The 48,094-nt window shown below is 64.2% G+C and carries 46 protein-coding genes and 1 pseudogene; 25 read left to right on the top strand and 22 right to left on the bottom strand.

Going from position 1 to position 48,094, the window contains the following annotated elements; translation table 11 throughout:
* The 5 genes from BN1233_RS46890 to BN1233_RS14805 all read right to left on the bottom strand — a co-directional run.
* On the bottom strand, positions 1 to 159 hold a 159-nt coding region (locus tag BN1233_RS46890; RefSeq protein ID WP_244470915.1), incomplete at its 3' end, for an alpha-amylase family glycosyl hydrolase.
* Positions 160 to 708: 549 nt separating this feature from the next.
* Positions 709 to 987: a DUF5985 family protein gene (locus tag BN1233_RS14790; RefSeq protein WP_046864316.1), complete on the bottom strand. Its 279-nt coding sequence runs from the start codon at positions 985 to 987 to the stop codon at positions 709 to 711.
* A gap of 1 nt (position 988) precedes the next feature.
* Positions 989 to 1,258 carry a DUF5985 family protein gene (locus BN1233_RS14795; protein WP_046864317.1) on the bottom strand — a complete coding sequence of 90 codons (270 nt, stop codon included), beginning with the start codon at positions 1,256 to 1,258 and terminating at the stop codon, positions 989 to 991.
* Positions 1,255 to 1,629 carry a hypothetical protein gene (locus tag BN1233_RS14800; RefSeq protein WP_046864318.1) on the bottom strand — a complete coding sequence of 125 codons (375 nt, stop codon included), beginning with the start codon at positions 1,627 to 1,629 and terminating at the stop codon, positions 1,255 to 1,257. Before BN1233_RS14800 ends, BN1233_RS14795 begins: the two co-directional genes overlap by 4 nt.
* 161 nt (positions 1,630 to 1,790) lie before the next feature.
* A complete protein-coding gene (locus BN1233_RS14805; protein WP_074078302.1) occupies positions 1,791 to 2,816 on the bottom strand; it encodes a methionine synthase in 1,026 nt (341 codons plus the stop codon).
* 505 nt (positions 2,817 to 3,321) lie between these two features.
* On the opposite strand from BN1233_RS14805, the gene BN1233_RS14810 reads away from it, so the two are divergent.
* The 3 genes from BN1233_RS14810 to BN1233_RS14820 all read left to right on the top strand — a co-directional run bounded on the left by BN1233_RS14810 (position 3,322) and on the right by BN1233_RS14820 (position 5,691).
* A complete protein-coding gene (locus BN1233_RS14810; RefSeq protein WP_046864320.1) occupies positions 3,322 to 3,792 on the top strand; it encodes a Ros/MucR family transcriptional regulator in 471 nt (156 codons plus the stop codon).
* A 227-nt stretch (positions 3,793 to 4,019) separates the two neighbouring features.
* A complete protein-coding gene (locus tag BN1233_RS14815; RefSeq protein WP_046864585.1) occupies positions 4,020 to 4,409 on the top strand; it encodes a response regulator in 390 nt (129 codons plus the stop codon).
* 226 nt (positions 4,410 to 4,635) lie between these two features.
* Positions 4,636 to 5,691 (top strand): malate/lactate/ureidoglycolate dehydrogenase, encoded by a 1,056-nt coding sequence (locus tag BN1233_RS14820; protein ID WP_046864321.1) that lies wholly within the window; start codon positions 4,636 to 4,638, stop codon positions 5,689 to 5,691.
* A gap of 122 nt (positions 5,692 to 5,813) precedes the next feature.
* Here BN1233_RS14820 and BN1233_RS14825 read toward each other — a convergent pair.
* Together BN1233_RS14825 and BN1233_RS14830 are read right to left on the bottom strand one after the other, a co-directional pair.
* Positions 5,814 to 6,946, bottom strand: a pseudogene (locus tag BN1233_RS14825) (MFS transporter).
* A gap of 195 nt (positions 6,947 to 7,141) precedes the next feature.
* A complete protein-coding gene (locus tag BN1233_RS14830; protein ID WP_244470913.1) occupies positions 7,142 to 8,083 on the bottom strand; it encodes an amidohydrolase family protein in 942 nt (313 codons plus the stop codon).
* Positions 8,084 to 8,220: 137 nt separating this feature from the next.
* On the opposite strand from BN1233_RS14830, the gene BN1233_RS14835 reads away from it, so the two are divergent.
* The 3 genes from BN1233_RS14835 to BN1233_RS14845 all read left to right on the top strand — a co-directional run bounded on the left by BN1233_RS14835 (position 8,221) and on the right by BN1233_RS14845 (position 11,099).
* Positions 8,221 to 8,961, top strand: a complete 741-nt coding sequence (locus BN1233_RS14835) for an ATP-binding cassette domain-containing protein (protein WP_046864322.1) — start codon at positions 8,221 to 8,223, stop codon at positions 8,959 to 8,961.
* Positions 8,962 to 9,024: 63 nt separating this feature from the next.
* Complete coding sequence (locus BN1233_RS14840) at positions 9,025 to 10,050, top strand: ABC transporter permease (RefSeq protein WP_046864323.1); 1,026 nt, start codon at positions 9,025 to 9,027, stop codon at positions 10,048 to 10,050.
* Positions 10,051 to 10,082: 32 nt separating this feature from the next.
* On the top strand, positions 10,083 to 11,099 hold the full coding sequence (locus BN1233_RS14845; protein WP_046864324.1) for a sugar-binding protein: 1,017 nt from the start codon (positions 10,083 to 10,085) through the stop codon (positions 11,097 to 11,099).
* Positions 11,100 to 11,194: 95 nt separating this feature from the next.
* Here the strand turns inward: BN1233_RS14845 and BN1233_RS14850 are convergent, their stop codons facing one another.
* Together BN1233_RS14850 and BN1233_RS14855 are read right to left on the bottom strand one after the other, a co-directional pair.
* Positions 11,195 to 11,530, bottom strand: coding sequence for an RbsD/FucU family protein (locus BN1233_RS14850; RefSeq protein WP_342341648.1), 336 nt, complete (start codon positions 11,528 to 11,530; stop codon positions 11,195 to 11,197).
* 205 nt (positions 11,531 to 11,735) lie between these two features.
* Positions 11,736 to 12,227 carry a GreA/GreB family elongation factor gene (locus BN1233_RS14855; RefSeq protein ID WP_063776707.1) on the bottom strand — a complete coding sequence of 164 codons (492 nt, stop codon included), beginning with the start codon at positions 12,225 to 12,227 and terminating at the stop codon, positions 11,736 to 11,738.
* 931 nt (positions 12,228 to 13,158) lie between these two features.
* Between BN1233_RS14855 and BN1233_RS14860 the strand changes: the two genes are divergently transcribed.
* The 4 genes from BN1233_RS14860 to BN1233_RS14875 all read left to right on the top strand — a co-directional run bounded on the left by BN1233_RS14860 (position 13,159) and on the right by BN1233_RS14875 (position 16,750).
* Entirely contained in the window at positions 13,159 to 13,440 is a 282-nt protein-coding gene (locus BN1233_RS14860; RefSeq protein WP_147707256.1) for a hypothetical protein, read from the top strand.
* Between the two features lie 27 nt (positions 13,441 to 13,467).
* Entirely contained in the window at positions 13,468 to 13,944 is a 477-nt protein-coding gene (gene rnk / locus BN1233_RS14865; protein WP_425311718.1) for a nucleoside diphosphate kinase regulator, read from the top strand.
* Between the two features lie 525 nt (positions 13,945 to 14,469).
* Positions 14,470 to 15,153 carry a L,D-transpeptidase gene (locus BN1233_RS14870; RefSeq protein WP_046864327.1) on the top strand — a complete coding sequence of 228 codons (684 nt, stop codon included), beginning with the start codon at positions 14,470 to 14,472 and terminating at the stop codon, positions 15,151 to 15,153.
* Between the two features lie 331 nt (positions 15,154 to 15,484).
* Positions 15,485 to 16,750 (top strand): Glu/Leu/Phe/Val family dehydrogenase, encoded by a 1,266-nt coding sequence (locus tag BN1233_RS14875; protein WP_046864328.1) that lies wholly within the window; start codon positions 15,485 to 15,487, stop codon positions 16,748 to 16,750.
* Positions 16,751 to 16,906: 156 nt separating this feature from the next.
* On the opposite strand, the gene BN1233_RS48370 is transcribed toward BN1233_RS14875, so the two are convergent.
* Both BN1233_RS48370 and BN1233_RS14880 read right to left on the bottom strand, forming a co-directional pair.
* Positions 16,907 to 17,071, bottom strand: coding sequence for a hypothetical protein (locus BN1233_RS48370; RefSeq protein WP_187144294.1), 165 nt, complete (start codon positions 17,069 to 17,071; stop codon positions 16,907 to 16,909).
* A 103-nt stretch (positions 17,072 to 17,174) separates the two neighbouring features.
* A complete protein-coding gene (locus BN1233_RS14880) occupies positions 17,175 to 17,594 on the bottom strand; it encodes a group III truncated hemoglobin (RefSeq protein WP_046864329.1) in 420 nt (139 codons plus the stop codon).
* 82 nt (positions 17,595 to 17,676) lie between these two features.
* On the opposite strand from BN1233_RS14880, the gene BN1233_RS14885 reads away from it, so the two are divergent.
* The 4 genes from BN1233_RS14885 (at position 17,677) to BN1233_RS14900 (ending at position 22,109) form a co-directional block, all read left to right on the top strand.
* Positions 17,677 to 18,114 carry an RrF2 family transcriptional regulator gene (locus BN1233_RS14885; protein WP_046864330.1) on the top strand — a complete coding sequence of 146 codons (438 nt, stop codon included), beginning with the start codon at positions 17,677 to 17,679 and terminating at the stop codon, positions 18,112 to 18,114.
* A gap of 140 nt (positions 18,115 to 18,254) precedes the next feature.
* On the top strand, positions 18,255 to 18,977 hold the full coding sequence (locus BN1233_RS14890) for a GntR family transcriptional regulator (protein WP_244470914.1): 723 nt from the start codon (positions 18,255 to 18,257) through the stop codon (positions 18,975 to 18,977).
* A 125-nt stretch (positions 18,978 to 19,102) separates the two neighbouring features.
* Entirely contained in the window at positions 19,103 to 20,422 is a 1,320-nt protein-coding gene (gene oxlT, locus BN1233_RS14895) for an oxalate/formate MFS antiporter (protein WP_046864331.1), read from the top strand.
* A gap of 91 nt (positions 20,423 to 20,513) precedes the next feature.
* The gene (locus tag BN1233_RS14900; protein WP_046864332.1) at positions 20,514 to 22,109 is read left to right on the top strand and encodes a gamma-glutamyltransferase family protein; all 1,596 of its coding nucleotides are present in this window, start codon (positions 20,514 to 20,516) and stop codon (positions 22,107 to 22,109) included.
* A 108-nt stretch (positions 22,110 to 22,217) separates the two neighbouring features.
* Here the strand turns inward: BN1233_RS14900 and BN1233_RS14905 are convergent, their stop codons facing one another.
* Together BN1233_RS14905 and BN1233_RS14910 are read right to left on the bottom strand one after the other, a co-directional pair.
* Positions 22,218 to 23,966: a SulP family inorganic anion transporter gene (locus BN1233_RS14905; RefSeq protein WP_046864333.1), complete on the bottom strand. Its 1,749-nt coding sequence runs from the start codon at positions 23,964 to 23,966 to the stop codon at positions 22,218 to 22,220.
* Between the two features lie 84 nt (positions 23,967 to 24,050).
* Positions 24,051 to 24,323 carry a helix-turn-helix domain-containing protein gene (locus BN1233_RS14910; protein WP_046864334.1) on the bottom strand — a complete coding sequence of 91 codons (273 nt, stop codon included), beginning with the start codon at positions 24,321 to 24,323 and terminating at the stop codon, positions 24,051 to 24,053.
* A gap of 187 nt (positions 24,324 to 24,510) precedes the next feature.
* Between BN1233_RS14910 and BN1233_RS42925 the strand changes: the two genes are divergently transcribed.
* Positions 24,511 to 24,900, top strand: coding sequence for a hypothetical protein (locus BN1233_RS42925; RefSeq protein WP_147707257.1), 390 nt, complete (start codon positions 24,511 to 24,513; stop codon positions 24,898 to 24,900).
* Between the two features lie 141 nt (positions 24,901 to 25,041).
* Here the strand turns inward: BN1233_RS42925 and iolB are convergent, their stop codons facing one another.
* Genes iolB through BN1233_RS14940 form a run of 5 tightly spaced genes read right to left on the bottom strand, consistent with a single transcriptional unit; the run spans position 25,042 to position 31,373 of the window.
* Positions 25,042 to 25,839, bottom strand: a complete 798-nt coding sequence (iolB, locus tag BN1233_RS14920) for a 5-deoxy-glucuronate isomerase (RefSeq protein WP_046864336.1) — start codon at positions 25,837 to 25,839, stop codon at positions 25,042 to 25,044.
* A gap of 11 nt (positions 25,840 to 25,850) precedes the next feature.
* Positions 25,851 to 26,735, bottom strand: a complete 885-nt coding sequence (gene iolE / locus BN1233_RS14925; RefSeq protein WP_046864337.1) for a myo-inosose-2 dehydratase — start codon at positions 26,733 to 26,735, stop codon at positions 25,851 to 25,853.
* Positions 26,736 to 26,739: 4 nt separating this feature from the next.
* Positions 26,740 to 28,566 carry a 3D-(3,5/4)-trihydroxycyclohexane-1,2-dione acylhydrolase (decyclizing) gene (gene iolD / locus BN1233_RS14930; protein ID WP_082145484.1) on the bottom strand — a complete coding sequence of 609 codons (1,827 nt, stop codon included), beginning with the start codon at positions 28,564 to 28,566 and terminating at the stop codon, positions 26,740 to 26,742.
* A 56-nt stretch (positions 28,567 to 28,622) separates the two neighbouring features.
* Positions 28,623 to 30,536, bottom strand: a complete 1,914-nt coding sequence (locus tag BN1233_RS14935) for a bifunctional 5-dehydro-2-deoxygluconokinase/5-dehydro-2-deoxyphosphogluconate aldolase (RefSeq protein ID WP_046864338.1) — start codon at positions 30,534 to 30,536, stop codon at positions 28,623 to 28,625.
* A 21-nt stretch (positions 30,537 to 30,557) separates the two neighbouring features.
* Entirely contained in the window at positions 30,558 to 31,373 is an 816-nt protein-coding gene (locus BN1233_RS14940; protein WP_197094601.1) for an SDR family oxidoreductase, read from the bottom strand.
* A 177-nt stretch (positions 31,374 to 31,550) separates the two neighbouring features.
* On the opposite strand from BN1233_RS14940, the gene iolG reads away from it, so the two are divergent.
* Complete coding sequence (gene iolG, locus BN1233_RS14945) at positions 31,551 to 32,555, top strand: inositol 2-dehydrogenase (RefSeq protein WP_197094598.1); 1,005 nt, start codon at positions 31,551 to 31,553, stop codon at positions 32,553 to 32,555.
* 281 nt (positions 32,556 to 32,836) lie between these two features.
* Here iolG and BN1233_RS14950 read toward each other — a convergent pair whose 3' ends face one another.
* Entirely contained in the window at positions 32,837 to 33,667 is an 831-nt protein-coding gene (locus BN1233_RS14950) for a MurR/RpiR family transcriptional regulator (RefSeq protein ID WP_046864340.1), read from the bottom strand.
* A gap of 115 nt (positions 33,668 to 33,782) precedes the next feature.
* Here BN1233_RS14950 and BN1233_RS14955 point away from each other — a divergent pair, with 115 nt between their 5' ends.
* The 6 genes from BN1233_RS14955 to BN1233_RS14980 all read left to right on the top strand — a co-directional run bounded on the left by BN1233_RS14955 (position 33,783) and on the right by BN1233_RS14980 (position 40,213).
* Positions 33,783 to 34,583 carry an inositol monophosphatase family protein gene (locus BN1233_RS14955; RefSeq protein ID WP_244889831.1) on the top strand — a complete coding sequence of 267 codons (801 nt, stop codon included), beginning with the start codon at positions 33,783 to 33,785 and terminating at the stop codon, positions 34,581 to 34,583.
* A 108-nt stretch (positions 34,584 to 34,691) separates the two neighbouring features.
* Positions 34,692 to 35,741, top strand: coding sequence for an ABC transporter substrate-binding protein (locus BN1233_RS14960; protein ID WP_187144295.1), 1,050 nt, complete (start codon positions 34,692 to 34,694; stop codon positions 35,739 to 35,741).
* Positions 35,742 to 35,763: 22 nt separating this feature from the next.
* A complete protein-coding gene (locus BN1233_RS14965; RefSeq protein WP_046864342.1) occupies positions 35,764 to 37,956 on the top strand; it encodes an ABC transporter permease in 2,193 nt (730 codons plus the stop codon).
* A gap of 14 nt (positions 37,957 to 37,970) precedes the next feature.
* Entirely contained in the window at positions 37,971 to 39,038 is a 1,068-nt protein-coding gene (locus BN1233_RS14970; RefSeq protein WP_046864592.1) for an ABC transporter ATP-binding protein, read from the top strand.
* A 105-nt stretch (positions 39,039 to 39,143) separates the two neighbouring features.
* Complete coding sequence (locus tag BN1233_RS14975) at positions 39,144 to 39,791, top strand: dioxygenase family protein (protein WP_187144296.1); 648 nt, start codon at positions 39,144 to 39,146, stop codon at positions 39,789 to 39,791.
* 74 nt (positions 39,792 to 39,865) lie between these two features.
* Complete coding sequence (locus tag BN1233_RS14980) at positions 39,866 to 40,213, top strand: DUF6496 domain-containing protein (RefSeq protein ID WP_046864344.1); 348 nt, start codon at positions 39,866 to 39,868, stop codon at positions 40,211 to 40,213.
* Positions 40,214 to 40,353: 140 nt separating this feature from the next.
* Here BN1233_RS14980 and BN1233_RS14985 read toward each other — a convergent pair whose 3' ends face one another.
* The 3 genes from BN1233_RS14985 to BN1233_RS14995 form a co-directional block, all read right to left on the bottom strand.
* Positions 40,354 to 40,875, bottom strand: a complete 522-nt coding sequence (locus BN1233_RS14985) for a superoxide dismutase family protein (RefSeq protein ID WP_046864345.1) — start codon at positions 40,873 to 40,875, stop codon at positions 40,354 to 40,356.
* Between the two features lie 239 nt (positions 40,876 to 41,114).
* The gene (locus BN1233_RS14990) at positions 41,115 to 43,106 is read right to left on the bottom strand and encodes an acetyl/propionyl/methylcrotonyl-CoA carboxylase subunit alpha (RefSeq protein WP_046864346.1); all 1,992 of its coding nucleotides are present in this window, start codon (positions 43,104 to 43,106) and stop codon (positions 41,115 to 41,117) included.
* A gap of 5 nt (positions 43,107 to 43,111) precedes the next feature.
* On the bottom strand, positions 43,112 to 44,713 hold the full coding sequence (locus BN1233_RS14995) for a carboxyl transferase domain-containing protein (protein ID WP_046864593.1): 1,602 nt from the start codon (positions 44,711 to 44,713) through the stop codon (positions 43,112 to 43,114).
* 165 nt (positions 44,714 to 44,878) lie between these two features.
* On the opposite strand from BN1233_RS14995, the gene BN1233_RS15000 reads away from it, so the two are divergent.
* The 3 genes from BN1233_RS15000 to BN1233_RS15010 all read left to right on the top strand — a co-directional run bounded on the left by BN1233_RS15000 (position 44,879) and on the right by BN1233_RS15010 (position 47,984).
* Complete coding sequence (locus tag BN1233_RS15000; protein WP_046864347.1) at positions 44,879 to 46,057, top strand: acyl-CoA dehydrogenase family protein; 1,179 nt, start codon at positions 44,879 to 44,881, stop codon at positions 46,055 to 46,057.
* Between the two features lie 2 nt (positions 46,058 to 46,059).
* Positions 46,060 to 46,728 carry a TetR/AcrR family transcriptional regulator gene (locus BN1233_RS15005; protein ID WP_048709224.1) on the top strand — a complete coding sequence of 223 codons (669 nt, stop codon included), beginning with the start codon at positions 46,060 to 46,062 and terminating at the stop codon, positions 46,726 to 46,728.
* 107 nt (positions 46,729 to 46,835) lie between these two features.
* Positions 46,836 to 47,984: a M20 aminoacylase family protein gene (locus BN1233_RS15010; protein WP_046864348.1), complete on the top strand. Its 1,149-nt coding sequence runs from the start codon at positions 46,836 to 46,838 to the stop codon at positions 47,982 to 47,984.
* Positions 47,985 to 48,094: the final 110 nt, after the last annotated feature.

Consider the following 48,094-nt stretch of genomic DNA (forward strand, 5'->3'; position numbering starts at 1 on the left):
CGGCGAGATCCAGATGGCGTCGACGCCAAGCCAGTTCAGATAGTCGAGCCGCTCGACGATGCCGCGCAGGTCCCCGACGCCGTCTCCGTTCGTATCCTGAAACGAGCGGGGATAGATCTGGTAGACGACACCCCTTTTCCACCAGGCAACTTGCGTCATCGCTGTCCTCTCCGGTTCGCGTTTAACCTGCAGCACGCATCTTGCTCGGGCCGAAAACCATCCGAGCCCCGCCACGCTGAGGCAAAGTGAATGCCGTCGCGTGCCTTACTCCGGCAGAGGCCCCGGTTACGACGGCAACGGGTTGACGTTCGAGCCTTCGCGGGCTCCGTTCCATGAGGCGCCTCTTGGGTTGATCAGAGGCGTAACGACGCGTCCGAGAGGACGGTTCCGATTTCACTCCCGGGCGGGGAAGGCGATCCGGGACTTGAGAAGCTTGACAATAGTCGAAGGTAGCCCTCTCGAACGTCATGAGCACAGCGAAGCGGCCCAGATGTCGGCGCACGATTCCTGGATTGTTGCGCCTTCGGCTCGCAATGACGGAAGTGCGTCCGGCATCACTCCGTTTCTGGCAATGTTCCTCCTGCTCTCACGCCCTCTTCGTCATTGCGAACGCAGTGAAGCAATCCAGGCCCCCCTCAGGACGAAGCGCTTCGCCTGCGGCACGCAAGAACGGGATGTCCCGGTCGACGGTCCGTATCCTTTCTGGGCTCACCGGCCACGAACGCGCCGGTTCTTCGAGACGATTGCGCCGATGATCACGAGGAAGGCCGTGAGGCGCAGGAGGTAGAACCAGGTCAGTTCCTCGCGCGATCCGCCCGTCAGCGCCACGAGGCCCTGATTGGCGGCAAGGAGCCAGAAGGCGATCGCGAAGGCTGCGAAGAGGCCGTCGCGCGTGCGAGCCCAGAAACGAAGAAAGAACAGGCCCGCGATGAGATAGGCCATCGTGATCATGCCCCAGATGAAGGCGTCGATCGACGGATCTTCCATGTCAGTCGGTGTCCCAGATGAAGCCGAAGAGCAGCAATGAGACGGCGCTCAGCGATGCGAGCTGACGCGCCGGAACGAATGAAATGGTCGGGATGATCAGCACATCGAGAACGACGAAAAAGTTATTGACGGCCAGGAGCACGAAGCAGAGGGCACTCCACAGAAGGAGCCGGGCACGGCTCTCGAGATAGCGTCGAACGAGCAACGCCGCGCATGCGGCGCTGGTGAGGAGGCACAGCGTATACACGAAGGCCTGCAGGGTCGGATTCATTCCTGGTCTTTCTTGAATCGGAATGCATCGGCAAAGGTCTGGAGCTTGTCGTTCGGAGCCGTCAGAATCATGCGCCGTACTAAGCTGGGCCTCTCGCGGTATGCGCGCTCGCTCGCATCTGCAAGACGGTTCAAGTCCGGAGCTGCCGGTGAATATCGAGCCTTTCCGTCATTGTCGGCTGCAATCAGCCCGGCTGCCTCGAGCATGGCGAGACTTTGCGTGACGACGTGATCGCTGCCCCGAAGCTCGCGCACGAGCTCGTCGATCGCCCACCATCGTTCCGGGTGCTGCTTGAGGAAAATGAGCACCTCGAGTGACCAAATCGATTTGAACGAACTTTGTATGAAATCGAGAAGTTCCGTCTCGATCACAACCCTCTTTCCTTACGCCACGGCCGCTTGGCTCTCACGATCTGCGCATCTCCTTAGGGAATGAGGACGGGAAACTCAACCCGTCCGTGCAGATTAAGATGAGTGCGCCGTGCGTGAGTTCATCCGGGTGTCGATCCGCCAGGCATGCGGCACGATCTGCGTCAGGTCTTCCGCAGCTCTCGGCGAACCAGTTCCGCACCCCGCGCGAGCGCGGCGAGCTTGCCGTAGGCGACATTCCGGTTCATCGGCGCCATCCCGCAATTCGTGCAGGGAAACAGCTTCTCGGGAGCGACATGGCGCAGAGCCGCACGGATGGTGGCTGCGACGTCCTCCGGGCTCTCCACGTCGTTACTTGCGACATCGATGGCGCCCACGAGGATGTCCTTCCCATCGAGCAGCCGAATCAGATCGATCGGCACATGTGAGTTCCGGCACTCAAGCGAGACCTGATCGATGGAGCTGCGGGCGATCACGGGAAAAGTCTCCTCGTACTGGCGCCACTCGCCGCCGAGCGTCTCCTTCCAGTCGATATTGGCCCTGATGCCGTAGCCGTAACAAATATGGATCGCCGTCTTGCAGGTGAGCCCTTCGGCGGCCTGCTCGAGAGTCGCCATGCCCCATTCCGCAACCTGGGGCATGTAGACATTGAAGGCGGGTTCATCGAACTGGACGACATCGATGCCTATCGCTTCGAGCTCGCGGGCCTCCTCGTTCAGCGCTGCCGCGAATGCAAGGGCAAGGTCTTCGCGTCTGCCGTAATGTTCGTCGGCAATCGTATCAACGATCGTCATCGGTCCCGGCAGGGTGAACTTCAGTTTCCGTCGGGTGTGGGCGCGGGCGGTGAGGGCCTCAGCAGCATGCACGGGACCTTTCCGGCGGACTGGGCCGACGACCGTCGGGACTTCCGCCTTGTAGCGGTCGGCTCGAATTCCCATCACGGTCTTCTTGGCGAAGTCGATGCCCTCCAGATTGGCGAGAAAACCGTGGACGAAGTGGACGCGGGCCTGCTCACCGTCGCTCACGATGTCGATCCCGGCATCCTCCTGAAGCTTGATCGCGAGGATCGTTGCGTCGAGCTTCGCCTGCTCGAGGATGGCTCCTTCGAGGATCCAGGGAGCCCAAAGACGCTCGGGCTCGGCGAGCCAGCGGGGCTTTGGGAGACTTCCGGCGATGGTGGTTTCAAGCATCGTGGTGATCCCTGATCTCTTAAGAAAGCGGGCAAGCTCTTTTTCAGGTCTCCCGGGTTACAACGCAACTCCCGCATGCTCCCGAGCGCAAAAAGGACAGGTGCGACTGACTTTCTTTCTTCCGGCCGAATTGATCAGGACCACGCGGATCGCGCAGGGCCCGTTGTGGCGGGTGACCCCGCAGCGACCTTTTGCGGTGCAATGACGTTCCGATACTTCGTGGCGTCAGCGAAAGGAGCCGTCTGGCCATTTGGCCTATGCGATGGAGCGTGAATCGAAACTATAATCACGCACCGATACAGCCGGGGGACTTCCGGTGCGAGGGGTTTTACGTGAATAAGTCTTGCCGGCTGACGACATTTCGGTTTTTTCACGCCTGCGAGGTCTTGCCGAGCGAAGCGGTGCGTGCAAGAAGGGCGCCCTCGACAAAGCACTGCGATATTGAGCCATAAGAGCTCATGGAGCAGGAGCGACAACAGAGTTGCCAGCACGGGAAAACTGATCAATGAATGAAAATGCCAATCAGATCGACGTCGTCTCTCTTACTGCCGACATCGTGTCTGCCTATGTGAGCAACAACTCCGTTCCGACGTCTGAACTCACAGCGCTGATCAACTCGGTGCATCAGGCTTTGACCAAAACTGCTACCGGACAGGCCGATAAGCCTGCCGAAGCTCCGGTGCCGGCTGTTCCCGTGAAGAAATCGGTCACGCCCGACTTCATCATCTGCCTGGAGGATGGAAAGAAGTTCAAGTCGCTCAAGCGGCATCTTCGGACGACTTACGGCATGACGCCGGAGCAGTATCGCGCGAAATGGGGCTTGCCGCTCGATTATCCGATGGTTGCCCCGAACTACGCCAAGGCGCGTTCGGAACTCGCGAAGACGATGGGGCTCGGCCAGCAGCGCCGCAAGGCCGCCGCGGCCCCGGCGGCTGCCGCCGCGACCAAAGGGCGCCGCGCCAAGAAGGTCGCCTGACCGGCAAATTTTCTGCAATCATTCGCCCGGAGCGCCGCCATCAATGGCGGCGTTCTCGTTTTGCGCCAGCGGAAGTGCTCGCGCCCGCTCCGTCGGGATCAGCGGATACGCCCGGTTTTGCCGAGTGGGAGCTGTTCCTCCGGGCCCGGCTCTCTGCTGACGGCTTCCTCGTTCAGCCTTTGTCAAAGACTCCGGGGCATGAATCCGCGATCCTGGAGAAGATTCCCATGCGGATTCTGCTGGTCGAGGATGAAGCGTTCCTACGGGAGCTGCTCGCGGAAGGCCTCAAGGATTTCGGGCTCACGGTGGCCCAGGCAGCGAGCGGATCAGAGGCTCTGCTGCGTTTTCGGGAGGACCGGCCGGACGTTCTCCTGACCGACATCTGCATTCCTGGGCGCCTCGACGGCTGGGATCTCGCGGAATGCTTCCGCGAGGAGGCACCGAACCTCCCGGTGATCTATGTGACCGGATTCCCAAACGTGCCGATGCGTCCGGTGCCGAACAGCCACTTCGTCCGGAAGCCTTTCAGGATCCCGGACATCGTTGCCTTGTTCCGACGTCCGCCCTGGAGGTCGCTCAGGCCCGAGATGCCCCGGCGCGCCGGAGGTGAGGGCTGAAAGCGGAGTCTTGATTAGGCGCAGAGCAAAAAGATGGATCTCCGATCTCTTGACCGGCGGGTCCATTCGCAGTTCTTGGGCAACTGAGCCTCGCTCCTGTCGGCGAGTCGGTCAGGCCGGACCAATGCACGGCCGGGACGGACGAATGACGGATCTCCGTGAGCGTCTCATTCCTCAACAAGCCGCCCCGTCGCAGTGTCGCGGGGATGAACGGACAGCCCCTTCCATGAGCTTTGCATTCAAGATCGTATCGGAGCGTGATCTCCGGAACGCCGTCCATTCCATCTTCCTGGCCGCCGGCGTCCCGAGCCCGGCGGCGGATCTGGTGGCGGACCATCTCGTTCGCGCCAATCTGACGGGCCACGACTCGCACGGCATCGGGATGATCCCGACCTACATCCACAACATTGCCGCGGGTGAGCTGCGCCCCGACGCGGCGCTCGAGACCGTCCTCGACCATGGCGCAATCCTCCTCTTTGAAGGCAACCAGGGCTTCGGGCAGGTCCTGGCGCACGACGCGATGGCACGAGGGATCGAGCGGGCGCAGCGCGATGGCCTCTGCCTCGTCGGCTTACGTAACTCGCATCACATCGGCCGCATCGGCCAATACGCGGAGCAATGCACGGCAGAGGGTCTCATATCGCTGCACTTCGTCAACGTGGTGAGCGATCCGTCGGTCGCACCGTTCGGCGGGCGTTCCGCGCGGCTTGGCACCAACCCCATCGCGATCGGCATTCCGCGGGAGGGCGAGGCCCCGATCATCATCGACTTCGCCACGAGCCGCTGGGCGGTGGGCAAGGTCCGGGTGGCCTACAATGCCGGCCGCCCGGTTCCGCCCGGAACGCTGCTCGACGCGAGCGGAGAGCCGACGACCGATCCGGGCGCCCTGTTCGCCAAGCCCGGTGGGGCTTTGCTGCCGCTCGGAGAGCATAAGGGCTGGTGCCTCTCGCTGGCTTGCGAACTGCTCGGGGCAGCGCTGCTGGGCGGCCGCACGCAGAAGGGCCCGAGGCCGAGCGATGCGGTTCTGAATTCCATGCTGACGGTGATCATCTCCCCGGAGCGCCTCCAGACGGAATCGGCCTTCCGGGCCGAGATGGAAGAGGCCATCCGCTGGGCGAAGACATCCTCAGAAGAGGTTCGGCTGCCCGGCGACCCGGAACGGGCAACGCTGGCGACCCGCCGGGCCGAAGGAATCCCGGTCGATGTGAATACCTGGGCACAGATCGAGGAAGCGGCCCGATCGGTCGGGATTGCTGATCTCGGAGCCGGCGATCACTCTTGACCTGGCTTCTCGCGAGGGCGAATTCCGTACAGCCCTTTTTGCCGCCTCGCCGTCCTTGCGACACGAAGGCGAAGCCATCCAGAGTCACGCGCGCCCTTCGCCAACCGGAATTGCCTGCATAATCACGCGAGCGCCATGCGCGCTCGCGAACGCTGGAGCAGCCAAGCGGCAATCGACACGTTGAGCAGGCTCCAGAGAAGCCCGTTCAGGAATGCGGCCTGGTAGGATCCCGTGAGATCGAAGATCACACCCGATCCCCAGCCGCCGAGCGCCATCCCGAACAGGGTCGCCGTGATCACGAGGCCGACGCGGGCGCCTGCTTCGGCTGGCGCGAAATACTCCCGCACGATGATTGCGTAGCTCGGGACGATGCCGCCCTGAAACAGACCAAAGAGTGCGGAGATCACATAAAGTGGCGCGAGCCCGTCGAATGCGAGGTAGAGGAGGAGGGCCGCTCCCTGCAGTACCGACCCCAGGAGGAGCGTGGCGAGGCCTCCGATGCGGTCGGCGATGAACCCGGACGCCACCCGGCTGACGATGCCGAAATCCAGCATCAGCGAAAGCATTTCGGCGCCGCGCGCGACGCCATAACCGAGATCCGCGCAGTAAGCGACGATGTGAACCTGCGGCATCGACATGGCGACGCAGCAGGCGAGGCCGGCCACGACGAGCAGGGCACCCGGCGACAGGCCGAGATCCGCTCTGCCCGTCCCGGCTCTGTTCTGCACGGCAACTGCCATCGACTGAGCGGGTGAACGGCGGCGAAGCGCATAAGCCAATGGCAGCATCGTGAGAGCGCAGAACAATCCGATCCAAATATGCGTCTGCCGCCATCCGATCGTGCCGGCGAAATGCTGGATGATCGGCGGCCAAATCGCGCCGGCCAGATAATTGCCGGATGCGCAGATCGCGACGGCAATGCCGCGACGGCGCTCGACCAGTGAGAGATATCGGCGAGGAGCGGTCCGAAGGTTGCCGAACTGCCGATCAGGAGGCCCTGGATGAGCGCGAATTGCTAGAGGCTCGTCACAAAGGCCGACATTACATAGCCGGCCGAGAGTGTCGCCGCGCCGAGGGCGAGTGGCAGCAGGATCCCGAAGCGGTCGGCGAGCCGCCCCATGAGAACGCCCCCGAAGGCGAATCCGACCATCGTGAGCGTATAGGGAAAGGACGCCTCCGACCGTCCGACGCCGAACTCGGCCTGAACGGCGGGAAGGATCACGACGACTGACCACATCCCGACGCCGCCGACCATACTGATCAGGAGGGAGATGATCAGACGGAACCAGGAGTAGGGCGAGTCGATACTGATGCTCACTACACTTGGATGGGTGTTCAAGAGCGCGTCCTTCAGAGAGGGTATAAGACCTTTACCTCGTGCGATGCATGAGAGCTATCGGGAAGGAAACGCCCCTCCGGGGCGACAGTACGGGCGCTCTTCCAGGTAACGCTACGGGCTGGACGATCTCCCGCGCCGCGAGAGATAGACACGCTTCGCGTTACCGCCGAGCACAGCCTCACGTTCGGCTGGCGTGAGAGGTGCCAACAGAACCTCCGTCGCCTCGCGCCAGCTCTCGTAACCGCCGGCGAGGTTCACGACCGGCCAATCGCTCCCCCACAGGAGACGGCCGGGCCCGAACACCTTTAGGAGATGGTCGACGAAGGGGCGGAGATCCTCGATCGTCCATCCGGGTTCGGCCTCCGTTACCAGGCCGGACAGCTTGGAGACGATATTGCTTCGCGCGGCTACGGCCGCCATGTCGGCCCGCCAGGGATCGAGGCGGTGCTCGCGGATTGGGGGTTTTGCGCCGTGGTCGATGACGATTATGAGGTCCGGGTGACGGTCGGCCACGACGAGAAGCCGGGAGAGATGCCGCGGAAAGACGAGCGCGTCGAAGACGAGGTCGTGGTTGACGAGCGCACGGAAGGCCGGTGCGAGCCGCGAGCCCACGAGCCAGTCGTCGTCAGGAATATCCTGCACCATCGGGCGCAACCCGACGAGGAGTTCATCCTCCGCAAGATCCGCGATGATCCGAGCCCCATGTGCATCGGCGAAATCCACCCAGCCGACGACACCGGCCACGAAGGGAGCTCTCCTCGCGATGTCGAGCAGGAACCGCGTCTCGTCGACGGTTTGTGCCGCCTGGACGAGGATCGTTTGCGCAATCCCGTAGCGGGCGAGAAACGGCTGCAGATTCGAAGGGCCGAAATCGCGATAGAGCTCCGTCAGGCCGGGCGACATCCAATGATAGTCGCCGCGATCGATCTGCCAGAAATGCTGGTGGGAATCGATCTGCACGGGCAACTCCATCGCGCGGGCCGGCGGGACCCGCAGTGCCGCTTCGCCGAAGCCGGGGCCCGCGCGGTCCACGTACGAGCCTTTCCGCGGCATTTCGCATCGTAGCGCCTTTCCGGTCAGCCTCAACCTTCCGGGCTGGAATTGGGGGCTTTACCGGAGCCCTGCGACCTGTATCCTCATGACTTAACGAGAGCCCGGCCCGGGACCGGAGCGGCGAAGAGGGAGGAACGATGGCGCTCCTCGAACTTCGAGGGATCGCCAAGCACTTCGGCGCAATCGAGGCGCTGAAGGGCGTGGACCTTTCGGTTGCCGCCGGAGAGGTCGTCGGTCTCATGGGCGACAACGGCGCCGGCAAGTCCACGCTCGTTCGCGTCATCGCGGGAAATTTCCGGCCCTCGGAAGGCGAGATCCGCCTGAACGGAGAGGCGAAGCACTTCCACAAACCGGTCGATGCACGCGCGGAGGGGATCGAGGTCGTCTACCAGGACCTAGCCCTCTGCGACAATCTCACAGCCGCCGCCAATGTCTTCCTGGGTCGTGAGCTCAAGCGCTCCGTCGGCGGCCTGAAAATGCTCGACTATCCGGCGATGTATGCCCGCGTCGCGGAGCTGTTTAAGGAGCTCAAGTCCGAGACCCGTCCGCGGGACCTCGTCAAGCAGATGTCGGGCGGGCAGCGGCAGGCCGTGGCGATCGCGCGAACCCGGCTCGCAGAGGCACGGATCGTTCTCATGGACGAGCCCACCGCGGCGATCTCGGTCCGCCAAGTCGCCGAGGTACTCGATCTGATCCGCCGCCTGCGCGACCAGGGCATCGCCGTCGTTCTGATCAGCCACCGCATGCCGGACGTGTTCGAAGTCTGCAACCGGGTGGTCGTGATGCGGCGCGGCCTCAAGGTCGCGGACAAGCCGGTCCGCGACACGTCTCCCGAGGAGGTCACCGGTCTCATTACCGGAGCCATTCATGTCGCCTGATCGATCGCCCGGGTTCAATACCACTGGAGCCATCCACATCGCCTGATCCATTGTGCAAGGTCCATGACGACGAGCACGAACCCCACGATCCAGAGCAGCGTCGCAATCGAAGACGTGACGGGCCTGAAGGAGCGAAGCCTGATCCAGAGGCTTTCGTCGAGCCAGCCCTTCTGGGTGACCGTGGCGCTACTCATCATCTGCATCGCGATGACGATCGATCAGCCGGAGGCCTTCGCGAGTTCGGACAATTTCTACAACATCACCCGGAATTTCGCCTTCATCGGCATCATGGCGATCGGCATGACCGCAGTGATCCTGACGGGTGGAATCGACCTCTCGGTGGGATCGCTGATGGGGCTGGTCGGCGTCGTCTGCGGATTGCTGTTGCAGGGGCAACATCATTGGGCGACTGCCATCGCGGCGGGTCTGGCCACCGGTGCACTGGCAGGCGCCGTGAACGGATTTCTCGTCGCCTATGTCGGTCTTCCGAGCTTCGTCGTCACGCTCGGCATGCTGTCGATCGCCCGATCACTCGCGATCGTGCTCTCCGGTAACCGGATGATCTACGAGTTTGGCCCGTATGGTGACACTTTCATTGAGATCGGCGGCGGCGCGGTGCTCGGGATCGCGAATCCGGTCTGGGTGCTGATCGCGCTCGCGCTTGCGTTCGGCGTGATCTTCAACTTCACGGGCTGGGGCAATTACCTTTATGCGATCGGCGGCAACGAGAATGCTGCGCGCCTCACCGGCGTGCCTGTGCGGCGCATCAAGATGCAGGCCTATATCGTCTCGGGCCTCACGGCGGCGATCGCGTCCGTCATGGTCGTCGGATGGCAGGGATCGGCCATCAATGCGCTCGGCCAGGGCTACGAGCTGCGCGTCATTGCCTCGACGGTGATCGGCGGCGCCGACCTCATGGGCGGCGCCGGCGGCGCCTATGGGGCAGTGGTCGGCGCGGCGCTGATCGAGGTGATCCGGAATTCGCTCTTGATGGCCGGCGTCGACGCCAACTGGCAGGGCGCCTTCGTCGGTCTCTTCATCGTGTTGGCGGTTCTGCTCCAGCGGATCCGCGGCAGACGTTCGGCCTGAAATGACCGAGCGGTTACCCAAGGAGGAAAGCCATGAAGGTCTTGATGATAGGCGTTGCAGCCGCCGCATTGCTTGCGACGGCCGTGGGTGCCCAGGCCCAGGGCAAGAAATACAGCTTTGCGCTCGTCCCGAAGAACATGAACAACCCGTTCTTCGACCAGGCGCGGGACGGGTGCAAGAAAGCCGAGAAGGAACTCCAGGGCGCAATTGAATGCGTCTATATCGGCCCGGGTGAGCATGGCGGCGGTGACGAGCAGGTGCAGGTCGTCAATGACCTGATCACCAAGAGGGTTGATGGGATCGCAGTCTCACCTGCAAATGCCGCCGCCATGGGACGGGCGCTCGAGGCCGCCAAGCGCGCGAATATCCCCGTGCTGACCTGGGACTCCGATCTTCTCGACAAGGACAAGGCGCTGCGCATCGCCTATGTCGGCACCTACAATTACGAGATCGGGGTCAATCTCGCGAAGTTCGTCATGGGCCTGAAGCCGAACGGCGGCACGATCTGCATTCAGTCGGGCGGTGCGGCGGCGGCCAACCACAACGAGCGCATGCAGGGCATTCGCGATACGCTCTCGGGGAAGAAATCGGCCGCGGCCCCTGGCGACCGGCTCTCCGGCACGAATGGCTGGACGGAGATCGACGGTTGCCCGCTCTACACCGACGACGATTTTCCCCGGGCCGTGCAGCAGATGGAGGACATCCTCGGCAAGAACGCCACTCTCGACGCCTTCGTGCCGACCGGCGGGTTCCCGCAATTCATCCCACAGGCCTATCGGCGGGTTGCCGAGAAGTACAAGGAGCGCATTGCGAACGGATCGCTCGCGCTCGTCGTCGCCGATACTTTGCCCGTGCAGATGGACCTCATGAAGGCCGGCCTCTCGAAGGGCCAGGTCGGGCAGCGCCCGTTCGAGATGGGCTATAAGACCATGCTGTTCCTGAAAGACATCAAGGACGGCAAGGCGCCTCCGAAAGACCCGACCTATACGGGGCTTGATGTCTGCACGCCGCAGAACGCCGCAACCTGCATCGGCGGCTCCGGGTCCTGAGCCGTTCCGCCTGCAACGAGCGCCCTCGAGATGTACCGGGGCGCTCGTTGCAGGCGGAGCTGGTCGCCGGGTGCATCGGGTCTGGAGGCCGCCGTTCAGGCCGGACGGATCACTCCTTTCTTGAGAATGATGTTGTCGGAGAGGCGTATCTCGCCAGGCGCACGCTCGTAGAACGCGAACCGTTCGAGCGCGGCGAGGTGAAAGCGTGTTCCCTCGCGATCCGCGATCATCCGACGGAACGCGTCGAAGATTGGCTGTTCGGCCTCCGGATCGCCAACCACTTCCATGCGCCCGGCCACTTCCGGCGAGAAATCGTCGAGGGGCATGACCGCGAGCACGGCATCCGCAACCGCGGTGGCCATCGGGCCGTCCAGGCGGATCAGGCGCTGTGCCAGGGACGCTGAGGGGAAATTGGCATCCGCAATGACGATTTCGTCCCTGTGACCTTATCGAGCACAGGATGCTCAGGAGACAGGATCGGATCGATGTCCTTGAGCATGGCGCCGTTTTCATCACGGTCGTGCGCGACTTTTCTCGCCAGGGGAGGGGCGAGGAGGGCGGCGCTCGCACATCACTTCCCCGACGGGAGAGGTCGCGCGCGAGTGAGGGCGGTAGCACCGATTTCAGATTCTTGCCTCAGCCATCCAGCTTGCGGATCATTCGAACGGGGCTGAGGCGGATCTCAGAATCGGTGGCTGGTAGAACTCTCCAAGCAAGCGCATCGTCGAGAAAGCGGAGTCCCATACCCTCTACGCGCACTTTGTGATCTGGCGCCCCTTCGCCTGCGCTGTAAGGCATTTCGTCTCCGATCCGCAGGCCGAGAAGAGCCGTGCCGAGGGGTGTCGTGACACAGATCTCTGCACCGGGCCATTTCAAGTCCTCGGGATGTACCAGAAGGCGGGCATGAGTTTTGTCCTCGTCATCGATCCGGTAGATGACGCGGCAATTGGTCGAGATGACGTCGTCCGGCAACTCGTCGGCCCGGCAAAGCGTCGCGCGCCGCAACTCGGACAGCAGGAAGTTGGCTTGGGGCTTGTGCGGGTGCTCGGTCACAAACGCCGTCAGCATCAGCCTGTTGTAGTCGTAGGTGGAAATGGTAATCGGCGGAAGAGCGTGATGCATGGTCATGGGCTTCTCCTCGCTCCAGGGAACTCAGCCTGTGCAGGTCAGGCAAATACACAAGGCCATCTATGCTGCGGCAATCGTCCGAACTCCGGAGATATCTCGTCACCCGCATGGAGACCTCGGTGATGCGCTGGGATTTCAAGAGAGGGCTCTGGGCGCAACGCGGTACAGGGGAAAATCCCCGTATTGCGAAGTCTGGGTGCATTCATCCCGGACGTGAGCGATCGCGTGAGACGATCGGCCCGCGCCCGGGCCTATGTGCCTGCTTTGAGGCAACCCGCATGTAGAGCGCGACGGGCAGTGTCGACGGGAAGGTAACCCGCGTGCACGACGAAACGCATGGTGTGAACGGGCCCTGTCATGACGCGTCGACGATAGACGCCGGAGGGCCTAAGTCAAGGTCCGCAGCTTGAGATACTCGCGTTCAGCTTGCTGCATTGCAGCAAGTCTTCTCTGAATGGCAATTCGCAGAGAATTTGTACGCCGCATCGGCAGCCGGATACTGGTGAGATCCTGCCCGGGTGGCTGCGGGGCACATGTCGTGCTGGCCGCGTTGTGGCGCGACCAACTTCTCTGAGGCGTTGTTCCGGCTTCGTCTGCGCCCGGAGTCCGATGCTGCGGCCGCACGCAAGCTCTCCGGAGTCGATGAATTGACAATCGGTGCGAATGTCATAATCTCGAAATCATGTTGAGCTTTGTGATCTTTCGACGCGGCCTGCATCGAGCGGGCAATCTGATCGCGGGCAAGTAGCCCCGGGCTCTTCGCGCTGTCGCGCCCCGGGCTCGGGGCAGCCAAGATACCCAGACGTTTTCGGAAGTCTTGTGAGACCGGATGTTCGGCATCCGGCGCAGCGATATGCCAATGCAAACTATCGGTTTCGCGCCTCGCACCTCCATGCGCAACTCTCGTACCCACGCAGAAACAGGGTGTGAAATGCCATACGCTATACCGCTCCATGTCATGGAGCCGGCAGCAGCCGCGCCCTCGATCCCATTGTGCATATCGGCGTTCGACTTCGCCCAGGACGGAAGAGAGCAGCCCGCACGACGGTCGCTCGATGGCCCGCCTTCGAAATCACAGCCGCTCGTGCCGAGCGAGTCTCCGGACAACAAGGTGATCCCTCTCGTGCCGCGCCGGAAGCCCGAGCCGGAGCGCCTCCCCGATCCGCCGGACGACGAAGGCGATGACGATGATCCCGGGCCAGCCGCTGCCTGAGACGGCGCGTCCACACAACAGGAGAACATGATGGCGAAGCACGCGAACAATGGTGCAAAGCCCCGCATTACTCTCACGGCCACCGATCATGAGCGCCTCTCGCGACTGATGCTTGCTGCGTCGAACACTATGCCGGACCTCGCAGCCGATCTCGCCGAAGAACTCGACCGGGCGCATGTGCTGCCGGCCGGCCGGCCCGCGAGCGGTATCGTCTGCATGGGCTGCGAGGTCGAGTTTCGGGACGATACGACCGGGCGCATCCAGACCGTGACCCTTGTCTATCCGGACGAGGCCGATATCGCGAAGGGGAAGATCTCCATCCTGACGCCGATCGGTGTCGCCCTCATCGGCCTTGCGATCGCGAAGTCCATTTCCTGGGAGACGCGCCGCGGTGACGTGCGTCGACTAACGGTATTGAGCGTTCGTGAGCCTCAACACACCGAAGTGCCGCCGGTCGCTGATCCTTCCGCTGTGGCTTCGGGGGCAGAGGTTCACCCGGCCTGATCAGAGCCGCGGTGCCGGGCACCGCGGTGTTCCTCTATGAAGGCGCAAGGCCGCTCGGGATTATCAGAATCCGCTGCGAGAGATCTTCCGATGACCGGGTCGGTTCGGGCACATGCCGGTCTCGGCGCCATGCTACCGACAAACATCGCCTTGGGCGGTATCTCCTTTCGGATTGCAGATCTCGTCGGACTGGCCTGAGGCTGGGCCGCTTCTCGCATCACTGCGGATTCGAGCCTGCAGAGTGCTCGCTCTCGGGCGGGGCAATGTACGAAGCCTTCATTGCCGAGACTGTCGCACTGGCACACTCCAGAGCCATGCAGGGCACAGGATGCCTTCGCCGGGGCGGCATCTCGTGCTGCTCGTCCCGGCGCAATGCCCGAATGCGGCTCGGCAGCGATGGGCCCGCCTGATGCTGATTTGCAACGTTCCGGTCACGAATCGCTCTTCCGCCGACCGGGGCCACACCTTTGCCGTAAACCGGAACCGAAGGATGGGACAGCACCATTGACATAGTTGGAGCAAGAATTGCAGCCATCCCTGACGCGGCGGGCCTTCGTCGCAGGCCTCCCCCTCTCGTTGACGGCATGCGTCTCGACGAGCCGCGGGCTCCCGGAGCCGCCCGTCGATCCGGCCTACATGGCGATGTACGCTGCCCTGCCGGACGAGCCGTTTCCAGTGCCAGCCGTCGACGCCTCTCAAGTCGAGCCGCGTTATCTTCGCCAAGTCGTTGCCTTCGACGGGCCGGAAGAGCCCGGCAGCGTTGTCGTCGATCCGGCGAGGCGGTTCCTTTACCTCGTGCGAGAGAATGGAGAGGCGCTCCGCTACGGATGCGGCGTCGGCAAGGCCGGCTTTGATTATCAGGGCAGCGCCATTATCGGGCGCAAGGCGCGTTGGCCCCGCTGGACCCCGACGCCCAACATGATCCGCCTCGAGCCGGAGCGCTACGGCGCCTATTCCGACGGGCTCGAGGGCGGATTGGAGAACCCTCTCGGCGCCCGGGCCCTGTATTTGTACCGGAACGGCCGCGACACGCTCTACCGCATCCATGGAACCAATGAACCCTGGAGCATCGGCCACTCGGTCTCGAGCGGCTGCATCCGGCTGTTCAACCAAGACATCATCGATCTCTATCGGCGTGTTCCCGAGGGCACGAGAGTCGTCGTCCTAAATGCGTCGGCAGAGGATCGCACGGTGGAGACGTTCGTTTAGGCTATGCCCGTCACAATGGGACTCTACTCTCCCGGGGGTAAGCCGTGTCGTGTTGCTTCACGACTGCATGCTTCCCTTGCGGAATGTCCCGCGAACCGGCCGTTGCTTCACGCGGCATAGCAACGCAGACCGGCCTTGCCGGGACGCGACAACGAAGGCTCACAGCCGGTGGATTTCCTACGCTCCCGGCGGTCTCACTCCCTGGAGGAGGCGTGTCGCCCGCTGGGGATCAGATGAACTTCTGGCGCTCAAAATATTGCATGCGGAAATCGGAGCGTACATAGGGGGGCCCCTTGAAATTTCTCGGCTAGCCCCAAACGGAGTCTCGCGAATGCCAAACGCCTCCATGCTCGACCAAGCCTTGACGCGTCTGGATGAGGCTGCACGGCAACTCGAACTCGATGCGGATGTCCTCGAGAAGCTGAAATACCCGCGTGAGACCACGAAGGTGCGCTTGATGATCCGTATGGACGACGGGTCGCGCAAATCGTTCATGGCATGGCGGTGCCGCTACGATGACACGCGGGGGCCAACCAAGGGCGGCATCCGGTTCCATCCGGATGCGACCGATGAAGAGGTTGAGACCCTTGCATTCTGGATGACCTTCAAGTGTGCCGTGATGAATCTGCCTTATGGTGGTGGCAAGGGTGCCGTCCGGGTGGACCCGCACGGGCTTTCGAAGGCCGAGCTCGAGCGCCTCTCGCGGGCCTATATTCAGGCTTTTTCCCAGATCATCGGGCCCGATCGCGACATCCCCGCACCCGACGTCTATACCAACTCGATGATCATGGGGTGGATGGCCGACGAGTATTCATCCATCGTCGGTCAATCGACGCCGGCGGTGATCACGGGCAAGCCCATCGCGCTCGGAGGCTCCCTGGGCCGTGACGATGCGACGGCCCGTGGCGGCTATTACCTCGTTCGTCACCTCTCGCAGGAACTCGGGCTTCGGCCGGGAGCTCGGATTGCGATCCAGGGATTCGGCAATGCCGGTCAGCATATTGCGCGCCTGCTCGCCGATGACGGCTACGCGATCGTTGCGGTTTCCGACTCGCAGGGCGCCGTACAGGCTCGCGGTGGACTGGACGTTCGCAGCCTGATCGCCGCCAAGCAGAACGGCTCCTCGGTCGCAAGCCTCGCCGGGACCGGTGGTGTCTCCAGGTTGGCCGCCAACGACCTGATCGCCGTGGATTGCGATCTCTTGGTTCCGGCCGCGCTCGAGGACATGATCCACAAAGACAATGCCGATAGCGTAAAGGCGCGTGTCGTGCTCGAACTCGCCAATGGTCCGATCACGCCGGAGGCCGATGCGATCCTGGCCGGCAAGAACATCGTGGTCCTGCCCGATATTCTCGCGAATGCAGGCGGCGTGACCGTGTCGTATTTCGAGTGGGTGCAGAACCGGCAGGGCTACTACTGGACCGTCGAGGAGGTGCACTCGCGGCTCAAGACCATGATGGAGCAGGAGGGGCGCGCCATCTGGGCACAGGCGCAGGAGCGTGGCGTCACGATGCGCAGAGCCGCTTACGTCCATGCGCTGAAGCGCCTTGCCGGTGCGATCGAAGCGCACGGAACCCAGAAGTTCTTCACGAGCTGAGGCCTGGGGTAGAACGCATTCGCCGCTTCCCCTGATGGACGCGGCGAATGCGAAAAGGGAGTGCCCGGATACCAGTAGCCAGCGCTGCCATGCACTCCGTTCTGGTCGAGACAGTTGCTCGACGGGATCTCGCGTGATCCGTCGAGGCTTGTTGGATCACTCTTCCGGCGGGCTCAGCCCGAGATCATTGAGCTTTGCGCGTACATCCGCGATCGAGCGTTTCAGCTTCAGGCTGATCACCGAGGCGGGCACGCCCTCCTTCGCCAGTGCCACGAGAGTCTGGACGGCTTCCAACGTCCAATTCGGCTCGCTTCCGCTCATAATGGGCCTCCGAGGCTAGTCCAAGCTTCGCCCGACGGGGTGGCCAGCGCGTGATCGCCGACGCGGGTCCCCTGAAAGGGTGCCGGGAGACGGTGCTGGCCCGTCAGGGCTGCATTCCAAGATGAAGCGCCTTTGGCCCGATATTCAAGCCGATCTGCAGGCTGTCGGCGATCCGGTATGCCCGGTCCATGAAGAACGCCGCGGCATCCTCCGGGCAGATCTCGTGCGCCGTGGCCTCGAACAGACCGAGCCAGCGGTCGAAGTGAGCCGGAGAGAGGCCAAGGCCGCCATGGGCAATGTGCGGCTTACCGGCATAACGCCCGGTCCCGAGGGCAACGGAGGACCAGAAATCGACCATCGTAGCGAGGTGGTCATCCCAGCGATGGCCGACGGCCCGCGTGAAGATGAGCCCCAAGACCTCGTCCTGCAGAACGCGCCCATAGAAGTCGTGCACGAGGCGCCCGATCAACGCTTCGGTGATCCGAGCCTTGGGCTGGACGAGAGGGATATGGGCGGCAGTCATGGGCTCGCGATCGGGAATGCTCGAGGCGTGTTTCAAATAGGCCTTAAAACATGTACTGTAAATACCGCTTTGGAGCTGCCCAATGAGACTCACGGCCCACACGGATTACGGGCTTCGCGTGCTCATGACCCTTGCCGTTCTCGACGACAGGCTCGTGACGATAGAGGAACTTGCGCGGAGACACCGGGTCTCGAAGAACCATCTCATGAAGGTGGCGCAGACTCTGGTCGGTCTCGGGCTTGTGCGAAGCGTGCGCGGACGGGCCGGTGGCCTGAAGCTCGCCCGCAATCCCGCCGATATCCGCATCGGAGCCGTCGTGCGGGCGCTGGAGGATGACCTCCGGCTCGTCGAGTGCCTGGGCGACGGCCCCTCCGCCTGTGTCCTGAGCGGGGCATGCCGGCTGACCCGCGCCCTTGGGGAGGCGCTCGAGGCGTTCTTCGCCTCCCTGGATGGGCTCACTCTGGCCGATCTCGTTCAGCTCCGGCCGGCGATGCGCGACCGGCTCGGGCTGGCTGCCTAGCTCCGCTCGGGCCATGAAGGCTCAACAGGCTTGGCAAGTTGAGAACGATGGGATCAAGGTCGAGCGCAGTCTAGGACTCTCCGATGGCGAGAGGGGTGACTGCCCGACGCGATCGGTCGGCCAGCAGAGTGGAGCGAACGGTGCAAGGCGCAGGCGAGCGGCGCAATCCTCTCCGGAGCGGAGGTAAGCGGGCGAGGATTGGCGGCGACGATTTCACGCCTGCAGAGACACAGGCGCAGATGGCCTATCGGATTATCGAGGAGATGATCGTTACGATGCGTCTCGCGCCGGGCAGCCTGATTTCCGAGAAATCGATGAGCACCCTTCTTGGCATCGGCCGCACGCCGATCCGCGAGGCCTTGCAGCGCCTGGCCTTCGAGGGGACCGTGAGGATCCTGCCGCGGGCCGGCGTGATCGTGTCCGAGATTGACATGGCCGACCAGCTCAAGCTGATCGAGGTCCGTCGCGAGATCGAAAAGATCCTCGCCGGACGGGCTGCGCGCCTTGCCGATTCGAAGACCCGAGCGGCCTTTCTCCGTCTTGCCGCCGAGTTCGAGCGCGCCGCGCAGGAGAGGGACGAGAAGATTTTCATCGCCGCCGATCGGGAATTCAACGGCCTGCTTATTGCGACTGCGCAGAACAACTACGCCGCGCATGCGATCGGCCCGATCGATGCTCAGACCAGGCGCTTCTGGTATCTGCATTTCGAGCGCTTCGGCGATCTGCAACGCGTCTGCGATCTTCATGCCCGTGTCGCGCGTGCCATCGCGGCTAACGACGAGAGCGCGGCGCGGAAAGCCTCCGACGATCTGCTCGACTATGTCGAGTGGTACACCCAGCGCACTCTCGACGCGATGCGATAATCCTCACAGGCCCCTTGTCGGCCTCATGCGGCGGGGCTAGCCTCAATCTGACATATCAACGACACGTCAGTTGTCGGTCATGTCGGAAACGGTGTCCGGGGCAACCCGAAACGCGAGGAAACGCAATGACTCACGCCAATCCACCACGACCCGCTGCCCCGCCTTCCCGGTGGGGTCAATTGGCCCTCGGCATGATCGCCATGATGGCCATCTCGAGTCCGCAATACGTCTGGGCCCTGTTCACCGGCCCCCTGACCGCGGAGTTGAACGTCAGCCTGGCGGAAGTTCAGGTGACCTTCTCGCTGCTCATCGTCCTGCAGACTTTTCTCTCGCCCCTGCAGGGATACCTGATCGACCGCTTCGGCCCCCGCCTCCTGCTCTCGGCCGGCGCCATCCTGACCGGGCTGAGCTGGGTGCTCGCGGCCAATGTGAGCAGCCTCATGGGGCTCTACCTCACCTACGGCGTGCTCGGCGGCATCGGCACCGGGATCATCTATGTCGGGGTGATCGGCCTGATGGTGCAGTGGTTCCCGGACAGGCGCGGCCTCGCCTGCGGTCTGGTCGCGGCCGGTTATGGCTTCGGCGCCATCCTGACGACGTTTCCGATTTCCCGGGCGGTCGCTGCCAACGGCCTCTCGAATACGCTTGTGATCTACGGCCTCATCATCGGCGTCGTCGGATTGCTGGCCGCGCAAGGCCTGCGCCGCCCAACCCAGGTGGTCGCAACAAGCAGCGATCCGGCCGTGCGTGAACCCGAGGGCGATACGCGCAGCTACACGCCCCGCGAGATGCTGCGCAGTCCGATCTTCTGGCTGATGTTCGTCATGATGACCATGATGTCGACAACGGGCTTGATGGTCATTTCGCAGATGGGCGCCTTCGCGCGCGACTTCGGCGTCGCAGACGCGCTGGTCTTCGGCCTGGCCGCGCTTCCGCTCGCCCTGTCCATCGACCGCATCACCAATGGGCTCACCCGGCCGTTTTTCGGCTGGGTCTCGGATCGGATCGGCCGCGAGCGCGCTATGACGATTGCCTTCACCCTCGAAGGCTGCGCCATGACCCTGTGGCTGCTCAATGCCCACGATCCGCTGATGTTCGTGCTCCTGTCGGGCGTGGTGTTCTTCGGCTGGGGCGAGATCTTCTCGCTGTTTCCTTCGACCCTGACGGATACCTTCGGCAAGAAGCACGCTACGGCCAACTACGGCTTCCTCTACATGGCGCAGGGCGTCGGCTCGGTGCTCGGCGGGCCGCTCGCGGCGCTCCTGCACGAGGCCACCCAGTCTTGGCACGTCGTGTTCGGCGTCGTCATTGTCATGGACTTCATCACGGCCCTGCTTGCCTGCTTCGTGCTCAAGCCGATGCGCGATGCGCACCGTCGGGCTGTCCTGGCCGAAGCCAATCTTCCCACGGTCGGGGTCACCAGCCTCCAGGGCAGTCCCGTCTGATCACAGACCGGGCGGGGTGAACCGGACCGCCCCGCCCGGTCAACCACCTACCGCGCAACGCGCGCTCCAAAGTCCGATCGAGATCCGTCCCATGCTTCAGACTGTCCAATCCACCCGCGGCATGGCCGTCGCCCCACACTCGCTTGCGGCGCAGGCCGCTGTCTCAGTGCTGCGTGAGGGCGGCAATGCCATCGAAGCGATGATTGCGGCAGCATCGACCATCGCGGTAGTCTACCCACACATGAACGGCATCGGCGGCGACGGATTCTGGACGATCTGCTCTCCGGATGCGCCGGTCGTTGCGATCGAAGCGTGCGGGCCGGCTGCCGCGCAAGCATCGCGTGACTATTACGGAATCCGCGGCTGCACGAGCATCCCGATGCGCGGCCCCGACTCTGCCAATACCGTCGCCGGAACCATCGGCGGCTGGAAGGAGGCGCTCGCGATCAGCGAGGGCTGGGGCGGCAAGATCCCGCTCGCTCGTCTCCTCGAAGATGCGATCTTCTATGCCGAGGACGGCATTGCGGTCACGGCCTCGCAGCGGGCCAGCACCGTGAACAAGCTCGCCGAGCTGGAGAGCCTGCCCGGTTTCGCCGAGATGTTCCTGGCGAACGGCAAGCCTCCTGCGGTCGGCAGCCGGTTTCGTCTCCCCGCATTGGCGCGCACGCTGCGCGCGCTCGTCGAGGATGGCCTCGACAGCTTCTATCGAGGCCCGCTGGCGCAGCGCATCGCCGCCGGGCTGAAGGCGGTCGGCAGCCCGGTCGGCCTGGACGATCTCGCCGGCTATCGAGCTCGCGTCCGTACGCCCCTCGTGCTGCAACACAGCCTGGGCGAACTCTACAACATGACGCCTCCCACCCAGGGGCTCGTCTCGCTCATCATCCTGGGCATCCTCGATCGGCTGGATTTTCGCCGGCACGGCCCCGAGAGCGCCGAATACGTCCATCTGGTCGTCGAGGCGACGAAACAGGCCTTCTCGGTGCGCGACCGCTACATCACCGATCCCGATCACATGGAGATCGATCCGCAGAGCTGCCTCGAACGGCCGTTCCTCGACGATCTCGCTGGCAAGATCCGGCTCGACGCGGCGCTGCCCTGGGGCAAGGGTAAAGGCCCGGGCGACACCATCTGGATGGGCGTGATCGACGAGGCCGGCCGCGCGGTCTCCTTCATCCAGAGCATCTATCACGAGTTTGGCAGCGGGGTGCTGCTGCCCGAGACTGGCATCAACTGGCAGAATCGCGGCTGCTCCTTCTCGCTCGACCAAGTGCACCTGAACGCACTTCGGCCCGGCAAGAAGCCCTTCCACACGCTCAATCCCGCCCTGGCGCGCCTCCACGACGGCCGCACCATGGTCTACGGCACGATGGGCGGCGACGGGCAGCCCCAGACCCAGGCCGCGATCTTCACCCGCTATGCGGTGTTCGGTCAGGGAATCCAGCAGGCCATCACCGCGCCGCGCTGGCTGCTCGGCCGGACCTGGGGCCAGGAATCCGATACGCTGAAGCTCGAAAGCCGCTTCTCGCCGGAAACCCTTGAGGCACTTCGCGCGCTCGGCCACGAGGTCGAACTCCTGGGCGCGTTCGACGAACTGGTCGGACATGCGGGCGGCTTGGTCCGTCATGCCTCGGGCGTGATCGAAGGCGGCTTCGATCCGCGCAGCGACGGTGGCGTGGCGGCTTATTGATCGGAACTTCGGCCCATCTCATGGCAACCACTCCGGGCTGATCCTCGGGCCCGGAGTGGATCGGCTGGCTGCTTCGCCGGCGCGTGAGGCGCGTCGGCGCCTCCAGATTCACGCTTGGTCTTGAAGTGCCGGTGCCTCGGCGGACTCGTCGTCCGGCATTTCGGACTTTCCGTGCACGGCGGCAATCGCGTCGGCGATTGTCGACCGGTAGCGAACACGGGGCGGACGAATGCCGTGGATCAGGAGCACGCGCCTGACCGGCCGCCGTGCGCCGACGATGTAGACAGCGGCATCGTGCCGGTTCGCCTTGCGTACGAACCCATCGATCGTTGCGGCAGCGGTGCTGTCGAGGATCGGAACGGCCGAGAAGTCGATCACATAGGCCTTTGGATGCTCGGCGATCCGGTCGAGGGCAGCGCCGACCGTCGCCGCGGCACCGAAGAAGAAGGCACCCGTGATCCGGTAGACGATGACATCCGGATCGGTCGCCAGAGACACGTCGTAGGGCTTGCGGCCATTGCCGTTGACGAAATCGGGCTGGTCCTCTTCGTGCAGGGGGGCAGGGCGCTCGATCTCCACGGCTTCCGCCATGCGCTGCAGGAACAGAAGCGCGCCGATACCGAAGCCGACGAGAATTCCCTCCGTGAGATCGCGGAAGACCACCAGCAGAAACGTCGCCAGGAGCACAATGGCATCACCGCGAGACGCACGCAGCAACGTGGCGAATTCGTGCTTCTCGGCCATGTTCCACGCGACGACGGCGAGCACCGCGGCAAGAGCCGCTAGCGGGATGTATGATGCCAGCGGAGCGGCAATCATCATGAACGCCAGCAGGAAGAGGGCATGAAGCATGCCCGAGACCGGCCCGCGCGCTCCGGCGCGCACGTTCGTGGCCGTGCGGGCGATCGTGCCGGTGACGCAGAACCCGCCGAACAGTGCGGACCCGATATTCGCGACACCCTGGCCGACCAGCTCGCAATTCGAGCGGTGCCGCCGACCGCTCATGCTGTCGGCAACGACCGCCGATAGCAGGCTTTCGATTCCGCCGAGGAGCGCAAAGGAGAGGGCCGCCGGGAGGAGTTCCAGGATGCGGTCCGGCGAAAGATCCGGCAGGCGGGGCGCAGGCAGGGATTGCGGGATTCCGCCGAAGCGGGTGCCGATGGTTTCGACCGGCAGGCCGAACATCCACGCCATGACGGCTGCTGCCGTGACGGCGATGATGAAGGCCGGCCAGTGAGGGCGATAGCGGCGCACCGCCAGGATGATCCCGATCGTGACGGCCGCGACGGCGACCGCCGCAAGATTCACGGTAGGCAGCGCATCGGCCAGCGCCATGAGCTTCGGAACGAGCGGTCCGGGCTCGCTTCCCTCCAGCGTCAGGCCGAACAGTTCTTTGAGCTGGCTCGCGAAGATGATGACTGCGATCCCGGCGGTGAAGCCGACCGTCACCGGATAGGGGATGTATTTGATGAAAGTCCCCAGGCGCAGGAGACCGACGATGAGCAGAATTACGCCCGAGAGCATCGTCGCAAGGATGAGCCCATCCACGCCGTGCTGCTGCACCGTGGCGGCGACCAGCACGATGAAGGCGCCTGCCGGCCCGCCGATCTGAAAGCGGCTGCCCCCCAGGGCGGACACGAGGAACCCACCCACGATCGCGGTGTAGAGCCCGCGGTCGGGCGTGACTCCGGACGCGATGGCGATGGCCATCGAGAGCGGCAGCGCGACGATCGCGACCGTCAGCCCGGCGATCGCATCGGCGCGGAGAGAGGCCAACCCGTACCCTTCCTTGAGGATGGTGACGAGCTTCGGGGTGAACAGTTCTGCGAAGGTCGGCTCAGCGGGCCGGGCGGTCATGGTCGTTCTTTCTGTCGTGCCGCATGAGGGGGTGGGATCGTCGGCCCGAGGTCGGCGGTCACCGTCGCAACAAGTCTCGTCCGTCTATCTGGAGCTGCCGTTCGGTGGCTTGGATTGCTTGTAGCGCACGCCCCTCCCGCCGCCCGAGCTCGCGGCATTGTCGCCGATGAGCTCAATTCCGGCGCGATCGAACGCCTCGATGACCTTCATGAGCGTGTCGACGACACCCCGGACATTTCCTTCGCTCGCTTCCATCCTCTGGATGGTCGGCAAGGATACGCCAGAGAGCTCAGCGAGCGCTCTTTGATCGATTCCGAGGAGCGCACGGGCGGCGCGCATCTGGGCAGCGGTAATCAAATGGTCGGCTCCATCTCAGGACATGATCTATGACACACAGGCGGCCAAAAGTCATGTTTAAAACATAATGTGAGCTATGACGGGATTGCGGAGCAGGTCTGCGTCAGACCTTCTGGCATGCGAGTCCGGAATTCCACAGGATTGGTTTGAGAGAGCCGCTGGAACGACGGCGGTTGGAGCTTCCGGTTTGTCTGCACCTCTGGTCTCGCAATTCAGTTTCGAGCAGAAGCCCGTCCGGGCTGTCTGTCTCGACCGTCGCTGGTGGCTTTTCGCCAGCGACGTGGCGTGTTGTCTTCAGTACCCCGTCGATAGCGCCGGGAGAGTGCGCACCGAGGCGTTCTTCCTCAACATTCCGGAGGAAGGACGCTGTCAGGCGCCTCTACTGGGTCCACCGGGCACCGATCTGGTCCCGCTCGTCGCCTGCTCGGCCGTGGTCGAGAAGCTTCGGGCGCATCCGACCGAAGCAGGGCAGGCCTTTCTGGATTGGCTCACCGGTATCGCGCGGTTCGGCGCGTGCCAGCCCGCGGATTCACACCGCGATTGCGGGGCCGAGACGAAGCAATCCGCCGAGGTGTAAGCTGGGTTGCGCGGGAGTGGTGGCTTACCGCGATGGCGCGATCCAGTTGTTGGCGCGCGTGACTCCTGAATTGCTTCACCTACGGTTTGCAATGACGGTGTGGGCGCAACGACAGCGTGGCGCCGCGATTCCATCAGGCGGTCATCCAGCCGCCATCAGCCATTCATGCGCTGGGTCATTGTGGAAGCGCCAAGTGCGTTTCGGACCGGCCATGACGTTCAAGTAATAGAGCCTGTATCCGTGCGCCGCCCCGACGGGATGATAGCCGCGGGGAACGAGGGATACGGATCGGTCCTCGATGACGAGCGTCTCGTCGAGGGACCGGTCATCCGTGTAGATCCGGTGAAGAGCGTAGCCCTGCGGCGGGTCGATCCGGTGATAGTACGTCTCCTCCAAGGCAGACTCGTCGGGCAGTGCATCGCGGTCGTGCTTGTGCGGCGGGTAGGACGACCAGTGCCCCGCCGGCGTGATAACTTCGACGACGAGCAGGCTGTGGGCCGGTGCGGTCTCGGGCAGGATGTTCGCGACATGCCGCGTATTCGTGCCCGTGCCGCGCGTTTCGCTCGTGACGTCGTCAGGGCCGATCAGGCGAGGTGCAAAGCTGCCCTCGCCGGGCGCGGAGCAGATCGCGACCTCGAGATCAGTCAGAGCCGTCACGCGCCAGTCCCGGCCGGCCGGGACATAGACTGACCAGGGCTTTCCCTCGAACGGTGTCATCCGCTCGCCGACTGCACCGAAATCCTTGTCTCCCGTCTCGATCCTCGCCTTCCCGCTGATCACGACGAGGCAGACCTCACGAGCGCCCGTGCTCTCCGCCACGGTCTCGCCTGGGCTCAGGACATGGACATCGAATCCCACATAGGTCCATCCGGCGCCCTCCGGGGTGATGTGATGGACCTGCCCCTTTTGTCCCGATGGACGAACGAGAAGTTTCGACATATCCGATCACCTCACAACAGGCCGGCATCCGCGAGATAGCGCCGCAAATTCGCGTAGCCCATTCTTGCATAAGTGAGCGGATGAGCCTTGTCGGGGTCCTGCTCGGCTTCGACGACGGCCCAGCCTCGATACCCAGGAAGTTCTTGCAGCACGGCCGGATAGTCCACGCAGCCATCGCCGGGCACCGTGAAAACGCCCGCGATCACGGCATCGAGGAACGAGAGATCCTCGCGACGGGCTCGCTCCATCACGCTCGGGCGCACGTCCTTCGCGTGAAAATGGCTGATCCGGTCGCGGTAGCGCCGTGCCAGTGCCACGGGATCGCCGCCCGCGAAGGTTGCATGGCCGGTATCGAGGAGGAGATGCACCGATGGTCCTGTCGTGCTCATGAGCGCATCGATGTCGGCTTCGCTCTGCACGACCGTGCCCATATGGTGATGGTAGACGAGCCGCACACCTTCCGCGAGGCTTGCATCGGCAACCTCCGTCATGCGCTCGCCGAACCGGCGCCACTCGTCCGGCTTCAAGACGGTCCGCTTGGACAGAGGCGTTGAGCGATTGCCGTGAATGGCGTTCGAGGTCTCGGCGAAGACGAGCACGAAACAGCCCAAAGATTTCAGGAGATCGAGATGCGGGCGCATCGCCGCGAGTTCGTCCTGGGCCGACCGGCTAAGGAGCTCGGCGGAATACCAGCCCGAAACGAGATCGAGGTCGAAACGAGCCAGCACGGCCCGCAGCGCATCGGGCTCTCGCGGAAACTTGTGCCCTAGCTCCATGCCCTCGAAGCCGGCCTCCCGGGCCTCTGCGAGACAGGTCTCGAGCGGTGTCGCTCCGCCGAGCTCGCGCAGATCGTCATTCGACCACCCGATCGGGTTGGCTCCGATCCTCACGGTCATGTACTCAATCTCCTAGCCGCTGCTGCTGCAATGCAGTCTCGTAATGTGCACGAGCGTCGCGCACGGCCTCGCGCGTGGAGACCTCCGGCACGGCGACATCCCACCAATGGCCGCCTGCCTCCGTTGCTATCAGCGGATCGGTCTCGATCACGATTACGCTGGTACGATCGGCGCTGCGAGCACGCGCCAGCGCTTCCTCGAGTTCGGCCACGCTCCTTGCCTTCTCGGCCTGGGCCCCGAGACTCGAAGCATGCGCCACGAAATCAATGTCGGGCAGGGCCGCATGGTCCGTGTGCTCGAAGAGATTGTTGAAGCTCTCGCCACCTGTGGCGCGTTGCAGGCGGTTGATGCAGCCGAAGCCGCGATTGTCGAGCACGACGATCGTCAGTCTGGTCCCGAGCAGGATGGAGGTGGCGATCTCCGAGTTCATCATGAGATACGAGCCATCTCCGACCATGACGATCACCTCGCGGTCCGGGCAAGCCATTTTCACCCCGATGCCGCCGGCGATCTCGTATCCCATGCACGAATAGCCGTACTCGAGATGGTAGCCGCCCGGCATCGAGGCTTGCCAGAGCTTGTGCAATTCGCCGGGCAGCCCGCCGGCGGCAGAGACTACGATATCGCTCGGCGATGCGAATCGCTGCACGGCACCGATCACTTGGGCATCGGAGGGCAGGGCAGCGTTGGTGCTCGCGGTCGCCTTGTCGACCGCCTCCGTCCAGCGGCTCTTCTCATCCCTGGCTTGTTGTCGCAACGTCTCCGGTGCACGCCAGGAGCTCAGCTTCTGCGACAGCTCCTCGAGCCCGGCGCGCGCATCGGCCACGAGCGGCAGGGCGCGGTGCTTGCCGGCATCGAAGGGCTGCGTGTTGAGACCGATGATTTGTCGCGCGGCGTTGCGGAACAGCGCCCAGGATCCCGTCGTGAAGTCCTGCAGGCGCGTGCCAATGGCGAGCACGACGTCCGCCTCCGTCGCGATGACATTCGCGGCGCTCGTTCCCGTGACGCCGATGCTGCCGAGATTGAGCGGGTGGTCGTGAGGAAGGGCACTCTTTCCGGCCTGTGTCTCGGCGACGGGAATGCCGTGCCGCTCCGCAAATGCGCACAGGGCATCCGTTGCTCCGGAATAGTGCACGCCGCCGCCGGCAATGATGAGCGGCGTCCTGGCTTGCGTCAGCCGCTCCGCTGCGGCATGCAGTTCGGCATCGTCGGGGCGAATGCGGCGGCAGCGCCAGACCCGCTTCTCGAAGAAGCTCTCTGGATAATCGAAGGCCTCGGCCTGCACGTCCTGACACAGGCCGAGCGTGACGGGGCCACATTCCGCGGGATCGGTCAGAACCTGCAGCGCGCGCGGCAGGGCGTTCAGGATCTGCTCGGGCCGGGTGATCCGGTCGAAGTAACGCGACACGGGGCGGAAGCAGTCATTGGCCGAAACCGTCCCGTCGCCGAAATCCTCGACCTGCTGCAGTACGGGATCGGGACGCCGGTTGGCGAAAACATCGCCGGGCAGAAGCAGCACCGGCAGGCGATTGACGTGAGCCACAGCTGCGGCCGTGACCATGTTGGTCGCGCCGGGCCCGATCGAAGTCGTGCAGGCCATCATGCGGCGTCGGCGGGACGCCTTCGCGAAGGCGATGGCCGCATGGGCCATGGCCTGCTCGTTGTGGGCCCGGAACGTGGGCAGCGAATCGCGTGCTGCCGACAGTGCCTCACCCAGGGCCGCAACATTGCCATGCCCGAAAATCGCCCAGACACCGGCGAGGAGAGGTACTTCGGCGCGGTCCAGTTCTGTGTGCTGTGCCGCGAGGAAGCGCACGAGCGCCTGCGCCATGGTGAGACGGCTTCTCTGCACGATCGTCCTCCCGTCGTTCTCACAATCGACTTTCGTCAGGCCGCCGGCCTCAGAGCCATGGCACGATCCCATGCCTCGACGAAGCGGCGGAATCTCCCGGCCATCTCGGCCACGATATCGTCGTCGGTCATTCGCCCGGCGAGCCATGATTCTGCGACATCGCCGAAGATCGTGCGACCGATCGCGAATCCCCGGACGATCGGGGATTCCGCGGCCGATTCGAAGGCCTGGGCGAGCTCCTCTTCCGGCGCCTCGAGACCCAGCATGACCACGCCACGGCAATGGGGATCGCGGGCAGCGATCACCTCCTCGATCGCCCGCCACGCGGCGGCATCGTTCTGCGGCTCGAGCTTCCACCAGTCGGGCCTGATTCCGAGATCGTAGAGATGCGCCAGGACGTCGGCGACGGTTCGCTCCCTCAGCTCTCCGTGCTTCCCCGCGATGATCTCGATCAACAGCTCGCGACCCGTCGTGCGGCAGGCCTCATGCAGCGCGAGTAGCGCTGCATCCTGCCGCTCCCGGAGATCGGCGGGATCGTCCGGATGGTAGAAGCAGAGACATTTTACGGTCTGCGCCAGCGGCCACTCCACGAGATGCGATCCGAGATCATGCGCGACGAAGGCGAGGGGACGCGAGCCCGGGACCTCGATGGGGCGGCCGATCCAGAAGTTTTCGCCAGCCGCGTCGAAGAGGGCCTCACGCCCATACTCGCCGTCGAGCAGAAGGCCGAAACCGTCTCGGCCCTGCGCGACTTCGGCGGCAGCGCGTACCGCGAGGCGCTTCAATGTGCCAATCCGCTCGCGCGGCGCTCCGACGCGATCAGCCAATGCTTCGAGCTGGATGCGGTGATCGATGGCGAGGGCCCGCAACGAGAGCGGAGTTTCTTGCCGTGTCGTGACCCAATGCAAGTGGGAAAGCGTTTCGTCGTGCCGCAGGGCGGGCGTGGCGCTGCCATAATGCAGGAAGTGCTGCAACTCCGTCCAGGTCGGATATTCCGGTGAACAGAGGAGCCGTGAGACCGCGAAAGCCCCGCAGGCATTGGCATAGGTGCAGGCCTGCTCCAGCGGCTCGCCGCGCAGCCATCCGCGCAGGAAGCCGGCCATGAAGGCATCGCCGGCCCCGAGCACGTTATAGACTTCGACCGGGAAGCCAGGTCCGCTAATCCCGTCCACCAGCCGTTCGGGAATCGTGCCGGGGAAGACAACGCAGCCCATCGGGCCACGCTTGCAGACGATCGTCGCCGCGCTCAGCCGACGAATTGTGCGCAGGGATTCGAGGGTGTCCTGCGAGCCGCCCGCGATGTGCAACTCCTCCTCGGTCCCAACTATGAGGTCGAGATCCGGGAGAAGGGTTTGCAATCGAGCGCTGACTTCCTCGGAGCGGATATAGCGGTCCTCTCCCGCACCATGGCCGGCGAGCCCCCAGAGGTTCGGTCGGTAGTCGACATCGAGCACGACCTTGCGCCCGAGTGCGCGCGCGATGCACATTGCCTTGCGGCTCATAGCATCGACACTCGGTGTCGAGAAATGCGTTCCCGTGACGACAATCGCGCGAGCGCGTGCGATGAACGCCTCATCGATATCGGCTTCGGTGAGGCCCATATCGGCGCAGTTCTCGCGATAGAAGATGAGCGGGAAGCTCGTGTCGCTGCGCACGCCGAGGATCACGAGCGCCGTCAGGCGCGCAGGATCGACCTTGACGCCGTTGGTACATACGCCCTCGCGTTCAAGCTGCTCGACGATGAATCGACCCATATGCTCGTCGCCGACACCGGTGATGACGGCGCTCCGTAGGCCGAGCCGGGCCGCACCGATCGCGATGTTCGTCGGACAGCCGCCGACGGATTTCGCGAAAGTCGCCATGTCCTCGAGACGCCCGCCGATCTGCTGTCCGTAGAGATCGACGGACGAGCGCCCGATGGATATGACATCGAGGTCGGGTGTGTTCATGTCGAGCAGTTCCCGATGGCCTCACGCCGCAGCGTCGCCCGGACGTGGAGGATGCGGGGCCGAGTCGTAGCAGCCGACCACAGACTGATCGAAATCGATGATGGCTCCAGTCATCAGGCCGGACTCGCTGCTGCACAGGAAGGCGCAGGCCCGCGCAACCTCTGTGGGGTCGAGCAGCCGCCCGAAGGGCTGCTCGGCTGCTGCGCGTTCGAGCCAGCCGTCCTCCGCGCCATGATAGAAGCGCATGATGCGGTCCTCCCCTGGAGACGCCATCCAGCCGATGTTCAACCCGTTCACCCGGATACGCCACGGCAGCAGGCTATAGGCGGCGTTCTTCGTGAGGGTTGCGAGCGCACCTTTCGAGCCGCAATAGGCCGAGATGAACGGCTGGCCGCCATGGGCCGACATCGATAGGATGTTGACCATCGCACCCTCTATGCGCTCCCGTCGCATGATCTTCGCGGCCTCCTGCATGAGGAAGAAGGGTGCGCGGACATTCACAGCAAACATGCGGTCGAAGAGTTCGGGCGTCGTGTCGAAGATGGTCCCGCGATCCGTCATTCCGGCAGCGTTCACAAGAGCGTCGACGCGCCCGAAGACACGGTCGGCCACGGCGACGACGGCGCGGGTGTCCTCGATATGGGCAAGATCCGCGCGAACGAATTCGGTGCGGCAGCCGCGTGTCGAGAGGTCATTGGCAACGGCGCGCCCGCGCTCGTCGTTACGCCCGCAGATGACGAGACCCTTTACGCCGCGGGCAGCGAACAGGTGTGCCACGGCCTCGCCGAGCCCCTGCGTTCCACCCGTGACAACGGCAATCTTCCCGTCGAGCGACAAGGCGCGGTTAGGATCGGTCACCTTTGCTCTCCCGGCCCACCGCCGGATAACCGGCAGTCTGCTCTCGGCCAATCAGAATGAAATGACAGTTCCATTTCAGGGTCAAGTTGGACCAAAAATTCTTGTAAGGCCTGACCCGATCCTCTAGCCATGATCGGGTTCACCTCGGAGGGGCGGATGAGTGCGGGAGTGTTGCGGATCGGCCTGCTCGGGGCGGGTCGCATCGGCCGCATCCACGGCGGCAATGTATCGGCTCATCCGCGTGCGCGTCTTGTCGCCATTGCGGATGCGAGCGAGGAGGCGGCCCGAAGCCTCGCGCAGGTCACGGGAGCAGGTGTTCGTGACCTGGACGCGATCATTGAGGCGACCGATATCGACGCCGTCCTGATCGGGACGCCGACGGATACCCATGCCGACCTGATCGAGCGAGCCGCCTGCGCCGGCAAGGCGATCTTCTGCGAGAAGCCGGTGAGCCTCGATGCGGCCCGCACCCGCGCCTGTCTCGACGTCGTGCGCGAGGCCGGGGCACGACTCATGGTCGGGTTCAACCGGCGTTTCGATCCGAGCTTTGCGGCCTTGAAGCAGCGCATCGATGGCGGTGAGATCGGGCGCGTCGAGCTCGTCACCATCCTGTCGCGGGATCCGTCACCGCCGCCGCTCGACTATGTAGCGCGTTCCGGCGGCCTGTTCCGGGACATGATGATTCATGATTTCGACATGGCTCGGTTCCTCCTGGGGGAAGAGCCCGTCGAGGTCCACGCGGTCGGCGCCTGCCTCGTCGATCCCGGAATCGGGCAGGCCGGCGATGTCGATACGGCCGCCGTGCTCCTCAAGACAGCGTCCGGAAAGATTGCCCAGATTTCGAATTCGCGCCGCGCCACCTACGGCTACGACCAACGCGTGGAGGTCCATGGCAGCGCCGGCCTGCTCGCCGCCGGCAATCAGCACGCCACGACCGTGACTTTCGCTGGCGAACACGGCTACGCGAGCGATCCCGCCTTGCCATTCTTTCTGGAGCGCTATGCACAGGCTTACCGAAACGAACTCGAGACCTTTGTCACGGGCGTTCTCGACAGGAAGCCTCTCGCTCCGTCGGGCGAGGACGGATTGCGAGCGCAGGCTCTCGCAGACGCCGCAACGCGCTCGGCGCAGTCCGGCGAGGCCGTGCGCATTGGTGCTTGATGGCGCTATGCTTGCAGACGTGGCGCCGCCACCCTCACCCGCCCCTTCGGGGCGACCTCTCCCGTCAAGGGAGAGGTGATGCGCGCGCCACCGCTGCTTCGCCTATCCCCCGGAGGGAGAGGCCGCGCGCGAAGCGCGGGGGTGAGGGGGAAACACGATGTTCGCCGAATTATCGAAAGACTATCATATCGATTGATCGTGCATGTCGCATCACTTGTCGATGCACAACATCTCGCGATGCACCGAGTGATGCTGTGCACGCGAAATCATCCGCTTCAGTCTCATCCTGCTCGCCGTTCACCCGTCGCGACTGCCAGTGTCGTCGCGAGGCAGAACGTTCCCGCCAGTGAACGGAATCCGCTCACATCCGCTTCCACCACATCGAGGCGCACGGTGGCAGCGCTCGCGAGGGGCGAGAAGGGCGAGTCCGTGATTGCGATCACGGGCAGCCCTTTTCCGGCATGCGCATTCGCGAGTTCCACCGTTGCCGGCATGTAGGGCGTGAAGCTCACGGCGACCAGGGCATCGCCCGCACGGGCCCCTGCGATCTGCTCGCCCGCGAGCCCGCCGATCTGATCGACGAGGATGCAGCGCTGATCGAGCTTGCTCAGGGCATAGGAGAGATAGACGGCGACAGGGAACGCGCGGCGCAGGCCGAGGAGATAGATCGTGTCGGCGGCTGCGAGAATCTCTGCCGCGCGATCGAGGCTTTCGGGCGGCACCGTTTCGCGAAGTCGGGTCAGCGAGACGAGGGCAGCTTCGCTGAAGCGCGTCATTAGGAGCGCAACTCCGTGCTCGCCTTCGGTTTCACGCAGATGGGTCAGGCGCTCCCGGTATTCGGGCCAGCGTTCCCGCAAGCGATTGCGAAACACGGATTGCAGGTCTGAAAAACCGCTATAGCCGAGCGCCTTGGCGAAACGCACGAGCGTGGACGGTTGCACCTCGGCGGCTTCCGCGATGCTCGCGACGGTCCCGAAGGCGACTTCGTCGGGATGCGTTACGGCATATTCCGCAACCTGGATCAGCCGCGCCGGCAGATCGTTGCGTCGGCCGAGGACGAGGCTCTTGAACTCCTCGAAGGCGCGGGGCGGAAGATCCTGTGCCTCGTTCATCTTGTGCTCCGCGTGTGGCCGTCCTTGACACGTCTTCCGGGGAAATGGAATGAATGTTCCAGGTGCTCAAGTAAAGGCTGGAATGTTCCGTGGCAGCGGTGATCGGGAAAGAGGAGTGCCAGTGTCGGCCATGGCCCCGGGCGCAATCGAGATGCGGCTGCACGTGGCCTGCGCGGTCGCCCGCGAATCCGGCGCACTGGCACGCCGTCACTTCGAGCGCCGCCCGGAAGCCCTGCAGATCGGGTTCAAGGGACACCAGGACTATCTCTCCGCGATCGACAGCGAAGTCGAGCAACTGATCCGGGACCGGTTTGCAGAGCTCTTTCCCGCGGATTCGTTCTACGGAGAGGAGGGCGGCGGCAGTTTCTCCGGACCCGTGTGGGTCGTCGATCCGATCGACGGAACGGCGAATTTCGTCCGGGGCATCCCGCAGTTCTGCGTCTCGATCGCCTTCGTGGCAGAGGGCCGCGTCGAAGTCGGCGTGATCTACGACTCGATGATGGACGAGCTGTTCGCGGCGAGCAAAGGCTGCGGCGCCACCCTGGACGGAAGGCCGATGCGGGTCAGCGGCATCGGCGACATCCGCTCATCGAGCATCGAGGCCGGCTGGTCGACGCGGCTTCCGCTCGATCGCTACGTCGCACTTCTCGCAAAGCTGACGGAGAGCGGGGCCGGCGTGCGGCGTGGCGGGTCCGGCGCCCTCGGCCTCGCCTATGTCGCGGCCGGCCGGATCGACGGCTATTGCGAGCTGCACATGAATTCGTGGGATGCGCTCGCCGGTATCATCCTGATCCAGGAGGCCGGGGGCTGGACGAACGATTTTCTGGCCGATTCCGGCCTGACGGAAGGATCGGAGATCCTCGGCTGCACGCTGGAGCTCAGGGATGTACTCGTGTCGCTGACCGGAATCGAGTAGCGCACCCGCCCTCTCGCGGCACGCGATCCACCGATCGGCGCCAATTCGGCGTTGACCCAGGCCAACGGTTTGAGAGGATGGCCGGTACAACAAAAACGGGAGGAACGCATGAAAAAGTCCATGAAACAATCCGGCCTGCAGGTCGCGGGAATTGTGAGCCTCGCCCTCGCGACACTCGGCGCTCCGTCGCCGGCCACGGCCGAGGATTCTCTCGTCCTTTACTGCGCCGTGAACGAGCCCTGGTGCCGTGCCGCCTCGAGCGCCTTCGAGCGCGAGACCGGGATCAAGGTCGCGATGACCCGCAAGAGCTCGGGCGAGATCTACGCGCAGGTAAAGGCGGAATCGGCGAATCCGCGCGGTGATATCTGGTGGGGCGGCACGGGCGATCCGCACGTCACCGCTGCCCAGGAGGGCCTGACGGTCGAATACAAGTCTCCGATGCTCGGCGAGCTGCAGGATTGGGCCGTCCGGCAATGGGAGCAGGCGAAGGGACGTACCGTCGGCATCTACTCCGGTGCGCTCGGCTTCGGCTACAACGCCAAAATCCTGAAATCCCGCAACTTGCCGGAGCCGAAATGCTGGGCGGACCTCCTCGATCCGAAATTCCGGGACGAGGTGCAAGTCGCAGACCCGAATTCGTCCGGGACAGCCTACACGCTTCTCGCGACGATCGTGCAGATCATGGGTGAGGACAAGGGGTTCGAATACCTCAAGAGCCTCCACAAGAACGTGAACCAATACACGAAATCGGGCGCGGCTCCGGCGAAAGCCGTCAGTCTCGGCGAGACGGCGATCGGCATCGTGTTCATGCACGACATGATCACCATGGCGATCGAGAACCCCGACGTGAAGACGGTCGCGCCTTGCGAGGGTACCGGCTACGAGATCGGGTCGATGTCGATCATCAAGGGAGCCAGGAATCCCGAGAGCGCCAAGAAGTTCTACGATTGGGCGCTGACTCCGGCCGCCCAGGTGCTCGGTGCGGAGACCAAGCAGTTCCAAGTGCCGTCGAACAAGAACACGCCGATACCGCCGGAGGCCCCGAAGCTCTCCGAGATCAAGCTGATCAACTACGACTTCGAGAAATACGGTTCGGTGGACGAGCGCCGTCGTCTGCTCGCCAAATGGGATCGCGAGGTGAAGAGCCTGCCGAAATAGCCTCTTCACCGGGTTCGGGTTGATGAGGAAGAGTGCCGGGGCCTGGCTCGTTGCGGGCTGGGCCGGATTCGCGCTGCTGCCCTGGTACGAGACAGGCTCATGGCCCTGGCCGGCGGGCGTTGGCCATGCGGAAAGCGCGCTGGCCCTTCTCGCAACCGGCCAGGCAATGTGGCTCCTGCCGATCGGTCTGGCCCTTGTTGTGGCGAGCTCGGCTCTCCTCCCGACGGCCCGCCGCGAGAATGCGGCCCGGTGGCTCGTCATCAGCGGCGGCGCCGGATTGGGCCTGCTGATCCTCCAGGCCTTCGCGATCGGCCTGAACGGTTGGGCGTTTCCCAACCTCGATGCGCTTTTCGGAGCGCCGGGGCCTTCGCAGGCCGGAATCGGCCTCGGCGCGGCCCTCACCGCGCTCGCTCTCCTGATGATGCTGTCCTACGGGCTCGCCGGGCTCGGATGGTGTCGCGGCGACGCCTTCGTGGTCGGCGCGATCGCACTCGTGGTCTCGCTGATCACGCTGTTCGTGTTCTATCCCGTGCTCCGCATCCTGACGAGCGCCGTCGAGGATGATGCGGGGCACACATCTCTTTCGGTTTTTGTCGGGAAGCTGTTCGACCCGTCTATCTGGGGACTGGACTGCCTGACCTCGAACCTCAACTGCGGCGTCGCCTGGAACACGCTTTTCCTGGCCTTGCTCGTGGCTGGCGGGACGACGCTTCTCGGCCTGGCCTTCGCACTGATTGCGACCCGGACGGCTTTTCGCTTCAAGGGCGTGCTCCGCGTACTGACGGTGCTCCCGATCATCACGCCGCCTTTCGTGATCGGCCTGGCTCTGATCCTGCTGTTCGGGCGCTCCGGCGCGGTATCGGCCTTTCTCTTCGAGACGTTCGGCATTCCGCGCAGCCGCTGGATCTACGGCCTCCCCGGCATTCTGATCGCGCAACTTCTCGCATTCACGCCAATCGCCTTTCTCGTGCTGATCGGCGTCGTGCAGGGCATCAGCCCGTCGCTCGAAGAAGCTTCGCAGACCCTTCGGGCGAAGAGCTGGACGACCTTTCGCACGGTGACGCTGCCGCTCATGCGACCGGGCCTCGCCAATGCGTTTCTGCTCGGGTTCATCGAAAGCATGGCCGATTTCGGAAACCCGCTCGTGCTCGGCGGAAACTACGAGGTGCTGTCGACGAAGATCTTTTTCGCAGTTGTCGGAGCGGCGCACGACCAGGGACGAGCAGCCGTCCTCTCTCTCATCCTCCTCGCCTTCACGCTCGGAGCGTTCTGGCTGCAATATGCCTGGCTCGGCAAGCGCGTCTACACGACGGTCACCGGCAAGGGCGATGCCGGAGTGACACCCCCGCTTCCCAGGCCGGTCGCCTGGCTCTGCTTCGCGACGGCCATTCCCTGGGCGATCTTCACGTTCGCGATCTACATCATCATCGTGTTCGCGAGCTTCGTGAAAACCATGGGCTACGACTACACGCTGACGCTCGAGCATTTCACAACCGGGTTCCGCATCGAGCAGACGCCGCGCGGGCTCTTCTTCTCCGGAAGCGCCTGGAACTCCCTGTTCACCACCATGGAGGTTGCGCTCCTGGCGGCGCCTCTCACGGCACTCGTCGGGCTTCTCACAGCTTATCTGCTGACGCGCCAGAATTTCATGGGCCGGCGCGCCTTCGAGTTCGGCACGATGCTGAGCTTCGCGATTCCCGGAACCGTCGTCGGCATCAGCTACATTCTCGCTTTCAACGTGCCGCCCGTCGAGATCACCGGAACGGGTCTCATCCTCATCATCTCCTTCGTGTTCCGGAACATGCCGGTCGCCGTGCGCTCCGGCATCGCCACTATGAGCCAGATCGACAAGAGTCTCGACGAGGCCTCTCTGACCTTGGGCGCGCGCTCCTTCGCGACGGTCCGCCGGGTCATCATGCCATTGCTGCGGCCGGCCATCGTCGCGGCGCTCGTCTACAGCTTCGTGCGCGCCATCACGGGGGTGAGCGCCGTGATCTTCCTGGTCTCTGCGGAGTACAACATGGCGACGACCTATATCGTCGGGCGCGTGGAGGCCGGCGAGTTCGGCCTCGCCATCGCCTATTCGACGGTTCTGATCGCCGTGATGCTGGTCACGATTCTCATTTTTCAGGGGCTCGTCGGCGAGCGCCGGCTCGGGCGTCGCGCCGAAACGAGGACGATACCGACGCCGGCTCCCGCCGTTGCGACGCGCTGAGGATGCGAACGAAGATGAACAAGCGCGGTCCGGCCTCCGTCGAATTCCGATCCGTCACGAAGCGCTATGGCGCCGTGACGGCCGTCGACGACGTATCCTTCACGATCGAGCCGGGCACGCTCGTCACCCTGCTCGGGCCGTCAGGTTGCGGAAAGACCACGACCCTGCGTCTGATCGCGGGGCTCGAGATGGCGACGTCCGGAACGATCGCGATCGGTGGCCATGACGTCACGAACCTGTCCGCCTCCGAGCGGGACGTGAGCATGGTATTTCAATCCTATGCGCTCTTCCCGCATATGAGCGTGATCGAGAACGTCGCGTACGGCCCGACCGTGCAGGGCTTGCCCAAACGCCAGGCCCGCGAACTTGCGCTCGAGAAGCTCGAACTCGTCGGGTTGCAGGGGCTCGAGAACCGCTCGCCCTCCGAACTCTCGGGAGGTCAGCAGCAGCGCGTGGCCGTGGCGCGAGCCCTCGTGCTGGAACCGCAGGTGCTTCTCTTCGACGAGCCGCTGTCCAACCTCGACGCCAAGCTCCGGCGCCGCGTGCGCGACGATATCCGGGAACTGCAGCAGAACCTCAATCTGACGGTCGCTTATGTCACGCATGATCAGGAGGAGGCGCTTGCGGTCTCCGACCGGATCATCGTCATGTCGAATGCACGGATCGCACAGACCGGCACGCCGCGCGAGCTCTACGAAGAGCCCGCGAGCCTGTTCGTGGCGGACTTCATCGGCGATGCGAATCTCGTCGATGCCGAGCTCCTGGAGGAGCGGGGTGATCGCGCCCTCGCGCGCTTCGGCCAGCTCGAACTGGAGCTCCCACGCCGCGGTGCGGTGTCCGGCTCGATCAAGCTCGCCGTCCGCCCCGATGCGGTCATGATCCACCGCACCCGTCCTGCGCGCGCAGCCATCGAAGCGCGCATCGCAAAGGCTGCGTATCTCGGCAAGCACATCGAATACACGGTTGCGAGCCGGATGGGCGATTTGTTCGTGATCGACCGGGCCGAGCGGCAGCCGGTGAGCCCCGGTACGGAAGTCTGGCTGAGCTTCGCAGAGCGGGACGTCACGATCATTCCGGCCTGAGCGACGCGCGAGGTCAGTTGCAGGGAGCGGCCGGATCGGGAGTGCCTTGCTTCCGCCAAGGATTGCGCGCCTGATGGAGGAATGAGGCGTATGCAAGATCATTCCATGCCCGTGTCAGGCCGGCGGGAGGTGCTCCTCGGCAGCCTTGCCATCGCCTCGACCCTGATCCTCCCGGCGACCGTTCGCGCGCAAAGCCGGACGCTCGTCGTCACGCCCGCCCAGACGCCCGGGCCCTTCTATCCGGACCAGTTCCCGTCCGACGTCGACAACGACCTCGTCCTGCTGCGGGGCGCCGAGGCCCGCGCCGAAGGAACGATCACCCACGTCATGGGGCATGTCCTCGATTTACGAGGGCAACCGGTTCCCGGCGCGCAGGTCGAGATCTGGCAGTGCGATGCACATGGACGGTATCTCCACCGCGCAGACCGCGGTACGCGCCCGCGCGATACCGCCTTCCAGGGATACGGGCGGACGACGACCGGTGGCGACGGTGCCTATCGGTTCCGTACGATCCGTCCCGTCGCCTATCCGGGACGGACGCCGCACATCCATTTCGCCGTGCGGGCGCCGGATCGGCCCGTTCTCGCCACGCAGATGTATGTAGCCGGCGAGCCGCTGAACGAGCGGGACGGGCTCTATGCGAGCCTGCGTGATCCGCGCCAGCGCGCGGCCGTCACGGTGAGGCTCACCGAGGCGAGCGGGATCGAGAACGGTGCGCTCGCAGGCACCTTCGACATTGTTCTGGCCGGGTAAGCGGGGCGCCACGAGCAGAATCGAAACATGTGCTCCTTCAAGACGTTGGTTCAGACCAACCGAGGAGCTTTGACATGGCGAAGCAGCAATCGAGGGCCCAGAAGGAAACCGTCGGTCGCGTCATGCACGAGTTCAAGCATGGCGAACTCAGGATGCGCGGCACCGGACCGAAAGTGAAGAATCCGAAGCAGGCGATGGCGATCGCCCTGCGCGAGGCCGGTGCCTCGGAGCATCAGAGCCGGAGCGAAAAGCAGAAGGCGCTGCGCAAGACGAAGGCGAAGGAACGCCGCGGCGAGACGGCCAAGGCGCGCAGCGAGGGCGGGAAGACCCGCACCGAACTCTATGCGGAGGCCCGGCGGCGCGACATTCCGGGCCGGTCGAAGATGAGCAAGGCCAAACTGGAGCAGGCGTTGCACCGGTGAGCGTGTGCTCACGGGCGTTTGGCGCCAGGATTCTGGATTGCTTCGCCTCCGGCTCGCAATGACGGGGTGAGTCCGGCGCTCACGCCTTCCCCGTCATTGCGAACGAAGTGAAGCAATCCAGACAGCGCAGCGTCTGGAGGTCAACCCTTCTCGATCACGGCGCAGGCGATGCGTGCGCCTGCCTGGCCCGCGGGCTGCGAGTGGTAGTCGTCCGGGTTGGCGTGGACGACGAGGGCCGATCCGTCCTGGTCGAACAATCCGCCTTCCTCGTCATCGAGCGTCACGCTCGGGTTGATGACGTGGGCGCGCAACTTGCCGTCTGGTCCGACGAACTGGTTGGGCATGTCGCCGACATGGGGATCGCCGTCGGAATTGTAGCCGTGCTTCTGGTCGGTGAGCGAGAAGTGGCTGCCGGCCGAATCGAAGTTGGTGTTCGGGTCGCATTTCCCAATCTGGTGGATGTGAAAACCGTGCTCTCCGGGCGGCAATCCGGAAATCTCCACGTTGATCAGAACGCCTCCGGCCGTCTCCGTCAGCGTCGCGCGGCCGATCTGCTGGCCCTTGGCATCGATGAAGGTGGCGTGGGCCTTTTCCGGTGACTGCGCGGCGGCTGGCACCGTGAGTGCGAGCAGGCCCGCCGCACAGAGCATCATTCTCCTCATGTATCTCTCCTTCTTCTGCAGGGCAGCTTCCGTCGACGTGATCGGGGCGCGGACGCCCGGTGATTCGCCGCTCGCGGGAGCCTACGCCTAATGTCGATCATTGGCGGCGGTTCCGTGGCGGACAGTCTGCGGCAGGACGTGCTCTCGCGAGACACCACTTCCGCGTGCAGCGTAGCAGATAATGCCGAAGCGGCGCGTTGGCGATATCCTTTTCGGCGCACGGGACTTCGCGCGAGCGATCACTCACCTGTATCGGGTGCGAGCGCAACGAGGAGCATTCCGGCCGGTACCGTTTGCCCGGATGCAGTGTGAACGGTGGCAATTTCGCCGTCACGCGGCGCAGTCACGGGGAGGAACAGCTTCATCGATTCGAGCACGATCAGCACTTCGCCGGCTCTGATCGGTTGGCCGGGACGAACCTTCACTTCGGCGACGATGCCCGGCATCGGTGCGAGGATTGCGTCGGATCCGCCCGCGGCCGTTTCGCTCCGAGACCGGGTGTGATTTCGGATGGCGGCGCTGTATTCCACCGCGCCGATGCGGACCCAGACCTGGTTTCCATCGACCACCGCGATCCCTTGCTCGGCCCCACCCTCCCATGCGAAGCGAAGCAGGTTCTCCTCGCGCCGGATCCTGATGGGGCCCGCCTCGTCCGCGACGGGGGTGAGTGCGTCACCTGAAATCGTAATCTGCGCAGCTCGTTGCTCGCCCTCGATCTCTACCGGCACTTCCCGGACCGCCGGACGGCCGGCACTCCCGAGGAGACGGAAGCCGTGAAGGCTCGACCACGGCGTTGGCGTTGTGGATGTCCGCTGCTCCAATTCCGTCCAGCACCAGAGTGCCGCTGCGATGTCCTCAGCCCGTTTCGGTGGGAGGGAGGGACGGGTCCATCCGCCTGGGAAGCAATCCGCCAGGCTTCTGGTGCGCGATCGGCCCGAAGCGAAAGGCTCGTCGTCCACGATACTCTCGAGGAAGGCCCGGTTGGTCGCAATTCCGAGCACGACCATCTCGTCGAGCGCCGACAGGAGCCCGTGGCGCGCCTCGTCCCTTGTCCGGCCATGCGCGATCACCTTCGCGATCATGGAATCGTAATGGACCGTGACCTCCGACCTGGTCTCGACCGCCGAATCGATTCGGATGGCGCTGGGCTCCCGCCACGCAATGATCCGTCCGGTCGCCGGAAGATAGCCGGCTTCCGGTCGCTCGGCGGTGAGGCGCGCCTCGATCGCATGACCATTGATCCGCAAGTCGGCCTGCCGGAAGGGAAGCATCTCGCCAGAGGCGATCCGGATCTGCAACTCAACGAGATCGAGTCCGGTGATCATCTCGGTCACGGGATGCTCGACCTGAAGCCGGGTGTTCATTTCCAGGAAGAAATGCTCGCCTGTCGCTCCGTCGAGCAGGAATTCCATCGTGCCGAGATTGCAATAGCCGATCGCTTTCGCGAGGCGCACGGAATCCGCAAGGAGACGGGCACGGATGTCGTCGGCGAGATTGGGGGCAGGCGCTTCCTCGAGGATCTTCTGGTTGTTGCGCTGAACGGAGCAATCGCGCTCGAAGAGATGCACCACGTTTCCGTGGTGGTCCGCTGCGACCTGCACTTCCACGTGCCGTGCATCGCGGATCAAACGTTCGAGGAGGAGGCGATCGCTACCGAAGGCGGCAAGGGCCTCGCGTCGCGCGGCTTCGATGTCGCGCGCCATCGTATCGGCATCTTCGACGATGCGCATTCCTTTCCCGCCACCGCCCGCCGACGCTTTGATGAGAAGAGGAAAGCCGACCTCCTTACCTGCTGCGATGAGCGTGGAGTCGCGACCGTCATCACCATCGAAGCCCGGGATCGTCGGAACGTCGGCTCGCCGTGCGAGACGCTTCGCCTCGATCTTCGAACCCATGGCCGCGATCACATCTGCTGGTGGCCCGATGAAGACGAGTCCAGCTTCTTCGCAAGCGCTCGCGAAACCTGAGTTCTCCGAAAGGAAGCCGTAGCCGGGATGGATGGCGTCGGCCCGGCTCTGGAGAGCCGCTTCGATAATCTTATCGATACGCAGATAGCTGTCACGCGCGGGCGCCGGCCCGATGTGAACGGAGCCGTCAGCCTCCCGCACGAACGGTGCATGCCGATCGGCATCCGAGAATACGGCAATGGTGCGGATGCCGAGGCGTCGGCAGGTCCGGATGATGCGGCGCGCGATCTCGCCGCGATTGGCGATCAAAATGCTGCGGATCATCGTGGCTACATCCGGTAGACGGGACGTGGGTTGGAATCCCGCTCCTCGCCTGCCGCCAACGCCAGGCAAAGCCCGAGGACGTCGCGGGTCTGCGCGGGCTCGATGATGCCGTCGTCCCACAAGCGCGCCGTCGCGTAGTACGGATCGCTCTGTTCCTCGAACTGGGCGCGGGTGCGCGCATCGATTGCAGCTATGTCAGCCTCGTCGGCCTTGCCGCGGCTGATGCTCTGGCGCCGCAGATCCGTCACGACGCCTGCGGCGATTTCGGGGCTCATGGTCGCGATGCGCGCATTCGGCCAGGAGAACAGAAATCGCGGCCTGAACCCGCGCCCGCACATGCCGTAATTGCCCGCGCCGTAGGAGCCCCCGATGAGGATCGTGTATTTCGGGACCCGGGCGTTGGATACGGCATAGACGAGCTTGGCGGAGTGCTTGGCGATCCCGCCTCGCTCGGCCTCCGTGCCGACCATGAAGCCCGTGATGTTCTGCAGGAAAACGAGCGGAATATGTCGCTGGTCGGCGAGCTCGATGAAATGCGCGCCCTTGAGCGCGGATTCCGAGAAGAGGACGCCATTGTTGGCGAGAATCGCGACTGGGTGGCCGTGAATCCGTGCGAAGACACAGACGAGCGTTGCACCGTAATCCGGCTTGAACTCGTGGAAGGCGCTGTCATCGACGAGGCGGGCGATGACCTCCCGGACATCGTAGGGCTGCTTGAGATCGGTCGGAACGATGCCGGCGAGTTCGGCGGGATCGTGTCGCGGCGGCGCCGGAGCAAAAGGTGGCGGCGTGATCCGACGCAGATCCCCGAAGGCGGACACGATCTCCCGCAACTTGGCGATCGCCGCGCGTTCGTCGGCCGCGGCGTGATCCGAAACTCCGGAGACCGTCGTGTGCATGTCGGCGCCGCCGAGCGTCTCGCCATCCACGACCTCATTGATCGCGGCTTTGACGATCGGCGGTCCGCCGAGATGGATTCGACCGGTCCCGCGCACCATCACGACTTCATCGGAGAGCGCCGGAATATAGGCGCCGCCGGCCGTGGCCCCGCCGAAGACCACCGAGATCTGCGGGATGCCCGCCGCCGACATCCGGCACTGGTTGTAAAAGGTGCCTCCGAAATGGTCGCGATCGGGAAAGACGCGGTCCTGCTCTGGCAGGAAAGCCCCGCCGCAATCGACGAGATAGAGGCAGGGGAGCCGGTGCTCTTCAGCGATCTCCTGGGATCGGAGATGCTTGCGCACGGTCTCGGCAAAGAACGATCCGCCCTTCACCGTGGCATCGTTCGCGATGATCATGCAGGGCACGTTCTCCACGAGACCGATGCCGGTCACGATTCCGGCGGCAGCCACGTCTCCGCTATAGAGGCCATAGGCAGCAAGCGGGGAGAGTTCGAGGAACGGGCTGCCGGTATCGAGGAGCAGGTCGATCCTGTCACGGACGGGGATCTTGCCCCGCTGCCGGTGCCGCTCGACGAGAGCCGCGCCGCCGCCCGCCAGAGCCCCGCCCAGGCGCGCCCGAAGAGTTTCGGTCAGGGAGGACCAAGCGGACAGGTTGGCTGTGAAGGCTGGGCTCGTAGCGTCGACCCTGGACGGAAACGGGTTCACGGAAGGCACCGCAGTCTCGAGTGAGAGAGCATATTGACCGGCTGACTTTGACTACCTAACGTCTGTTAGGTCAAGTCGAACGAACATTGATCATCCGACCGGCAGCGGCGGGGACCCGCAACGCCCCTGCAGGAGCCGCCGCAGCGGATTGCCAAGAGAGGTATCATGGCAGCCAGCGCACAGACCCGCCACGAGAGTGGGCGAGCCTCACCCTGGTTCACGCCCGAGCACGAGTTGCTCCGTGACCAGGTCAGGCGTTTCGTCGACGAGGAGATCAAGCCGAACGGCGATCGCTGGGAGGAGGAGGGGTGCGTTCCGCGCGACGTGCTGCGGCGGATGGGGCAACTCGGGTTTTTCGGGATCCGCTATCCGGAGGAGTACGGCGGATCCGGCATGGACGTGCTCGCGACCGTCGTTCTCGCGGAGGAACTCGGACGCTCGACCTATAGCGGCGCTGCCATCACGGCTCTCGTCCACACCGACATGGCGTCGGTCCATGTCTGGAATGCGGGGACGAAAGCGCAACGGGATCGCTGGATGCCGGGCATCGTGTCCGGTTCGGTCATCACCGCCGTCGCCATCACAGAGCCGGAGGCTGGTTCCGATGTAAAGAGCATCCGCACGACCGCGCGGCGCGAGGGCGACAGCTTCGTCCTCAACGGTACGAAGCTCTTCATCACGAACGGGGTCCATGCGGATCTCTACTGCGTCGCGGCCAAGACCGATCTCTCAGGGCCGGCGAGCCGGGGCGTGACGATGTTCCTGGTCGAGAACGGCACGCCCGGATTTCGCGTCGGGCGTGCACTCGACAAGCACGGATGGCGCTCATCCGATACGGCGGAGCTCGTCTTCGAGGATTGCCGCGTTCCGGCCGAGGCCGTGCTCGGTGGGGAGGGGCGCGGCTTCTACGCCATCATGCAGAACTTCCAGAATGAGCGGGTCGTGCTCGGCGCAATGGCGATGGGCGAGGCGCAGGCAGCCATCGATCTCACGCTCGACTGGGTGCGCACGCGCAAGGCGTTCGGCGCGACGCTCTGGGACAAGCAGGCAATCCGCCAGAAGCTCGCGATGCTCGCCGCGAAGGTGGAAGCCGGACGCCAGCTCGTCTTTGCAACCGCCTGGAGGGTGGGGCAGGGCGAGGATGCCACGCGCGAAGTCTCCATGGTGAAGGCTTATTGCGGCGAGCTCGTCAACGAGGTGATGTATGCCTGCGTGCAGTTCCATGGCGGCATGGGCTTCATGCGAGGCAGCGCCATCGAGCGCATGGCACGGGATGCCCGCGTGCAGGCGATCGGAGGCGGAGCGACCGAGGTCATGCTGGAAGAGGTCGCGAAGCGCCTGTGAGCATGGCGACGGATCGGGCCGCGAAGCGCGCGGCAAATGAGGAGGCCGGGGGGAGTTCCGATCGAGGGCGACCGGATAATGCGCACGCGCTCATTCTCGCCGCCGCTGCAAGGCTGTTTCGCGAACGCGGCTATGCGGAAACCAGCTTGCGTGACATTGCAGCCGTGGTCGGCATCAAGGCTGGCAGCATCTATTATCACTTCGCCTCGAAGGAAGAGATCGCAACCGAGGTCATGAATGAAGGTATCCGCGTCGTCTCCGACGCGGTCACCGGCGCGCTCACGGCGCTCCCACGCTCGGTAAAACCGCCGGACCGTCTCAGATGTGCGATCGATACCCATCTTTCGGCCCTCCTCGAGGCGAGCGACTTCACCTCGGCCCACATCCGGATCTATGGCTACGTTCCGGCTGAGGTGCGGAAGGCAGCGGCGAAGGCACGTGCCGGATATGACGGAGTCTGGAAATCCCTCCTCGACGAACTCGCATCCTCGGGTCACATCCGGCCGGAGACGGACCACACGCTTCTGCGTCTTGCGATCCTCGGCACCCTGAACTGGTCCCTTGAGTGGTATGACGCCGAGGCCCGCTCCCCGCGCGAGATCGCAGCCGTGTTCTTCGACATCTTCGCGAGAGGAGCTCTCGTTCCCGGCCGCCCTGGGGCCCACCGGTGAGGGGCTCCTCAGGTGTTCCCCCGATGGCAACCCACCCATCGCCGGATTAGGCTTACTCCACTCCTTGGATACGGACTTCACTCTCATGCGCATGACGAGATCGAACGATGAAAGCTGACGAAATCGAAGAGGCCGTTGCCTGGCGGCGTGATCTGCATCGCCACCCTGAACTCGCATTCGAAGAGCATCGGACCGCGGACTTTGTCGCGCGCATGCTGGCTTCCTTCGGCTTGAAGGTTTCCACCGGGCTTGCCGGCACCGGTGTGGTCGGAACTTTGACGCGGGGCAGTTCCGCCCGGTCGATCGGCATCAGGGCCGACATGGATGCACTGCCGATCGAGGAACTCGGCGCCGCTCCCTACAAGTCTCTGCATCCGGGAAAGATGCATGCCTGCGGTCACGACGGCCATGTCACGATGCTCCTGGCGGCCGCCCGGGCCTGCGCGGAATCGGGGCAGTTCGACGGGACGGTTCATTTCATCTTCCAGCCGGCCGAGGAGAGCGAGGGTGGCGGGTGGCGCATGGTCGAGGATGGGCTGTTCAAGTCCTTCCCCTGCGATGCCGTCTATGGTCTTCATAACTGGCCGTCCCTGCCCGTAGGGTCCTGTGTCGCCCGCGACACCGCCATGATGGCGGCCCTCGGCATCTTCGAGATCGTGATTGAGGGCAGGGGATCCCACGGAGCGATGCCGCACGAGGGAGTCGATCCGATCGTGGCCGCGTGTGAACTGGGAGCCTCCCTGCAGACGGTCGTCAGCCGGAACGTATCCCCCTTGGAGCCTGCCGTCGTATCGATCACGCAGATTCACGCGGGCGATGCATGGAACGTCATTCCGGCGAGCTGCACTCTCAGAGGCACCACGCGCTGGTTCGACAATGCCGTTGGTGATCTCATCGAAACCCGCCTCATGGCTCTCGCGAACTCAGTCGCCGATGGTTTCGGATGCAAGGCGACGATCCGTTACGAGCGGCGCTATCCGCCGACGATCAACGATCCTGTCGAGGCCGCGTTCATTCGCTCGGTCGCGAGCGCCCAGGATGGGATCAGGGTCGAAGATGTAGCGCCGAGTATGGCCGCGGAGGATTTCTCGTTCATGCTGGAAGCCCGGCCCGGATGTTATCTCTGGCTCGGCAGCGGTCGCACTGGCTCCGATCCGGGCCTCCATTCGCCGTATTTCGATTTCAACGACGAGATCATTCCGCTCGGTGTCGATCTGTGGAGAAGCGTGGTCGAGACGAAGCTTGCGGTTGCTTGAGTATTTTTCGGGAGTGGCGACTTCTTGCGCCGGCGCAGCCACCCTCACCCGCCGCCCTTCGGGCGTCGACCTCCCCTCAAGGGAGAGGCAAACTTCACCTCTCCCCTTGT

Origin of the sequence: Microvirga massiliensis (genome assembly GCF_001006805.1) — a bacterium.
GTDB lineage: Bacteria > Pseudomonadota > Alphaproteobacteria > Rhizobiales > Beijerinckiaceae > Microvirga > Microvirga massiliensis.

Bases quoted from the DNA above. Each gene is read 5' to 3' on its own strand.
- BN1233_RS14830 (WP_244470913.1), bottom strand. From the start codon at position 8,083: ATGCCGCGGAAAGGCTCGTACGTGGACCGCGCGGGCCCCGGCTTCGGC.
- BN1233_RS14875 (WP_046864328.1), top strand. From the start codon at position 15,485: ATGCCAAACGCCTCCATGCTCGACCAAGCCTTGACGCGTCTGGATGAG.
- BN1233_RS14965 (WP_046864342.1), top strand. From the start codon at position 35,764: ATGAGGAAGAGTGCCGGGGCCTGGCTCGTTGCGGGCTGGGCCGGATTC.
- BN1233_RS48370 (WP_187144294.1), bottom strand. From the start codon at position 17,071: ATGAGCGGAAGCGAGCCGAATTGGACGTTGGAAGCCGTCCAGACTCTC.
- BN1233_RS14845 (WP_046864324.1), top strand. From the start codon at position 10,083: ATGAAGGTCTTGATGATAGGCGTTGCAGCCGCCGCATTGCTTGCGACG.
- BN1233_RS14980 (WP_046864344.1), top strand. From the start codon at position 39,866: ATGGCGAAGCAGCAATCGAGGGCCCAGAAGGAAACCGTCGGTCGCGTC.
- BN1233_RS14805 (WP_074078302.1), bottom strand. From the start codon at position 2,816: ATGCTTGAAACCACCATCGCCGGAAGTCTCCCAAAGCCCCGCTGGCTC.
- BN1233_RS14975 (WP_187144296.1), top strand. From the start codon at position 39,144: ATGCCCGTGTCAGGCCGGCGGGAGGTGCTCCTCGGCAGCCTTGCCATC.
- BN1233_RS14860 (WP_147707256.1), top strand. From the start codon at position 13,159: ATGCCATACGCTATACCGCTCCATGTCATGGAGCCGGCAGCAGCCGCG.
- BN1233_RS15005 (WP_048709224.1), top strand. From the start codon at position 46,060: ATGGCGACGGATCGGGCCGCGAAGCGCGCGGCAAATGAGGAGGCCGGG.
- oxlT (WP_046864331.1), top strand. From the start codon at position 19,103: ATGACTCACGCCAATCCACCACGACCCGCTGCCCCGCCTTCCCGGTGG.
- BN1233_RS14900 (WP_046864332.1), top strand. From the start codon at position 20,514: ATGCTTCAGACTGTCCAATCCACCCGCGGCATGGCCGTCGCCCCACAC.
- BN1233_RS14820 (WP_046864321.1), top strand. From the start codon at position 4,636: ATGAGCTTTGCATTCAAGATCGTATCGGAGCGTGATCTCCGGAACGCC.
- BN1233_RS14905 (WP_046864333.1), bottom strand. From the start codon at position 23,966: ATGACCGCCCGGCCCGCTGAGCCGACCTTCGCAGAACTGTTCACCCCG.
- BN1233_RS14790 (WP_046864316.1), bottom strand. From the start codon at position 987: ATGGAAGATCCGTCGATCGACGCCTTCATCTGGGGCATGATCACGATG.
- iolG (WP_197094598.1), top strand. From the start codon at position 31,551: ATGAGTGCGGGAGTGTTGCGGATCGGCCTGCTCGGGGCGGGTCGCATC.
- BN1233_RS14960 (WP_187144295.1), top strand. From the start codon at position 34,692: ATGAAAAAGTCCATGAAACAATCCGGCCTGCAGGTCGCGGGAATTGTG.
- rnk (WP_425311718.1), top strand. From the start codon at position 13,468: ATGATGGCGAAGCACGCGAACAATGGTGCAAAGCCCCGCATTACTCTC.
- BN1233_RS14990 (WP_046864346.1), bottom strand. From the start codon at position 43,106: ATGATCCGCAGCATTTTGATCGCCAATCGCGGCGAGATCGCGCGCCGC.
- BN1233_RS14810 (WP_046864320.1), top strand. From the start codon at position 3,322: ATGAATGAAAATGCCAATCAGATCGACGTCGTCTCTCTTACTGCCGAC.
- BN1233_RS14795 (WP_046864317.1), bottom strand. From the start codon at position 1,258: ATGAATCCGACCCTGCAGGCCTTCGTGTATACGCTGTGCCTCCTCACC.
- BN1233_RS14885 (WP_046864330.1), top strand. From the start codon at position 17,677: ATGAGACTCACGGCCCACACGGATTACGGGCTTCGCGTGCTCATGACC.
- iolD (WP_082145484.1), bottom strand. From the start codon at position 28,566: ATGGCGCAGGCGCTCGTGCGCTTCCTCGCGGCACAGCACACAGAACTG.
- iolE (WP_046864337.1), bottom strand. From the start codon at position 26,735: ATGACCGTGAGGATCGGAGCCAACCCGATCGGGTGGTCGAATGACGAT.
- BN1233_RS14970 (WP_046864592.1), top strand. From the start codon at position 37,971: ATGAACAAGCGCGGTCCGGCCTCCGTCGAATTCCGATCCGTCACGAAG.
- BN1233_RS14835 (WP_046864322.1), top strand. From the start codon at position 8,221: ATGGCGCTCCTCGAACTTCGAGGGATCGCCAAGCACTTCGGCGCAATC.
- BN1233_RS15010 (WP_046864348.1), top strand. From the start codon at position 46,836: ATGAAAGCTGACGAAATCGAAGAGGCCGTTGCCTGGCGGCGTGATCTG.
- BN1233_RS14935 (WP_046864338.1), bottom strand. From the start codon at position 30,536: ATGAACACACCCGACCTCGATGTCATATCCATCGGGCGCTCGTCCGTC.
- BN1233_RS14985 (WP_046864345.1), bottom strand. From the start codon at position 40,875: ATGAGGAGAATGATGCTCTGTGCGGCGGGCCTGCTCGCACTCACGGTG.
- BN1233_RS14815 (WP_046864585.1), top strand. From the start codon at position 4,020: ATGCGGATTCTGCTGGTCGAGGATGAAGCGTTCCTACGGGAGCTGCTC.
- BN1233_RS14950 (WP_046864340.1), bottom strand. From the start codon at position 33,667: ATGAACGAGGCACAGGATCTTCCGCCCCGCGCCTTCGAGGAGTTCAAG.
- BN1233_RS14880 (WP_046864329.1), bottom strand. From the start codon at position 17,594: ATGACTGCCGCCCATATCCCTCTCGTCCAGCCCAAGGCTCGGATCACC.
- iolB (WP_046864336.1), bottom strand. From the start codon at position 25,839: ATGTCGAAACTTCTCGTTCGTCCATCGGGACAAAAGGGGCAGGTCCAT.
- BN1233_RS14840 (WP_046864323.1), top strand. From the start codon at position 9,025: ATGACGACGAGCACGAACCCCACGATCCAGAGCAGCGTCGCAATCGAA.
- BN1233_RS15000 (WP_046864347.1), top strand. From the start codon at position 44,879: ATGGCAGCCAGCGCACAGACCCGCCACGAGAGTGGGCGAGCCTCACCC.
- BN1233_RS14855 (WP_063776707.1), bottom strand. From the start codon at position 12,227: ATGACCATGCATCACGCTCTTCCGCCGATTACCATTTCCACCTACGAC.